Origin of the sequence: Mesorhizobium sp. WSM4884, from assembly GCF_029625675.1 — a bacterium.
Taxonomy (GTDB): Bacteria; Pseudomonadota; Alphaproteobacteria; order Rhizobiales; family Rhizobiaceae; genus Mesorhizobium.
The window spans coordinates 113,309-170,239 of record NZ_JARTVO010000012.1 but is presented as its reverse complement, the minus strand read 5'-3'; the positions used below and the strand labels follow the sequence as shown (position 1 = coordinate 170,239).

The 56,931-nt window shown below is 64.4% G+C and carries 50 protein-coding genes, 1 tRNA gene and 1 riboswitch (1 of these 52 running past the window's edge); of the genes, 23 read left to right on the top strand and 28 right to left on the bottom strand.

Annotation, left to right across the window (positions count from 1 at the left end):
• Positions 1-1,777, top strand: partial view of a PAS domain-containing hybrid sensor histidine kinase/response regulator gene (locus tag P9236_RS19925; RefSeq protein ID WP_278076193.1) — the 3' portion only. It extends 1,709 nt beyond the left edge of the window; 1,777 of the gene's 3,486 nt are visible here — the last part of the coding sequence; the start codon falls outside the window, past its left edge; it ends in the stop codon at positions 1,775-1,777.
• A 20-nt stretch (positions 1,778-1,797) separates the two neighbouring features.
• Here the strand turns inward: P9236_RS19925 and P9236_RS19920 are convergent, their stop codons facing one another.
• Positions 1,798-2,433: a TetR family transcriptional regulator gene (locus P9236_RS19920; RefSeq protein ID WP_278076192.1), complete on the bottom strand. Its 636-nt coding sequence runs from the start codon at positions 2,431-2,433 to the stop codon at positions 1,798-1,800.
• A gap of 88 nt (positions 2,434-2,521) precedes the next feature.
• On the opposite strand from P9236_RS19920, the gene P9236_RS19915 reads away from it, so the two are divergent.
• Together P9236_RS19915 and P9236_RS19910 are read left to right on the top strand one after the other, a co-directional pair.
• Positions 2,522-3,178, top strand: a complete 657-nt coding sequence (locus tag P9236_RS19915) for an O-methyltransferase (protein ID WP_278076191.1) — start codon at positions 2,522-2,524, stop codon at positions 3,176-3,178.
• A gap of 130 nt (positions 3,179-3,308) precedes the next feature.
• Positions 3,309-4,679 (top strand): MFS transporter, encoded by a 1,371-nt coding sequence (locus P9236_RS19910; RefSeq protein WP_278076189.1) that lies wholly within the window; start codon positions 3,309-3,311, stop codon positions 4,677-4,679.
• Here P9236_RS19910 and P9236_RS19905 read toward each other — a convergent pair.
• Complete coding sequence (locus P9236_RS19905) at positions 4,630-5,289, bottom strand: response regulator transcription factor (protein ID WP_278076188.1); 660 nt, start codon at positions 5,287-5,289, stop codon at positions 4,630-4,632. The genes P9236_RS19910 and P9236_RS19905 overlap by 50 nt on opposite strands.
• 119 nt (positions 5,290-5,408) lie before the next feature.
• Positions 5,409-5,846: a hypothetical protein gene (locus tag P9236_RS19900; RefSeq protein WP_278076187.1), complete on the bottom strand. Its 438-nt coding sequence runs from the start codon at positions 5,844-5,846 to the stop codon at positions 5,409-5,411.
• Between the two features lie 114 nt (positions 5,847-5,960).
• On the opposite strand from P9236_RS19900, the gene P9236_RS19895 reads away from it, so the two are divergent.
• Genes P9236_RS19895 through P9236_RS19885 form a run of 3 tightly spaced genes read left to right on the top strand, consistent with a single transcriptional unit; the run spans position 5,961 to position 8,372 of the window.
• Positions 5,961-6,311, top strand: coding sequence for a DUF952 domain-containing protein (locus P9236_RS19895; RefSeq protein ID WP_278076185.1), 351 nt, complete (start codon positions 5,961-5,963; stop codon positions 6,309-6,311).
• Positions 6,308-7,381: a quinone-dependent dihydroorotate dehydrogenase gene (locus P9236_RS19890; RefSeq protein WP_278076184.1), complete on the top strand. Its 1,074-nt coding sequence runs from the start codon at positions 6,308-6,310 to the stop codon at positions 7,379-7,381. Before P9236_RS19895 ends, P9236_RS19890 begins: the two co-directional genes overlap by 4 nt.
• Before the next feature lie 28 nt (positions 7,382-7,409).
• The gene (locus P9236_RS19885; RefSeq protein WP_278076183.1) at positions 7,410-8,372 is read left to right on the top strand and encodes a cysteine synthase family protein; all 963 of its coding nucleotides are present in this window, start codon (positions 7,410-7,412) and stop codon (positions 8,370-8,372) included.
• 59 nt (positions 8,373-8,431) lie between these two features.
• Here P9236_RS19885 and P9236_RS19880 read toward each other — a convergent pair whose 3' ends face one another.
• On the bottom strand, positions 8,432-9,769 hold the full coding sequence (locus tag P9236_RS19880) for an MATE family efflux transporter (protein WP_278076182.1): 1,338 nt from the start codon (positions 9,767-9,769) through the stop codon (positions 8,432-8,434).
• Between the two features lie 122 nt (positions 9,770-9,891).
• Between P9236_RS19880 and P9236_RS19875 the strand changes: the two genes are divergently transcribed.
• The gene (locus tag P9236_RS19875) at positions 9,892-10,794 is read left to right on the top strand and encodes a histone deacetylase (protein WP_278076181.1); all 903 of its coding nucleotides are present in this window, start codon (positions 9,892-9,894) and stop codon (positions 10,792-10,794) included.
• Between the two features lie 5 nt (positions 10,795-10,799).
• Here the strand turns inward: P9236_RS19875 and P9236_RS19870 are convergent, their stop codons facing one another.
• A complete protein-coding gene (locus tag P9236_RS19870; RefSeq protein ID WP_278076180.1) occupies positions 10,800-11,063 on the bottom strand; it encodes a DUF6460 domain-containing protein in 264 nt (87 codons plus the stop codon).
• Between the two features lie 196 nt (positions 11,064-11,259).
• Between P9236_RS19870 and P9236_RS19865 the strand changes: the two genes are divergently transcribed.
• A tRNA-Gly gene (locus P9236_RS19865) sits at positions 11,260-11,333 on the top strand.
• Between the two features lie 232 nt (positions 11,334-11,565).
• Here the strand turns inward: P9236_RS19865 and P9236_RS19860 are convergent.
• Positions 11,566-11,904, bottom strand: a complete 339-nt coding sequence (locus tag P9236_RS19860; protein WP_278076179.1) for a protamine-2 (modular protein) — start codon at positions 11,902-11,904, stop codon at positions 11,566-11,568.
• 102 nt (positions 11,905-12,006) lie between these two features.
• Positions 12,007-12,996 carry a LysR family transcriptional regulator gene (locus tag P9236_RS19855; RefSeq protein ID WP_278076178.1) on the bottom strand — a complete coding sequence of 330 codons (990 nt, stop codon included), beginning with the start codon at positions 12,994-12,996 and terminating at the stop codon, positions 12,007-12,009.
• A gap of 291 nt (positions 12,997-13,287) precedes the next feature.
• Between P9236_RS19855 and chvE the strand changes: the two genes are divergently transcribed.
• The 5 genes from chvE to P9236_RS19830 all read left to right on the top strand — a co-directional run bounded on the left by chvE (position 13,288) and on the right by P9236_RS19830 (position 19,145).
• Positions 13,288-14,358 carry a multiple monosaccharide ABC transporter substrate-binding protein gene (gene chvE / locus P9236_RS19850; RefSeq protein WP_278076177.1) on the top strand — a complete coding sequence of 357 codons (1,071 nt, stop codon included), beginning with the start codon at positions 13,288-13,290 and terminating at the stop codon, positions 14,356-14,358.
• Between the two features lie 187 nt (positions 14,359-14,545).
• Positions 14,546-16,078, top strand: coding sequence for a multiple monosaccharide ABC transporter ATP-binding protein (gene mmsA, locus P9236_RS19845; protein WP_278076202.1), 1,533 nt, complete (start codon positions 14,546-14,548; stop codon positions 16,076-16,078).
• Complete coding sequence (gene mmsB, locus P9236_RS19840; RefSeq protein ID WP_278076176.1) at positions 16,075-17,367, top strand: multiple monosaccharide ABC transporter permease; 1,293 nt, start codon at positions 16,075-16,077, stop codon at positions 17,365-17,367. The genes mmsA and mmsB overlap by 4 nt, the downstream gene beginning before the upstream one ends.
• A gap of 300 nt (positions 17,368-17,667) precedes the next feature.
• Entirely contained in the window at positions 17,668-18,657 is a 990-nt protein-coding gene (gene araD1 / locus P9236_RS19835; protein ID WP_278076175.1) for an AraD1 family protein, read from the top strand.
• Between the two features lie 164 nt (positions 18,658-18,821).
• On the top strand, positions 18,822-19,145 hold the full coding sequence (locus P9236_RS19830; protein ID WP_278076174.1) for a hypothetical protein: 324 nt from the start codon (positions 18,822-18,824) through the stop codon (positions 19,143-19,145).
• Between the two features lie 36 nt (positions 19,146-19,181).
• Here the strand turns inward: P9236_RS19830 and P9236_RS19825 are convergent, their stop codons facing one another.
• Positions 19,182-20,276, bottom strand: a complete 1,095-nt coding sequence (locus P9236_RS19825) for a 2'-deoxycytidine 5'-triphosphate deaminase (protein ID WP_278076173.1) — start codon at positions 20,274-20,276, stop codon at positions 19,182-19,184.
• Positions 20,277-20,420: 144 nt separating this feature from the next.
• A riboswitch (SAM riboswitch) is annotated at positions 20,421-20,498 on the top strand.
• Between the two features lie 56 nt (positions 20,499-20,554).
• On the opposite strand from P9236_RS19825, the gene P9236_RS19820 reads away from it, so the two are divergent.
• Positions 20,555-21,742, top strand: a complete 1,188-nt coding sequence (locus P9236_RS19820) for an O-succinylhomoserine sulfhydrylase (RefSeq protein WP_278076172.1) — start codon at positions 20,555-20,557, stop codon at positions 21,740-21,742.
• Between the two features lie 43 nt (positions 21,743-21,785).
• Here the strand turns inward: P9236_RS19820 and P9236_RS19815 are convergent, their stop codons facing one another.
• Positions 21,786-22,931 (bottom strand): ceramide glucosyltransferase, encoded by a 1,146-nt coding sequence (locus P9236_RS19815; RefSeq protein ID WP_278076171.1) that lies wholly within the window; start codon positions 22,929-22,931, stop codon positions 21,786-21,788.
• A gap of 219 nt (positions 22,932-23,150) precedes the next feature.
• Here P9236_RS19815 and apaG point away from each other — a divergent pair, with 219 nt between their 5' ends.
• A complete protein-coding gene (gene apaG, locus P9236_RS19810; protein WP_278076170.1) occupies positions 23,151-23,543 on the top strand; it encodes a Co2+/Mg2+ efflux protein ApaG in 393 nt (130 codons plus the stop codon).
• A 225-nt stretch (positions 23,544-23,768) separates the two neighbouring features.
• On the opposite strand, the gene P9236_RS19805 is transcribed toward apaG, so the two are convergent.
• The 3 genes from P9236_RS19805 to P9236_RS19795 all read right to left on the bottom strand — a co-directional run bounded on the left by P9236_RS19805 (position 23,769) and on the right by P9236_RS19795 (position 27,050).
• Complete coding sequence (locus P9236_RS19805; RefSeq protein WP_278076169.1) at positions 23,769-24,800, bottom strand: Hsp33 family molecular chaperone; 1,032 nt, start codon at positions 24,798-24,800, stop codon at positions 23,769-23,771.
• A 123-nt stretch (positions 24,801-24,923) separates the two neighbouring features.
• Positions 24,924-25,835 (bottom strand): ornithine carbamoyltransferase, encoded by a 912-nt coding sequence (argF, locus tag P9236_RS19800; RefSeq protein ID WP_278076168.1) that lies wholly within the window; start codon positions 25,833-25,835, stop codon positions 24,924-24,926.
• Between the two features lie 15 nt (positions 25,836-25,850).
• Positions 25,851-27,050 carry an aspartate aminotransferase family protein gene (locus P9236_RS19795; protein WP_278076167.1) on the bottom strand — a complete coding sequence of 400 codons (1,200 nt, stop codon included), beginning with the start codon at positions 27,048-27,050 and terminating at the stop codon, positions 25,851-25,853.
• A gap of 356 nt (positions 27,051-27,406) precedes the next feature.
• Here P9236_RS19795 and P9236_RS19790 point away from each other — a divergent pair, with 356 nt between their 5' ends.
• Entirely contained in the window at positions 27,407-27,925 is a 519-nt protein-coding gene (locus P9236_RS19790; RefSeq protein ID WP_278076166.1) for a GcrA family cell cycle regulator, read from the top strand.
• Positions 27,926-28,005: 80 nt separating this feature from the next.
• Here P9236_RS19790 and P9236_RS19785 read toward each other — a convergent pair whose 3' ends face one another.
• From P9236_RS19785 to P9236_RS19775, 3 genes are all read right to left on the bottom strand, one after another.
• Positions 28,006-29,016 (bottom strand): magnesium and cobalt transport protein CorA, encoded by a 1,011-nt coding sequence (locus tag P9236_RS19785; RefSeq protein WP_278076165.1) that lies wholly within the window; start codon positions 29,014-29,016, stop codon positions 28,006-28,008.
• 87 nt (positions 29,017-29,103) lie between these two features.
• The gene (gene phoU / locus P9236_RS19780) at positions 29,104-29,829 is read right to left on the bottom strand and encodes a phosphate signaling complex protein PhoU (protein ID WP_278076164.1); all 726 of its coding nucleotides are present in this window, start codon (positions 29,827-29,829) and stop codon (positions 29,104-29,106) included.
• Between the two features lie 105 nt (positions 29,830-29,934).
• Entirely contained in the window at positions 29,935-31,200 is a 1,266-nt protein-coding gene (locus P9236_RS19775; protein ID WP_278076163.1) for an ATP-binding protein, read from the bottom strand.
• A gap of 187 nt (positions 31,201-31,387) precedes the next feature.
• Between P9236_RS19775 and ppk2 the strand changes: the two genes are divergently transcribed.
• Entirely contained in the window at positions 31,388-32,293 is a 906-nt protein-coding gene (ppk2, locus tag P9236_RS19770) for a polyphosphate kinase 2 (protein ID WP_278076162.1), read from the top strand.
• A gap of 100 nt (positions 32,294-32,393) precedes the next feature.
• Here the strand turns inward: ppk2 and P9236_RS19765 are convergent, their stop codons facing one another.
• From P9236_RS19765 to P9236_RS19755, 3 genes are all read right to left on the bottom strand, one after another.
• Entirely contained in the window at positions 32,394-33,140 is a 747-nt protein-coding gene (locus P9236_RS19765; protein WP_278076161.1) for an enoyl-CoA hydratase-related protein, read from the bottom strand.
• A gap of 11 nt (positions 33,141-33,151) precedes the next feature.
• Positions 33,152-33,790: an acyl-homoserine-lactone synthase gene (locus P9236_RS19760; RefSeq protein ID WP_278076160.1), complete on the bottom strand. Its 639-nt coding sequence runs from the start codon at positions 33,788-33,790 to the stop codon at positions 33,152-33,154.
• Positions 33,791-34,086: 296 nt separating this feature from the next.
• Entirely contained in the window at positions 34,087-34,818 is a 732-nt protein-coding gene (locus tag P9236_RS19755; protein ID WP_278076159.1) for a LuxR family transcriptional regulator, read from the bottom strand.
• Positions 34,819-35,094: 276 nt separating this feature from the next.
• On the opposite strand from P9236_RS19755, the gene P9236_RS19750 reads away from it, so the two are divergent.
• Positions 35,095-35,916, top strand: coding sequence for a transporter substrate-binding domain-containing protein (locus P9236_RS19750; protein ID WP_278076201.1), 822 nt, complete (start codon positions 35,095-35,097; stop codon positions 35,914-35,916).
• Between the two features lie 196 nt (positions 35,917-36,112).
• Here P9236_RS19750 and P9236_RS19745 read toward each other — a convergent pair whose 3' ends face one another.
• Positions 36,113-36,526: a tellurite resistance TerB family protein gene (locus P9236_RS19745; RefSeq protein WP_278076158.1), complete on the bottom strand. Its 414-nt coding sequence runs from the start codon at positions 36,524-36,526 to the stop codon at positions 36,113-36,115.
• A gap of 220 nt (positions 36,527-36,746) precedes the next feature.
• Here P9236_RS19745 and P9236_RS19740 point away from each other — a divergent pair, with 220 nt between their 5' ends.
• On the top strand, positions 36,747-38,396 hold the full coding sequence (locus tag P9236_RS19740) for a lysine--tRNA ligase (RefSeq protein ID WP_278076157.1): 1,650 nt from the start codon (positions 36,747-36,749) through the stop codon (positions 38,394-38,396).
• Here the strand turns inward: P9236_RS19740 and P9236_RS19735 are convergent.
• The 8 genes from P9236_RS19735 to P9236_RS19700 all read right to left on the bottom strand — a co-directional run bounded on the left by P9236_RS19735 (position 38,359) and on the right by P9236_RS19700 (position 47,715).
• Complete coding sequence (locus tag P9236_RS19735) at positions 38,359-39,216, bottom strand: thermonuclease family protein (RefSeq protein WP_278076156.1); 858 nt, start codon at positions 39,214-39,216, stop codon at positions 38,359-38,361. The two genes, P9236_RS19740 and P9236_RS19735, sit on opposite strands and share 38 nt — an antisense overlap.
• Positions 39,217-39,241: 25 nt before the next feature.
• A complete protein-coding gene (locus tag P9236_RS19730) occupies positions 39,242-39,880 on the bottom strand; it encodes a helix-turn-helix transcriptional regulator (protein WP_278076155.1) in 639 nt (212 codons plus the stop codon).
• 95 nt (positions 39,881-39,975) lie between these two features.
• Positions 39,976-40,518, bottom strand: a complete 543-nt coding sequence (locus tag P9236_RS19725) for a thioesterase family protein (RefSeq protein WP_278076154.1) — start codon at positions 40,516-40,518, stop codon at positions 39,976-39,978.
• A gap of 9 nt (positions 40,519-40,527) precedes the next feature.
• Positions 40,528-42,747, bottom strand: coding sequence for a 3-hydroxyacyl-CoA dehydrogenase NAD-binding domain-containing protein (locus P9236_RS19720; RefSeq protein WP_278076153.1), 2,220 nt, complete (start codon positions 42,745-42,747; stop codon positions 40,528-40,530).
• A 14-nt stretch (positions 42,748-42,761) separates the two neighbouring features.
• Positions 42,762-43,970, bottom strand: coding sequence for an acetyl-CoA C-acetyltransferase (locus P9236_RS19715; RefSeq protein ID WP_278076152.1), 1,209 nt, complete (start codon positions 43,968-43,970; stop codon positions 42,762-42,764).
• Positions 43,971-44,002: 32 nt separating this feature from the next.
• On the bottom strand, positions 44,003-45,175 hold the full coding sequence (locus tag P9236_RS19710) for an acyl-CoA dehydrogenase family protein (protein WP_278076151.1): 1,173 nt from the start codon (positions 45,173-45,175) through the stop codon (positions 44,003-44,005).
• A gap of 52 nt (positions 45,176-45,227) precedes the next feature.
• Entirely contained in the window at positions 45,228-47,024 is a 1,797-nt protein-coding gene (locus tag P9236_RS19705) for an acyl-CoA dehydrogenase (protein ID WP_278076150.1), read from the bottom strand.
• 229 nt (positions 47,025-47,253) lie between these two features.
• A complete protein-coding gene (locus P9236_RS19700; protein WP_278076200.1) occupies positions 47,254-47,715 on the bottom strand; it encodes a MerR family DNA-binding transcriptional regulator in 462 nt (153 codons plus the stop codon).
• Positions 47,716-48,178: 463 nt separating this feature from the next.
• Between P9236_RS19700 and P9236_RS19695 the strand changes: the two genes are divergently transcribed.
• From P9236_RS19695 to P9236_RS19680, 4 genes are all read left to right on the top strand, one after another.
• The gene (locus tag P9236_RS19695) at positions 48,179-52,291 is read left to right on the top strand and encodes a peptidoglycan-binding protein (protein ID WP_278076149.1); all 4,113 of its coding nucleotides are present in this window, start codon (positions 48,179-48,181) and stop codon (positions 52,289-52,291) included.
• A 192-nt stretch (positions 52,292-52,483) separates the two neighbouring features.
• Positions 52,484-53,407 (top strand): sulfite exporter TauE/SafE family protein, encoded by a 924-nt coding sequence (locus tag P9236_RS19690; protein WP_278076148.1) that lies wholly within the window; start codon positions 52,484-52,486, stop codon positions 53,405-53,407.
• Complete coding sequence (locus tag P9236_RS19685) at positions 53,407-54,201, top strand: TIGR02186 family protein (protein WP_278076147.1); 795 nt, start codon at positions 53,407-53,409, stop codon at positions 54,199-54,201. Before P9236_RS19690 ends, P9236_RS19685 begins: the two co-directional genes overlap by 1 nt.
• Before the next feature lie 191 nt (positions 54,202-54,392).
• Complete coding sequence (locus P9236_RS19680) at positions 54,393-55,649, top strand: Hsp70 family protein (RefSeq protein WP_278076146.1); 1,257 nt, start codon at positions 54,393-54,395, stop codon at positions 55,647-55,649.
• A gap of 303 nt (positions 55,650-55,952) precedes the next feature.
• On the opposite strand, the gene P9236_RS19675 is transcribed toward P9236_RS19680, so the two are convergent.
• On the bottom strand, positions 55,953-56,840 hold the full coding sequence (locus P9236_RS19675; RefSeq protein ID WP_278076145.1) for a LysR family transcriptional regulator: 888 nt from the start codon (positions 56,838-56,840) through the stop codon (positions 55,953-55,955).
• Positions 56,841-56,931 lie beyond the last annotated feature (91 nt).

The following is a 56,931-nucleotide window of genomic DNA, read 5'->3' as shown; positions in this document are numbered from 1 at the left end:
CTTCCAGTCCTTCGAGAAGAACGCCAACGTCTCCCTGCACGGCAAGGAACAGGCCAGCATGGATGTCATCCGCTTCTCGGAGCAATTGCTGGCGAGCGCGGTCGGCTCGTCCTCGGCGCGGCTGATCCTGTCGCTGCTCTTCCGCCGCAACGACCGCGATTCCAAGGATGCCTTCCGGCTGCTCGACGACGCCACCGAGGCGCTGCAGCACAATCGTGACCTGCTGCAGATCGCACTCGACCAGATGGAGCAAGGCATCACCGTCTTCGACCGCGATTTCCGGCTGATCTGCTGGAACCGGCAATACCGGGCGTTGTTCGACCTGCCGGACGAGATGGGCCAGGTTGGCGTGTCGCTCGACCAGATCCTGCGCCACCTCGCCGAGCGCGGCGACATCCCCGCCGACCAGCGGGTGACGATGCTCAACCGGCTGACCAGCTTCGTCAGCCCCTGGCAGATGGAGCTCAGGACCAGCGGCCGCATTCTGGAGCTGCGCTCCAACCCGATGCCGGACGGCGGCATCGTCGCCACCTATGCCGACATCTCCGGCCGCGTCGAACAGGACCTGGCGCTGAAACGGGCAAACGAGTCGCTCGAGCAGCGGGTCCGGAGCCGCACCGCCGAGCTCACCCGCGTCAACGAGGAGCTGGCGCAGGCGCAGATGTTGGCCGAGGAAGCCAACCTCAGCAAGACGCGCTTCCTCGCCGCCGCCGGCCACGACATCCTGCAGCCGCTCAACGCCGCCAGGCTCTACTGCTCCTCGCTGATCGAGAAGGCCGGCAAGGGTCCGGCCGGCAAGGCCGCCATTAACATCGAATCCTCGCTGGAGTCGGTCGAGACCATTCTCGGCGCGGTGCTCGACATCTCGCGGCTCGATGCGGGAGCCTTGAAGCCCGAAGACACTGCCTTCAGCCTCGGCGGGCTGCTTGGCCAGATCGGCAATGATTTTCGCCCGCTCGCCGCGGAAAAGAAGCTCGGCCTGAAAATCATGCCGTCTTCCCTCGGTGTCATGACCGACCGCAACCTGCTTCGCCGGCTGATCCAGAACCTCGTTTCCAACGCCATCAAATACACGCGCGAGGGCCGCATCCTCGTCGGTGTCAGACGGCGCGGGGAACTGGCCGAGATCCAGGTGATCGACACCGGCATCGGCATTGCTGGCGACAAGCTCAACACCGTCTTCCACGAATTCACCCGGCTGGACGAAGGCGCGCGCGAGGCCGAAGGCCTTGGCCTCGGCCTCTCCATCGTCGACCGGATCGCCAGGGTGCTGAGGCTCGAAATCCGTATCTTCTCCAATCCGGGCAAGGGCACGCGCTTCTCCGTTATCCTGCCGGTGGCAGCGATCGCGACGCCGCCGCGCGAGATCTCCAAGACGCCCGCGCGCGCGGCATCATCGCTTGCCGGGCTCAACGTGCTGTGCATCGACAATGACGCGCGCATCCTGGACGGCATGCGGCTGCTGCTCGAAGGCTGGGGCTGCAGCGTCGATACGGCTTCGGGATCGGGAGACCTCGTACGGCCGGGCGCGCGAAGACCCGATATCGTGCTTGCCGACTACCATCTCGACGGCAGCACCGGACTCGACGCCATCCACAGGCTGCGCGCCGCTTACGGCCAGGACCTGCCTTGCGTATTGGTCACCGCCGACCGTTCCAGCGAGGTGCGCACCGCCGCAGGCAAGCTCGACATTGCGGTGGTCAACAAGCCGCTGAAGCCGGCGGTGCTGCGCTCGATGATGGCGCGTGTCAGGGCGCTGGCGCCCGCGGCGGAGTGACGTCGCTGGTGGGACTTATCTCAGTCTTGATGGCCGAGGCTTTTGAGATAGGCGCAGAACATGTCGGCGAGTGCGTCCGAATACGCTTCGATCTCAGCTGACGTTCGCCGGCTTGCCGAGAAATCCGGTCCTACCGCCGCCAGTGTCGTGATGATGAGCTCGCCAGCCCTGGTTCGAACAGCGTCCGAGGCGGCGGGCAATGCCGCGCGCATGAAGTCCTCGACCGTGCGATCCGCCGAAGCCTTTGCCTCCTGCACTTCCGGCGCGTCCCGATAGAGCGGCGCGGCGTCGCTCAGCGCCACGCGCAGCGGAGCCTCCTCGCATTCCGAGCGGATGAAGGCGTGCACCAGAACGCGTATCCGTTCGAGCGGCGGCTTTTCGACATCCTCGAGAATGCCGCACAGAAGGTCGGTCGTCTGTCGCCATTCGTCGCTCTGCAGGCGGAACAGCAACGCGGCCTTGTTGGGGAAGTACTGGTAGAGCGAGCCGACGCTGACGCCGGCTTTCTCGGCGACGCGCGTGGTGGTGAAACGCTGCGCGCCCTCGCTCGCCAAAACCTGAGCGGCTGCCTGCAAAATCGCCGCGACGAGTTCCGTCGCCCGGGCCTGTTTGGGCTGTTTTCGAGTGGAAATTGAAGGGCTTGGGCGTTGGACCACGGCAGCGCTCGGGAATGCGAATTGGAAATCTGAAGGATTATTCGTATTTTCGAGGCAACACAAGAACGCATTCGACTGGAGCCCGACCATGACCACCCTGACCGCAACCCCGCTCGCGCCGTTGCTCGCCCGCCTGTTCAAGGAAGCCGCCTCGGCGACCAGCCCGGCCATGGCCCGGTACTCGCAGGAGGAACGGGCGCGCCTGCTCGGCAGCAAGACCGAATATCTCGATTTCTACGGCAGCCTGAAGGACCTCTGGCTCGCGGTTTCACCGGAGACCGGCACGCTGCTCTACATGCTGGCGCGCAGCACGGGCGCGCGCATCATCGTCGAGTTCGGCACCTCGTTCGGCATCTCGACGCTCTACCTTGCCGCGGCGCTGCGCGACAATGGCGGCGGCCGCCTGATCACGACGGAGTTCGAGCCGTCCAAGGTGACGCGCGCCAAGGCCAATCTCGCCGACGGCGGCCTCCTCGACCTGGTCGAGATCCGCGAAGGCGACGCGCTGGAGACGCTCGCCGCCGACCTGCCCGACCGAATAGACCTTCTGCTGCTAGACGGCGCCAAGGCGCTCTATCCGGAGATCCTTAGCCTTGTCGAGAGCAGGCTCAGGCCCGGCGCGCTGGTCATCGCCGACAATGCCGACTTCTCGCCCGAATATCTGCAGCGAGTACGCTCGCTGGCGGGCGGCTGTATGTCGACCCCGTTCGGCGACGACGTCGAACTGTCGATGCGGCTCGGCTGAACCAGCTCCGCCACAAGCAGATCAACCAACTCACGCCGCTCTTCGAGCCGCCGTAGGCGTTCACGTCAGCCAACGCGCCATACCGGCCTTCGGGCCCCGTGCCCCGGGTCCTTGACGCATAGGTGACATCATGACCACATTTTCGTCCTCCTGGCGCGGGCTGCCGCGCCCGGCGCTGCTCGGCCTGTTCCTGTTCTTCTGCGCCGGCTTCGCCGACGGCGCGCTGGTGCCCTTCTTTCCGCTTTGGGCCAGCAGCGAAGCTGACATCCCTCTCGGCGCGATCGGCCTGCTGTTCGGCTGCTATGCAGGTGGCGAGCTCATCGCAGCGCCGCTGATTGGTGGCATTGCCGATCGGATTGGCCGGCGGCCGGTGCTGATCCTCTCGTCGTTCGGCGTGGGGTGCGGCTTCGTCGCCCTGTTCCTCGTCCACGGCGCTGCGGCCACCGCGGTCGTGCTAATTTTGACCGGCATGTGCGAGTCGGTGCTGCATCCGACCATCCTCGCCGCGATCGCCGATGTGACCGAGCCGTCGGCGCATCCGCGCTGGTTCGGCATGGCGCGTGTCAGCTCGAGCGCAGGGCAGATACTCGGACCGGCCTGCGGCGCCCTGCTGGCGCTCATATCGCTCAGCACCGTGTTCCTCGCGGGCGGCGGCATGCTCGTTCTGGGCGGGGTCGTGATGCTGGCGGCGCTTGGCGAGACGATCGGCAGCGGATCTTGTACAGCCGGCGATCAGGACGACGAGGAAGAAGAGGAAGGTCTGTCGGCGCTGCTGCCGGCCTTCCGCGACGGCCGCCTGGCAAAGCTGCTCCTCTGGGTCGTGCTGTTCGAGATTTCCGGCAACTGGATCGAGGCCGTCATCCCGCTCTATGCGCAGGACGCCGGCACGTTGGGCCCATCGGGCGTCGGTGCGCTGTTTGCCTATGCGGCCGCGCTGACGGTCGGCTTGCAGATGCTGGTGAGCCGCCTTGCCGAGGCGCGATCCGCGCTCTGGCTGACCATCGGCGCGGGGCTCTCGACGATCGCCGCCTTTGTCCTGCTCATTGCCTCGCCGGCGACGCTCTCCCTGATTGCCGCGGTTAGCCTCTGCTCGGTGGCGCAGATGCTGGTCGGGCCGCTCGTTCCGACCGCGGTCAATGCCCTTGCACCCGCGTCAAGGCGCGCCTCCTACATGGCGGCTTCGTCCGTGGCGGTCGATCTCAAGGACTCGCTTGGGCCCTCGATCGGCACCGCGCTCTATGCACTCGCGCCACGCCTGCCCTGGGCAACCGGCATTCCGTTGGTAGCGATCGCGTCGCTCGGCCTCGGCGTGGCGATCGGACGGGCACGGCATGCCCGTGGCGCGCGACGTCGGGGGCAGGTTTCGACGCAGAGGCCGCCAGGCCGGAGAAAGGCGCGGCCTGGTCAACGGGCCCGGCGATGGAGGAATATTCTTGAAGCAAGAGGGGACTTTAGCCCACCGGCTGCAGCGGGTCGCCGCCGATCTTGGAAAGCTGGATGACCGCCTGAGTGCGGCTGTCGACGCCGAGCTTTTGCAATATGGCGGAGACATGCGCCTTGATGGTGGCTTCGGAGACGCCGAGCTCATAGGCGATCTGCTTGTTGAGCAAGCCTTCCGCCAGCATGCCGAGCACGCGTGTCTGCTGCGGCGTCAGCGCCTGCAGGCGCTTGATCAGGTCGGAAATCTCGGGATCGCGCTCGACGCCGAGCTCGACGCCGGCGGGCGCGGCGATGTCGCCGGCAAGCACGGCCTGCACGGCGGCGCGGATTTCCTCCATGCTCGCCGACTTGGAGATGAAACCGGACGCGCCGAGGTCGAGCGCGCGGCGGATGGTGACGGGATCATCATGGGCTGACACCACCACCAGCGGCACCGAGGAATGGATGCCGCGCAACGAGATCAGGCCGGACAGGCCGCTGGCGCCAGGCATCGAGAGGTCGAGCAGCACCATGTCGATGTCTTCGTTGGCAAGGACCAGCGCCTTGGCGCTTTCGAAATCGCCAGCCTCGTGAATGGCGGCGACATCGCCGACACCGGAAAGCGCCTCCTTCAGCGCACCGCGAAACAACGGATGGTCGTCGGCAATGACGAAGGTGTGGCCCGGCGGCAAATATTCCTCCCCGGATCCCATCGTTGGTTATGTGCTTCTTGCGGGATCGCAATGATTATGCGGCGGCGCGGCGCGTTTTCAAGCAGCAAAGGCCGCGCGCAGGCTTTTCCCCAGCCAGATCAGGTCTTTTGCGGAGCCGGCTTCGCGCCACCGTCGCCGTTTTCCTTGTCCATGTCCTTGACGATGTCCATGAAGCTGCGGAAGAAGCGCTCCATGTAGCTCATCGTCTTGTTGAAGTCCTCTTCGCTGGGGAGGTTGGATTCGAGCCGGGCGGAGGGCGTATTCTCGAGCCTGGCGACGCGCTCGTCCAGCGCCTTGACCGAACTCTGCAGCCGGTCGATCTCCTCCTGGAAGGCGGCGCGCTCGTCGGCCGCCATCTTGCAGACGAGCTGGCCGGAGCGCTCCTCGCAGATCGACATCGCGCCGGTCTGGGTGTCCATGCGGACATAGCCGTTGGCCGACTTTTCGAGCCGATAGCGGTCGGTCTCCTCGGAATAGGCCGACGCGGCAACCAGCGAGCAAAGCGCCGCCGGGATCAGGATGTGCTGCAGACGCATGTTGTTTGTCCTCCATTTGCCGTTGAGCAAAGAATATCACAGGTTTGCGCCTGAAATGGGGAAGAGCGCGCAAGTACCCTTTCCCCCATGGTTGGTTCCGACTATAGCGCGACAATGTCTCAGATTATCTACAAGATTGCGCCCGAGGCGCTATGGCGCGAAGCTGAGCGCAACGGACGCTTTGCCGGAGCGCCGATCGATATCGCCGACGGCTTCATCCACTTCTCGACGGCAGCGCAGGTCAGCGAGACAGCGGCCAAGCATTTCGCCGGCCAGACGGACTTGCTTCTGATCGCAGTCGATGGCGCGCGGCTGGGCGGGGCGCTGAAATACGAAGTCTCGCGCGGCGGCGCCTTGTTCCCGCATCTCTATGCTCCGCTCGACCTCGATGCTGTTCTTTGGGTCAAGCCACTGCCGCTCGGCGCGGACGGCTCGCATCGGTTTCCGACGCTGGAGGACGAATGAGCGTGCTCGACCGGATCGGCCAGAAGCTGCTTTTCTCTTTCGATCCGGAAACCGCGCACGGCATGTCGATCGCGGCGCTGAGATGCGGCCTGCCGGTTGCCTCACCCCCCAGCCAAGACGCACGACTCAAGGCCAGCCTTTGCGGGCTCGATTTCCCGAACCCGCTCGGCATGGCGGCCGGCTATGACAAGAATGCCGAAGTGCCGGACGCGCTGCTCAAGCTCGGCTTCGGTTTCGCCGAGGTCGGCACGATCACGCCGCTGCCGCAGCCGGGAAACCCGAAGCCGCGCATCTTCCGGCTGACGGCCGACGAGGCGGTGATCAACCGGCTGGGCTTCAACAATGAGGGCCACGCCGCCGCCGAAAAGCGGCTCGCGGCGCGCAAGGGCCGCGGCGGCATCGTCGGCGTCAACATCGGCGCCAACAAGGACAGCGCCGACCGCATCGGCGACTATGAGCGCGGCGTGACCCGCTTCGCCCGCTACGCCTCCTATCTCACCGTCAACATCTCCTCGCCCAACACACCCGGCCTGCGCAACATGCAGGCGCGCGAGCAGCTCGGCGAGCTGCTGTCGCGCGTGATGGCGGCACGCGCGACAGCGTCGGCGCAGCCGCCGGTGTTCCTCAAGATCGCACCGGACCTAGTCGAAGCGGAATTGGAAGACATCGCCGCCGAGGTCGTCGAGAAAACGATCGACGGGGTCATCGTTTCCAACACCACGCTGTCGCGGACGGGGTTGCGGAGCACAAGCCTCGCGAGCGAAGCCGGCGGGCTATCGGGCAAGCCGCTTTTCGAGCGCTCGACCGCGGTGCTCGCCCGGATGCGCGAGCTGCTCGGTCCGGAGATGGCCATCATCGGCGTCGGCGGCGTCGACTCGCCGGAAACCGCGCTTGAGAAGATCCGCGCCGGCGCCGACCTGGTCCAGCTCTACACCGGCATGATCTATGCCGGCCCGGCGCTGCCAGGCCGCATCGTCGCCGGCATGGCGCGCTTCGCGGATCGCGAGCGCCTCAAATCCATCCGAGAGCTGCGCGATACAGGCTGCGCAAACTGGTCCAGGCGACTCTGACGAATTCCCACGAACCAGGAGACAGATGATGGCCGAGGTTCTGAACTCCGTCGTAGACTCGATCGGTGGGACACCATTGGTCCGGCTCGACAGGCTGACGGCGCAGGCGGGCGTCAAGGGCGGAATCCTCGCCAAGCTGGAATATCTCAACCCGGGCTTTTCGAAGAAGGACCGTGCGGCGCTTGGAATAATCGAGGAAGCCGAAAGATCCGGTGCCATCAAACCGGGACAAACGGTGGTCGAGCTGACCTCCGGAAACATGGGCACCGGCCTCGCGATCATCTGTGCGGTCAGGGGCTACCCCTTCGTCGCCGTGATGTCGAAGGGCAACTCCGAAGAGCGCGCGCGGATGATGACGGCGCTCGGCGCGGAAGTGATTCTGGTGGACCAGCTGCCAGGGTCGGTGCCGGGGCAGGTATCGGGTGGCGATCTGGCGCTCGTCGAACAGACCGCCAAGGCGGTGACGGCGGAACGAGGCGCATATCGCGCCGATCAGTTCCATCGCGACGGGAACTGGCTTGCGCACTATCACGGGACCGGGCCGGAAATCTGGGACGCCAGCCACGGCGCCGTCGATGCATTCGTCGACTTCGTCGGCTCGGGCGGAACATATGCGGGGGTAGCGAGGGCGCTCAAGGAACGCAATCCCCTGATCAAGTGCTTCATCGTCGAGCCTGAGGGTGCCGCAGCCGCCGCGGGAGAGAGGGTCACCCGCTCCGAACATCCCATTCAGGGCGGCGGCTATGCAATGCCGGACCTGGCATTCCTGAACAATGTGCCTGTCGACGGCTATCTTCAGGTTTCCGGTGACGAGGCACGTCAGGCCACGCGCTTGCTCGCGCGCAGCGAGGGCATCTTCGGCGGTTTCTCCTCCGGAGCGAACGTGGCCGCGGCGCTGCGTCTTCTAAACGGCGATCAATCAGGCAAGACGATAGCCATCGTCGTTTGCGACTCCGGGCTGAAATACCTATCGACCGACCTCTGGAGCTAAGAGGCAACGCTGCCACCGCTGCCCTCGGAGACATAGGCGACGCCAAGACATGGGCGACGCTAAAACGCCGTGCGTACCCTGAGCCGCAGCACCGCCAGCAGGCTCAATCCGCGCACCAAAAGGAAGACGTGAAGTGCTGCCCACAGGCCGCTGTTGCCGAAGGCCGGCGCCAGCGTGATGAGGGCGGCGCTGAAGGCGAGGAACGACAGCAGCATCATGTTGCGCATGTCGCGCGACCAAGTGGCGCCGATGAAGACGCCGTCCATCTGGAAGGCCAGCACGCCGCTCAGCGCGGTGAAGGCGGCCCAAGGCAGGTAGGCGTCGGCTGCCGCGCGGACGTCCGGCGAGGTCGTCACCAGCGCAACCAGATTGGCGCCGGCCGTCAGCAGGACAAGGCTGGCGATCCCCGCAAGGCCAAAGCCCCAGATCAGCGTCAGCCGCACGGCCTGCCGGAATGGGGTGGCCGCCTGCGCGCCGATGGCGCGTCCGGCCAACTGCTCCGCGGCGGTTGCAAAACCGTCGAGGAAATAGCCGGCGACGAGGAAGAAGTTCATCAGCACGGCGTTGGCGGCAAGCGTCACCGTGCCGAATTGCGCGCCCTGCCTGGTGAACAGCGCGAAGGCGGCGAGCAGCGAGAAGGAGCGGATCATGATGTCGCGGTTGAGCGACAGCATGCGCCTGTAGGCCGGCAGGTCGAGGATGCGCCGGCGCGACGGCCGCTCCAGCTTGCGGAAGCGGCTGAGCACGATGGCTAGGCCGAGCAGCATCGCCAGAAACTCGCCGGTGACCGTCGCCCAGGCAACGCCGGCAACACCCCAGCCGAGCTCGAGGCCGAGCAGGAAACAGAGCAGGATGTTGATGCCGTTGAGCACAGCCTGCAGCATAAGGCCAAGCCCACCCTCGCCGCGCCCCAGCACGTAGCCCAATATGGCGTAGTTGACGAGCGAGAAGGGAGCGGCGAGCAGCCTGATGCGGATATAGACCGACATCGCCGCGCTGACGCGCGGCTCGGCGCCCATGAACCACTGTCCGGCCACCGCAAAGAGCGGCGCAAGGGCGGCAAGCACGACGCCGGCGACGACCGCAATCAGCACGGCGCGCCAGAGAACGGCCTGTTCCTCCAATTGATCGCCGCGCCCGAACGCCTGTGCGACGAGGCCGGTGGTGCCGGAGCGCAGGAAGTTGAATGTGGTGAAGACGACGTCGAACACCAGCGCGCCCGCGGCCAGGCCGCCGAGCAGGGCGGCGTCGCCGAACTGGCCGACCACCGCAGTATCGACGATGCCGAGCAGCGGCGTCGTCAGATAGGCAAGCGTCATCGGCACAGCAATCGCCAACACCGAGCGATTGGTGACGTTGAAGGATCTGGCGTTGATCTCGGTCGCACCCTTATCCAAGGACTGCTGCCTTAATTGTTGCGGCTTGATCGAAGAGCCGATGTGCCTCAGTTTGCCGCTGCCGCGCAATCGCCATCCGGTGACGGCTAACCGAATTCCAGCTCTGGCGCAGGCCGCCCGTCATGGCTTTGCAGATCGTCCACCACCCCGACTACGACGCCGGCTTCGCCGTCAACCATCGCTTTCCGATGAGCAAGTATCCCTTGCTGATGGCGGCCTTGCGCGTCCGCGGCCTGGCCGTTCCGGAAGCGCTTTCGACGCCGGAACCGGCGCCGGCGGCGTGGCTGAAGCTCGCGCATGCGGCCGACTATGTCGATCAGGTGCTGGCCTGCGAGGTGCCGGCGAGGATCGAGCGCGAGATTGGCTTTCCGGTCGGCCAGCGCGTATCGCTCAGGGCTCAACTTGCCACCGCCGGCACGGTTCTGGCGGCGCGGCTGGCGCTGAAACACGGCATTGCCTGCAACGCGGCCGGCGGCAGCCATCATGCCACGCGCGCGCAAGGCGCGGGCTTCTGCACCTTCAACGACGTAGCCGTCGCATCGCTGGCACTGCTTGCGGAGCGCGCCGTCGAAAACATCCTGATCGTCGATCTCGACGTGCATCAGGGCGACGGCACGGCGGACATCCTGAAGGATGAACCCCGCGCCTTCACCTTCTCCATGCATGGCGAACGCAATTATCCGGCGCGCAAGATCGCCTCCGATCTCGATGTCGCCTTGCCCGACGGCACCGGCGATGCCGCCTATCTCGAACGGCTCGGCGCCATCCTGCCGGACCTATCGGCAAGCAGGCGATGGGATATCGTCTTCTACAATGCCGGCGTCGATGTCCATGCCGAGGACCGGCTTGGCCGGCTATCGTTGACGGATGACGGCCTGCGCGCCCGCGACAAGGCGGTGATCGGCCATTTCCGCGCTCGCGGCATCCCGCTGTGCGGCGTCATCGGCGGCGGCTATTCGACGGACGTGCCGGCGCTTGCTCAGCGCCATGCCATCCTGTTCGAGGTCGCAGCCGCTTATGGCTAACCAGGCTACTTCCTGTAGCTGGCGATCCTGAGCAGGATGAAGACCGGCACGACGATCGCGGCACCGAGCAGGATATAACCCAGGAAGCGGTCGATGGCGTGGAAGCCGAGATTCCACAAATCGACGAAGAACTGGCGGATGCCATAGAACACATCCATCGGGCTCCAGCCGAAGGCGTGCATGACGAGGCCGACGAGGAAGGAAACCACCAGCAGCTTCACGAGCACCCTGAGTGGCGTATCGCCGAGAAAGCGTGTCAGTGCGGGCAAGGCCGTTCTCCGGTTCGAGCTGCTCCGATTCGAAAGCGCGACTTCAGAAATACGCACTTGGTTGTCCGGCATCAAGCAGGGCGGCGCGCCATTGTCGGCCCGCGTATGACCCTGACGGGCGTCGAAAACATATCCAAGGTCTCGCGACGAGAGCCGATTGCTAGAGGCGGGGCCATCATGGTAACGAGGCTGCTGCGCGGGTATGATGTAATGGTAGCCTGTCAGCTTCCCAAGCTGAACGCGCGGGTTCGATTCCCGCTACCCGCTCCAGCTTGCGACGCAAGAGTTTGGATCAGACCTCACCAAGGGCCCAATTGCGCGACTGATTCGGTCGGCTGCCGGGATCGCGGGGCGGAATTGCATTGGGTCGACACTCAGGCCGAGCAGTTGGCGGAGGGTGAAGTCGGCTGTTTGAAAAGCGAGCGTTTGGATCTTGCACTCCAGCGCAAGACTCAGTCTGCAATTCACCCGGCAGGCGCAGGGGTACGCGGTTGCTGTTGCCTCAGAGGTAGAAGCCGATCCAGACGCGGCGGCGCCAGCAGCGGACATGACGCCGGCCATAGCGCCAGTAGCGGCGGCAGACCCTTCTCCAAACGCGACGGCGGCGGCGACGGTAATACCGATCGCGGTAGTAGCGACGGCGGCGGTAGTAGTACTGAACCGGCTGCAGCAGATCCTGGTCATCCTCCTCGTAGATGGCCGGATCGGGCTTGTCCAATTCATCGAGAATTCCATTGCCTCCGGGAATGCCGGCAACCGCCCTGCTCGGCCCCGCCAGGCTTGCAAATGCTGCCGCCCCCGCAACGCCAAGCATTCCAGTCAGAAACAACCGACGTTCCATCGAAACCTCCCGAGCTGTTGAGCATCGGCGGCTCATCCCTCACCGCATCAGGCTCCAGCGAGTGCCGATCGGTTTGAACGTGCAAGTAGCATTCTCGTTCCATTACCCCACTTCGCGCAAAATGAAGTCGTGCAGCATCTTGGCGGCGGGCGAGAGCACGCGGTTCTTGACCGTGATCAGACTGTAAGGCCTGACCTCGATGTCGAATTCGGTCTGCACCACGTCGATTGCTCCCGCCAGCCCATCGGCGCTCTGGATGAACTTGGCCACCTGGACCGAAACGGGGGCGATGGCATCGGATTGCGCCACCATCACCAGCGTCAGCAGCAATGACGAGGTGTTGAGGATGCGGTCGGGAAGCGGGATGTTGCGGTTCAGGAAATTGCTTTCCATCGCCTGGCGCAGCGGCGACCCGCCGGACTGGAAGACCCAGTCATAGGCGGCCGTCTCCTTCAGACCGACCATCTTGCCGCTGGCGAGCGGATGGCCGCGGCGCACGATCAGGCAAGCCTTCTCGATGCCGATGACGCGCGATTCGAACAGCCGCGGGTTGAGGTCGTCGGGGATGCGGGCGATGATGAAGTCGTGGCGCGACGCGATCAGCTCGCGGGCGAGCACGTTCGAGGTCTCGACCTGCATGGTGATCTCGATGCGCGGGTAGATGCGGCGGATCTCACGAATCGCCGGCACGGCCAATTCGATCGCCGGCGCGGTCACGGCGCCGAGGAACACCGAGCCACCCTTGCCGGCCTTGAGCTCCGAAATCTCGCGGTCGGCCTCGCGCATCTCGAGCAGAATCGAGCGGGCGCGCCTGGCGAGCGCCTGGCCGTAAGGGGTCAGCGTCACGCCGCGCGGCAGGCGCTCGCACAACTTAACGTCGAGCACCGCCTCCATCTCGGCGATCATGCGCGAGGCCGCCGGTTGGGAGATGTTCATGACCTGGGCGGCGGCGCTCACCCGTCCGTGATCGTCGAGCGCGGCGATCATGCGCATATGGCGCAGGCTCAAGCCGCTGCGCAGAAGCGTCTCCCCGTCTCCCGGGAGCTTCTCGTAACTTACTGAAATCGCATCAGGATCGCGCAGCGCCGCCATGATTTTCCAGCCTCTCCGCCAGTTCTTACCGCATGCTAAATCATACCAGTTTCGGTATAGCAACCACCAAAGATCGCATTTGACAGTTATGTCAAAGGAACTCACCCTTCCCGCGTTCCGAGGCGCAACGATCGGCAACGAGCAAAATCGTATCGATTGAAACTGCGCCGCGGGGCCGATTGGGAGGATACCGGAGATCGATAAAGCCGACAGTGGCGCGCCAGCGCTCCTGTTCGACTGCGCGGCCCGCGAAGCCCCGAGGTGTCGCGTCCATCAACCAGGGAGAGTAATGTGAAGATCATCAAGACGCTGGCCGCCATCGCGGCCCTTGGCATTGCCGCCACGACCTATTCGGCGCACGCAGCCGACAAGGGCCTTGTCGGCGTGCTGATGCCGACCAAGACCTCGCAGCGCTGGATCAACGACGGCGACGCCGTCAAGTCCCAGCTCGAAGCGCTCGGCTACACGGTCGACCTGCAGTATGCGCAGGACGATATCCCGAACCAGCTCAGCCAGCTGGAAAACGAAATCACCAAGGGCCCGAAGGCGCTGATCATCGCTTCGATCGACGGCACCACAATGGCCGATGCGCTGCAGAAGGCCAACGATGCGGGCGTCGTCACCATCGCCTATGACCGCCTGATCAAGAAGACCCCGAATGTCGACTATTACACCACCTTCGACAATTTCGGCGTCGGCGTCATCCAGGCGAATTCCCTGGTCAAGGGCCTCAAGGAGCGCTTCCCGAACACCAAGCCGTGGAACGTCGAGCTGTTCGGCGGCTCGCCCGACGACAACAACGCCTTCTTCTTCTACAACGGCGCGATGTCGGTCCTGCAGCCGCTGATCGACGACGGCTCGATCAAGATCAAGTCCGGCCAGATGGGCATGGACAAGGTCGGTACGCTGCGCTGGCTCGCCGCCACCGCGCAGGCTCGCATGGACAACCTGCTCTCGGCCAACTACTCGGACGGCAGCCGCGTCGATGGCGTTCTGTCACCTTATGACGGCCTGTCGCGCGGTATCACCGCCTCGCTGCGCGCCGTCGGTTACGGCACCGACGCGCAGCCCTGGCCGATCGTGACCGGCCAGGATGCCGAGACCGCCTCGGTCAAGCTGATCATCTCGGGCGAGCAGTATTCGACGGTGTTCAAGGACACCCGCGAGCTGGCCAAGTCGACCGTGGAGCTGGTCGATAAGGTGCTCTCGGGCGGCAAGCCTGAGGGCCTCGACACCAAGACTTACAACAACGATGTCAAGGTCGTTCCCTCGATCCTCCTGACGCCGGTTGAGGTCGACAAGTCGAACTACGAGAAGCTGGTCGTCGACTCCGGCTACATCAAGGCCGAAGAGCTGAAGTAATCCGGCTTGAAAACGAGGGGTCCTGCGCGACGCAGGGCCCCTTTTCGTTCAACGGCGAGCCCGGTATTGTTTTTGCCGGCTCTGCAGCGCCATGCGCCGTCGCGGCGAGGACCAGACTGCAGTATGTTGATTTCGCGCATGGCCCATTCCGGAAACGGAGAGCATGCGCCAGGGAGTGGAATTCCTGATGACCTCGACGATTTTGGAGATGCGCGACATCACCAAGACGTTCCCCGGCGTCAAGGCGCTGTCGAACGTCAACCTCAGCGTCGAGGAAGGAGAAATCCATGCCATCGTCGGCGAGAACGGCGCCGGCAAGTCGACGCTGATGAAGGTGCTTTCGGGCGTCTATCCGTCCGGCACCTATGAAGGCGAGATCGTCTTCCGCGGCCAGGAGTGCCACTTCAAGGGCATCCACGACAGCGAGCATATCGGCATCGTCATCATCCACCAGGAACTTGCCCTGGTGCCGATGCTGTCGATCGCGGAAAACATCTTCCTCGGCAACGAGCATGCCACCTACGGCGTCATTGACTGGAACGCCAACGAGAAGCGCACCGGCGCGCTGCTCAAAAAAGTCGGCCTCAAGGAAGATCCCAAGACGCTGATCACCAATATCGGCGTCGGCAAGCAGCAGCTGGTCGAGATCGCCAAGGCGCTGAGCAAGGAAGTGAAGCTCCTGATCCTCGACGAGCCGACCGCCTCGCTCAGCGAGAAGGACAGCCAGGCGCTGCTCGATCTGCTGCTCGAGTTCAAGCGCCAGGGCATGACCTCGATCCTGATCTCGCACAAGCTCAACGAGGTGAACCGCGTCGCCGACAAGGTGACGGTGATCCGCGACGGACGCACGATCGAAACCCTGCCCAGGAGGGAGATCAGCGAGGACCGCATCATCACCTCGATGGTCGGCCGTTCGCTCGACGACCGCTATCCGCCGCGCGAGCCGCAGATCGGCGACGTCATTTTCGAAGTGAAGAACTGGTCGGTCTACCATCCGATCCATGCCGAACGGCAGGTCATCAAGAACATCAACCTCAATGTGCGCAAGGGCGAGGTGGTCGGCATCGCCGGGCTGATGGGCGCCGGTCGCACCGAATTCGCGATGAGCCTTTTCGGCCGCTCCTACGGCCGGCACATCACCGGGGAGGTGTCGCTCCACGGCAAGCCGATCGACCTCTCGTCGGTGAGCAAGGCGGTGGAGAACCGCATCGCCTATGTCACCGAGGACCGCAAGACCTACGGCCTCAACCTCATCGACCACATCAAACACAATGTGACTTTGGCCAACCTGGGCGGCGTCTCCAGCCGCGGCGTCATCGACGACATGCGCGAGATGAGCGTCGCCAACGACTACCGCAAGAAGACCAACATCCGCGCTTCCAGCGTCTATCAGCTGACCGGCAACCTTTCGGGCGGCAACCAGCAGAAGGTGGTGCTGTCGAAATGGCTGTTCGCCGACCCGGAAGTGCTGATTCTCGACGAACCGACGCGCGGCATCGACGTCGGCGCCAAGTACGAAATCTATACGATTATCGCCCGTCTAGCCGCCGAGGGTAAGGCAATCATCGTCATCTCGTCGGAAATGCCGGAGCTGCTCGGCATCAGCGATCGTATCTATGTCATGAACGAAGGGCGTATCGTCGGCGAAATGGCGGCAAGCGACGCCAGCCAGGAAAAAATCATGCGCGCCATCGTTCGCGGAGAAGGAAAAGCATCATGAGCACAGACAGCGCTCCCGCGCCGCAGAGCGGCGTCGCCGAGGACGTCAAGCAGGGTCCGCGCATCGCCGTCTCGGCGCTGACGACGAATTTGCGCGAATACGGCCTGATCATCGCGCTGATCGTCATCATGCTGTTCTTCCAGTACACGACGTCGGGAACGCTGTTCAAACCGGTCAACCTCAGCAACCTGGTGCAGCAGAACTCGTTCATCATCGTGATGGCGCTCGGCATGCTGCTGGTCATCGTCGCCGGCTATATCGATCTCAGTGTCGGCTCCGTCGCCGGCTTCATCGGCGCGCTTGCGGCGATGATGATGGTCATCTGGCCGCTCGGCATATTCAGCAATCCGCTGGTGGTCTCGATCGTCTGCCTGATCGTCGGCGCGCTTATCGGCGCGGCGCAAGGCTATTGGATCGCCTATCACCGGATACCAAGCTTCATCGTGACGCTGGCGGGCATGCTGATCTTCCGCGGCATCTGCCAGGCGCTGCTCGGCGGCGGCTCCTCCGTCGGCCCGCTCCCCGACAGCTTCAAGGCGCTGAGCTCCGGCTTCATCCCGGACGTCATCGGCCCGCTGACGCTGATCCCGCCGACGGTGAACGCCGCCGGCAAGACCATCGTCGGCAGCGGCCTCACGCTGCATATGACGACGGTGGTGCTGGGCATGGTCGCTGTGCTCGCCTATGCCTATTTCGGGCTGAGGGCCCGCCGCAAGCGCGAACGTCATGGCTACGAGGCCGAGCCTTTCCCGCTGTTCGTCATCAAGACGCTGGTGGGAAGCGCGCTGGCGCTGTTCCTGGTCTTCCAGTTCGCCAGCTACAAGGGCCTGCCGGTCGTACTTATGGTGATGGGCGTGCTGATCTCGCTGTTCGTCTTCGTCACCAAGCGCATGACCATCGGCCGCCGCATCTATGCCATGGGCGGCAACGCCAAGGCGGCGCAGCTGTCGGGCATCAACACCGAACGGCTGACGCTGCTCGTCTTCATCAACATGGGCGTGCTGTCGGCGCTCGGCGGCCTGATCATCGCGGCGCGCCTCGGCCAGGCCGTGCCGGCCGCGGGTCTCGGCAGCGAACTCGACGTGATCGCTGCCGTCTTCATCGGCGGCGCCTCGGCGATGGGCGGCGTCGGACAAGTCATCGGCGCCGTGGTCGGCGGCTTCATCATGGGTGTGATGAACAACGGCATGTCGATCATGGGCGTCAATGTCGACTGGCAGCAGGTGGTCAAGGGCCTGGTGCTGCTCGGCGCCGTCATCTTCGACGTCTACAACAAGAACAAGGCCTGACAGGGCGAGGGCAATTCCGGAAAGTGCATGGCGGTTTTCCATCCGGAATTGCGCAAAAACAAATATTTGGAGCGGGCCAGCTACTAGGCTGAACCGCTCCGGCGAGGAAGCAGGAGGCATACGGGTCCAGATCGCGGAGCTGCCGGCAACCCGTCGGCGCCAAGAAGTCCCCTGAAGGACCGGGCTCGCGAGCGCAATCCGGACGAAGAGTTTCACCCGTGGCACGGATCGGTTCCGGGCCGCGCTGGTCAGGGTTTTGCTGTCGGCAGCCCGGCCAAGGCAAAAGAGAGAGGGTTCATCATGCTGATTTCCCAGATCCTCGACGACGCCGAGACGATCCGCGTCGTTGCCCGCAGCGGCGGCAAGACCCGGATCATCAACGGCGCGCGCAGCGTCTATTCGCTGGCGATGGAGGCGGCGCGCACCGGCACCGGTCTCGAGGCGCTGATCGAGCGCAAGGGCTATGGCGAGACGGTCGACCTCGACGCCGCCTACAAGAAGGGGCGGCTGGTATCGCCGATCAACCATCCGGACCCCGCGCATCTCCACCTCACTGGCACGGGACTGACGCATCTCGGCTCCGCCGCGACGCGCGATTCCATGCACAAGAAGCTCAGCGACGGCGAGGAGCAGCTCACCGATTCCATGAAAATGTTCCGCATGGGGCTGGAAGGCGGCAAGCCGCCAAAGGGCCAGATCGGCGTTCAGCCGGAATGGTTCTACAAGGGCAACGGCACCATGGCGGTGGCGCCCGGCGCGGCACTGATGTCGCCGGCCTTCGCGCAGGACGCCGGCGAGGAGCCGGAGATCGCCGGCATCTATGTCATCGGCGACGACGGCGCGCCGTTCCGGGTCGGCTTCACGCTGTCGAACGAATTCTCCGACCATGTGACCGAGCGGGTGAACTACCTTTTCCTCGCCCACTCCAAGCTGCGCAACGCCTCGTTCGGACCGGAAATCCTGATCGGCGACCTGCCCGCCGACATCAGAGGCTCATCGCGCATCTGGCGCGACGGCAAGGTGCTTTGGGAAAAGCCGTTCCTGTCGGGCGAAGCGAACATGTCGCACACCATCGCCAATCTCGAGCATCACCACTTCAAATATTCGGCCTTCCGCCAGCCGGGCGACGTGCATGTGCACATGTTCGGCACCGCGACGCTCTCCTTCGCCGACGGCGTCAGGACTGAGGCCGGCGACGTGTTCGAGATTGAGGCCCAGGATTTCGGCCTGCCGCTGCGCAACCCGCTGGAGATCGAGAAGCCTGTGAAGGTGGCGGTGAAGGCGCTGTGAACAAACAAGGAAGCTCAAATTTCGGACGGAGGGTTCGGGCAATCAGTTGCTTGCGGTCCTTTATTGTATCTGTGGGCGTTGCGCTTTCGCTCGCCCATTCGCCATCGGCGGCCCATGCCGCGACGCAGTGCAGCGCAAAATCCTATCGGGAAGTTCGCGAGCCGATGGCAAAGCGACTTTTGGCAGCAGGGTATTCGGGCGAACAAGCTGCTTTTCTGATGAGCAAAGCCGACCTGCTGACATCGGAGCTCCGCAGCGACAAGCTGAATGACCGCGCCAGACCCTGCGGCATCGACTCCGCCCGAGCGCATGTGCTCAGTTGCGTGAACAAGCTGCTGTTTCCTTTGAAGGACTCAAAGACCTCGCTTGACGCCGAAAAGCCGGCTGCTTCTTGGGGCAAGAAGCGATTGGCGGGGCGCGAACTGCTGTTTATCGGCTACTTCAACGCATGCCTTGGCACCGCGAAGCAGCGCATGTTTGGCGGTTAACGAGGTCCCGGCCAACCTTAGATCGCCATTTCGACCTCAGCGCGCGGCGCGGAAATGCTTGGAGAGCTTGAGCCCTTGCGCCTGATAGTTGGAGCCGAGATCAGTGCCATAGAGCGCCCGCGGGCGCTTGAGCATATGCTCGTAGACCAGGCGGCCGACGATCTGGCCGTGGTCGAGGATGAACGGCACCTCGTGGCTGCGCACTTCGAGCACGGCGCGGCTGCCGCTGCCGCCGGCGGCGGAATGGCCGAAGCCCGGGTCGAAGAAGCCGGCATAGTGGACGCGGAACTCGCCGACCAGCGGGTCGAAGGGCGTCATCTCGGCGGCATAGAGCGGCGGCACGTGCACGGCTTCGCGAGAGACCAGGATGTAGAACTCGTCCGGGTCGAGGACCAGCTCGCCGGCGCCGCTCTTGTAGAGCGGCTCCCAGAAGTCGACGACGTCCTGCGCGGCGCGCTTGTCGACGTCGACGAGTCCGGTGTGGTGCTTGCCGCGATAGCCGACAAGGCCGTCCTTGTCGCCGTCGAGATCGATGGAGAGCGCGATGCCGCCGCCAGAGATGTTGGGCGGCTCGGTAGCGACCAGCATCTCGGCGCGGTGGACGTCGCGCAATTCCTTCTCCGACAGCACCGCGTTGCCGATGCGGAAGCGTATCTGCGACAGCCGCGAGCCGGCACGCACGACGATCGGGAAGGTGCGTGGGCTGACTTCGAGGTAGAGCGGGCCATGGTAGCCGGCGGCGATCTTGTCGAACTCGTGGCCGCGGTCGGTCATGACACGCGTGAAGATGTCCAGCCGCCCGGTCGAGCTCTTCGGGTTGGCGGAAGCCGACACTTCCGCCGGCAGCGCCAGGCTCTCGAGCAGCGGCACGATGTAGACGCAGCCCGTCTCCAGCACCGCACCTTCGGCAAGGCTGATCTCGTGCAGTTTCAGCCGATCGAGCTTGTCGGCCACCAGATGGTCGGGACCGGGCAGGAAGGAGGCGCGCACGCGAAAGGCCGTGTCGCCGAGCCTGAGATCGAGGCTGGCCGGCTGGATCTGGTCGGTGTCGAGCGCGCGCGGCGACTTCAGCGCATTCGCCTCGAACAGCGCCGCGATGTCCTGATCCGGAAGAATGCCTGTCTGCCGCAAGGTCTGGCTCCGATCGAAGGCCGGGCAAGCGCGTGGTTCTTTTGCAGGCTCCTGCCGAAACCGTAAACGGCTTGCGCTAGCTGCCTGGTACAAACCTCTTAATCAAGCCGGCAATTGACGCAAGCGCGGCGCAGGTCTAAAGGGTCGTTATCCCGTGGTGATTTGGCCGGTCGGCTTGCAGCCACGTTAAACAAGTCGCTAAAGGACCGCTGGCCGCGAGGCCATATGGACCGGTTGCGACATCGCGGCCGGTTTTTTTTGTGTTTGGAAGTAAGGCGATGACCAAGACGCGTAACTGGAAGCCTCAGACGGCACTCGTGCATGGCGGGACGCTGCGTTCCGGCTTCGGCGAGACCGCGGAGGCGATGTATCTCACCCAAGGCTATGTCTACGAAACGGCGCAAGCCGCGGAAGCCCGCTTCAAGGGCGAGGAGCCGGGCTTCATCTATTCGCGCTACGCCAACCCGACCGTCGACATGTTCGAGAAGCGCATGTGCGCGCTGGAAGGCGCGGAAGACGCCCGCGCCACTGCTTCCGGCATGGCCGCCGTGTCCGCCGCCCTGCTCTGCAGCGTCAAGGCCGGCGACCACATCGTTGCGGCGCGGGCACTGTTCGGCTCCTGCCGCTGGGTGGTCGAGACGCTGGCGCCGCGCTACGGCATCGAGGCGACGCTGGTCGACGGCACCGACATCGCCAACTGGGAAAATGCGGTCAGGCCAAACACCAAGCTGTTCTTCCTGGAAAGCCCGACCAACCCGACGCTGGAAGTGGTCGACATCGCCGCCGTCGCCGCCTTAGCCAATTCGATCGGCGCGAGGCTGATCGTCGACAACGTATTCGCCACGCCGCTGCAGCAGAAGCCGTTGCAGCTCGGCGCCCATGTCGTGGTCTATTCGGCGACCAAGCATATCGACGGACAGGGCCGCTGCCTCGGCGGCGTCATCCTGTCGGACAAGAAATGGATCGACGAGAACCTGCACGACTATTTCCGGCACACCGGCCCGAGCCTGTCGCCCTTCAACGCCTGGACGCTGTTGAAAGGCCTGGAGACGCTGCCGCTGCGCGTGCGCCAGCAGACGGAAAGCGCCGGCAAGATCGCGGACTTCCTGGCCGGCCGGCCGGAGATCGCCCGCGTCATCTATCCGGGGCGGGCCGACCATCCGCAGGCGGATATCGTGAGGAAGCAGATGTCGGGCGGCTCGACGCTGATCTGCCTCGACGTCAAGGGCGGCAAGCAGGCAGCCTTCGCCCTCCAGAACGCGCTCGACATCGTGCTGATCTCCAACAATCTCGGTGACGCCAAAAGCCTGATCACCCATCCGGCCACGACGACGCACAAGAACCTGAGCGACGAGGCACGCGCCGAACTCGGCATCGGGCCTGGTACGCTCCGGCTCTCCGTCGGTCTGGAGGACACCGACGATCTGCTCAACGACGTCGAACAGGCGCTGAAGGCAGCGCGGTAACGGCCACGGTGGCCGCAAAGAGATTGCCTGAGCCGCAACCGGCTCAGGCAGTCTCTTCGAGTTCGGTCATCTCCCCGGTGCGGATCGTCATGGCGTTGCCGCGCCATTCGACGGCTCCGCCCAGCCAGCCGCGCGCCCAGATGGCGGGAAGCATCGCGTCGCGGACGATCATGGCGGTCACACTGCGCGGCGACAGGTACCAGCCCTTGGACCAGGCAAGCAGGCATTCCGGCACATAGGCTACCGCCAGCACGCAAAGCGCTGTCGTCGGGAGGCTGACGCCGGCGCTTTTTGCCGCAATCAGCGCGAATATCAGCGGCAGCGCGATACCGGTGAGTATCTCAGGCGCGAAGAACAGCGGGAAGGTGACGCGGCGCAGCCGCGCCCAGCGCGCCTGGCGCGACCAGACTTCGGCGAGCGTGCGCTGGCCGAGCGGCTGTTCGAAGGGCGAGGCCACGAGATTGACCCGGAGGCCTAGGCTGTTGACCAGCTTGGTGGCCGCCGCATCTTCGGCGGCCTCGGCGGCCAGCGCCTGGATGCCGCCGTTTGCGTCGAGCATCGACTTGTTCCACAACATGCTCTTGCCCTGAGCGAAGCCAAGGCCGACCGCCTCGCCGGCATATTGCCAGCGCGCCTGCAGCGTGTTGAGGAAGGCGCATTCGACCTCGGCCCAGAAGCCGTCCGGCCGCGAGCCGACCGGCGTCGAGCAGACGAGGCCGGTATCCCGTCGCCAGGCCGCCATCAGATGCTGGACATAGTCCTTGGGCATCAGCACGTTGGAATCGGCAAGAATCACCCAGTCGTGCCGGGCCGCCTGCCAGCCCTTGACGCAGTTGTTGAGCTTGGGATTGGCGCTGATCCTGTCCTCGCCGATCAAGAGCCGCGCCGGCACGTTCGGGAAGCGCGCGATCGCGGCATTGATCAACTTGACCACCGGGTCTTCCGGTTGGGTGACGCAGAAGATCAGCTCATAACGCGGCCAGTCGAGCGAGAAGGCGCGCTTGAGCGTCTCCTCGGCGAATGGCTCGACGCCGCGCGACGGCACGATGATGGAGACCGCCGGCTGCTTGCCGGCGAACGGAGGAATGAAGCGCCTGGGCTTCAATCGCGACGAGGCGAGCAGGATGCTGGCAAAATTGGAAAGAAGAATGGCTGACGAAGCAAAGGCGGCTGCAAAGGTCAGTTCCATCGAGTTCTGGTCACTCCGGAAGGGCCGCCCGCGGCCGTTTCATCAGTCGACAGAGCGCCCGAGTCGCCCGCATAGTTTCTGCACACCAACATTGTCATGTGTCACTTAAATGACATTGTTTTTCGGCAACTGCGCTAGAATCTGGCAGGATGGACGGCGCTTCGTGTAACAACCGCGAAGCGCGGTAAATGTTCCCTAGCCGGCAAACCGGAGTGGCCCATGTATCGCGCCGTGACGCGCAACATCGAAGTGCAGGTCAGGCCGTTCTATCTGGAGGATCGTTCCGATCCGTCGGAGGACCGCTATGTGTGGGGCTATCAGGTGACGATCGACAACCGGTCGGACGAGTTCGTGCAGCTTCTGTCGCGCTATTGGCACATCACCGACGGACGCGGCCGCGTCGAGGAGGTGCGTGGCGCCGGCGTCGTCGGCGACCAGCCGGAACTCAACCCGGGCGACAGCTACCAGTACACGTCGGGATGCCCGCTCTCGACGCCGTCCGGCATCATGGTCGGCCATTACACGATGCGCAACGGACGCGGCGAGACGTTCGATGTCGCCATCCCCGCCTTCTCGCTCGACATGCCGGGAACGAGGCGGACGGTGAACTAGGACAGTTGGCGAAATCCGGCGCGGGAGGATTTTCTCCCCGGGGGAGAAATGCCCGGTCCACCCTCCGCAGCTGCTGCGGAGGACGGGCAGGGCAATGAGGGCGGCGCTAAGGTTACGAGATTCTTTCGGACGGAGCGAGGGGTTCCGACATCGCCGACGTTGGCGCTGCCCCTCATCCGCCCCTTGGGCACCTTCTCCCCGTAAACGGGGAGAAGGAAGGGCATTTCACTCGGCCGCGAAATCCGCCGGATCGAAGTCGTACTGCGTCGAGCAGAACTCGCAGGCGACATGGATGCCGCCGTCCTCGGTGCTGTCCTCGATCTCCTCGGCCGAAAAGCCTTCGAGGATGCCGCGAATCTTCTCACGCGAGCAGGAGCACTGGTCGGCGACGGGAACGCTGCGGAAGACGCGCACGCCGTGCTCGTGGAACAGCCGGTAGAGCAGCCGCTCGGTACCCACCGAGGGGTCGATCAGCTCCGTCTGCTCGATGGTGCCGAGCAGCGCCAGCAATTCCCGCCATGAATTGTCGGCCGGGTCGTACGCCACGTCTCGCGGATCGCCGTCGCCACCCGAAATATCGGGCACGCGCATGCGCTCCGGCGCCTGCGGCAGGAACTGCGCCAGGATGCCGCCCGCGCGCCATTGCTCGCGGGCGCCGCCCGGACCCGGCGTCACCAGCTTGGCAACCGACATCCTCAGATCGGTCGGGATCTGCTCGGACTGGCGGAAGTAGGTGCGCGCGGCGTTCTCCAGCGACGTGCCGTCGAGTTGGACGATGCCCTGATAACGCTGCGTGTGGGCGCCCTGATCGATGGTCAGCGCCAGAACACCGGTGCCGAGCAGCTTCTCTTGCGAAGTCTCGCCCGAGGCCACCAGCGCCTGCAGCCGGTCGGCGTCGAAGCGCGCATAGGCGCGCAGCGCATGCGGCGTGGTGAAATCGGCCACCAGCATGTCGACCGGCCCGTCGGTGCGGGTCTGCAGGATGAACTTGCCCTCGAACTTCAGCGACGTGCCGAGCAGCACGGTGAGCACGCAGGCTTCCGCCAGCAGCCGCGCGACCGGTTCGGGATAGTCGTGACGGCTGAGAATGGCGTCGAGCATCGGCCCGAGCTGCACGGTGCGACCGCGCACGTCGAGGGGCGCCACTTCGTAAGGCACGACATGATCGTCGCCGGCGAAGCCGAATTCACCGAGTTTGGGTTGATGATCAGCCAAAGGACGGGTTTCCAACATGACAAAGCTCCGGGGCGCGTCCATCCCGCTTTGCAGGCGGCATGGGTCGAAGCGCGTTCGATTTGCGTGATGGCCCGCAAATAGGCATCACACATCGCCAGATCAAGTTGGTCCGTTTCAAGACAAGCCGGTTCAAGTCGGGCCTTCTCAAGCGCCCAGGCACCAGGCCAGCACAGCTTTCTGGGCGTGCAGCCGGTTTTCAGCCTCGTCGAACACCACCGAATGCGGCCCGTCGATCACGTCGTCGGTGACCTCCTCGCCGCGGTGCGCCGGCAGGCAATGCATGAAGAGCGCGTCGGACTTCGCCTTGGCCATCAGCGCGGCGTTGACCTGGTAAGGCAGGAAGACGTTGTGGCCGCGGGCGCGATGCTCCTGGCCCATCGACACCCAGCTGTCGGTGACGACGCAATCCGCCTGGTCGACTGCCTCCTCGGCCGAGTGGGCAAATCTGACCTTGCCGCCATTGGCCTTCGCCCAGTCGACGTATTTCTCGAACGGCTCGCTGCCCTCCGGCACCGCGACGTTGAGGTTGAAGCGGAACCGCGCCGAGGCTTCGAGCAGCGAGTGCAGCACATTGTTGCCGTCGCCGGTCCAGGCGAAGGTCCTGCCGGCGACCGGACCGCGATGCTCCTCGTAGGTCATGATGTCGGCCATCAGCTGGCACGGGTGGGTGTCGTCGGTGAGCCCGTTGATAACCGGAACGGTGGCGCTCTCGGTGAGCTCCAGCAGCCGGTCATGCGAGGTGGTGCGGATCATGATGGCGTCGACGTAGCGCGACAGCACCTTGGCGGTGTCGGCGATGGTTTCGGAACGGCCGAGCTGCATTTCGGTGCCGGTCAGCATGATCGTCTCGCCACCAAGCTGGCGCATGCCGACATCGAAGGAAACGCGGGTGCGCGTCGACGGCTTGTCGAAGATCATGGCCAACACCTTGCCTTCGAGCGGCTTCGAACGCTCGCCGGCCTTGAGCCTGGTCTTTCGCGCCACCGCATCGTCCAGCATCGAGCGCAGGTCGCCGGCGGAAACGGCTGACAGGTCGGTGAAGTGGCGAACACTCATCGGCAAATTCCAGAATTACTTCGCGGCTTCGGCCGCAATGGCGTCGGTCAAGCCCTTGGCGCCGGCGCGGATGCGCTTCAGCGCCTCGCCGATCTCCTCGTCGGTGACGGTGAGCGGCGGCAAGAGACGAATGACGTTGTCGCCGGCCGGCACGGCGAGCAAGTGCTGATCGCGCAGCGCCATGTTCACCTTGGTGTTGGGCATGGCGCATTTCAGCCCAAGCATCAGGCCGGTTCCCCTGATGCCTTCGATGACGTCGGGATATTCGTCTACGATCGCGGCAAGGCCCTGCTTGAGCAGCAGCGCCTTGCGCTGGACATCCTCGAGGAAGCCGTCGGCCAACACGACGTCGAGCACGGCATTGCCCACCGCCATCGCCAGCGGATTGCCGCCGAAGGTGGTGCCGTGCACACCGGCCGTCATGCCGGTGGCGGCCTCATCGGTGGCGAGGCAGGCGCCCATCGGGAAGCCGCCGCCGATACCCTTGGCAATCGCCATCAAGTCGGGGGTCACACCGCTCCATTCATGTGCGAACAGCTTGCCGGTGCGGCCGATACCGCACTGGACCTCGTCGAAAATCAGAAGCAGGCCGTGCTGGTCGCAGAGCTGGCGCAGGCGCTTCAGCGACTGCGTCGGCACCGGGCGGATGCCGCCCTCGCCCTGCACCGGCTCGATCAGGATCGCCGCGGTCTCCGGCGTGATCGCCTTTTCGGCGGCGTCGATGTCGTCGAACGCCACCTGGTCGAAACCCTCGACCTTCGGTCCGAAGCCTTCGAGATATTTGTACTGGCCGCCGGCGGCGATGGTCGCCAGGGTGCGGCCATGGAAGGCGCCCTCGAAGGTGATAATGCGGAAACGCTCCGGATGGCCTTTGACGAAATGGTAACGCCGCGCCGTCTTGATGGCGCATTCCAGTGCCTCGGCGCCAGAATTGGTGAAGAACACCTTGTCGGCAAAGGTCGCCTCGACCAGCCGTTCGCCCAGCCGGCGCTGCTCCGGGATCTCGTAGAGGTTCGAGACGTGCCACAGCTTGGCGGCCTGCTCGGTGAGCGCCGCGACCAGATGCGGATGGCTGTGGCCCAGCGAGTTCACTGCGATGCCGCCGGCGAAATCGAGATATCGCTCGCCCTTGTCGGTGACCAGCCAGGTCCCCTCCCCACGGTCGAAAGCCAGGGGTGCGCGAGCAAAAGTCTCGTAAAGCGCCGAACCGCTCATTATATGCGCCTCCGGAACCGGAAATCAAAAAAGCCGCCAATGCGGCGGCCTTTGCGGCTTATCATGTTTTTCGGCCATGAAGTCAACGAAAACGTCGCGCAGAAGCGCGCGGCAAGTCCCCGACGGCACGCCGGCTCATGAGCGGTCAGGCAAGTTGGGGAAAACCGAAAAAACCGAATCGTGTTGCCCTGGGGACTCTTGTCACCGAGTCAGCGCATAAGGTAATTGTAGTTGAGAAATAGCTAGATTTCGTGCGGCGGATCTAATCACCCGGTATATGTGGTGTTGTTTGCCCGGCGGGAGCCGGGGCGCGAAGGGATTCTGACTGCCGTACGCCTCAGCAGGAGCGCGGTCTCATGAACTGGACTGACGAGCGGGTCGAACTTCTCAGGAAATTGTGGTCGGAGGGTCTGAGCGCCAGCCAGATCGCCGCACAGATCGGCGGCGTGAGCCGCAACGCCGTCATTGGCAAGGTGCATCGCCTGAAACTGTCGGGCCGCGGCCGCGCGACCGCCGCGCCGGCGCGCCAGAAGAAGGCAACGCAAGGGGCCTCGATGCAGAAATCGGTGGCTCGAGCCGCAAGTGCTGCACGTCACGTGACGGCTTCCATCGGCGCTACCGCGCTGCAGGTGCAGTTCGACGCGGAGCCGGTGGCGCGCCACTACATCCGCCCGGTCGAAAACGTCGTGGTGCCGATCTCGCGCAACCTGCAGCTCGTCGAGCTGACCGAGCGCACCTGCAAGTGGCCGAACGGCGATCCGCTGTCGGAAGACTTCAGCTTCTGCGGCAACGAAGCCGCAGAAACCGGCCCGTACTGCAAATATCACGCCCGCGTGGCGTTCCAGCCGGCGGCGGAGCGGCGGCGGGCGCGGTGAAGGTGAATGGTGAATGGTGAATGGACTTGCGGCAATTAACGGCCGCGTGAAATACCCTTCAACTATTCACTATTCACCATTCACAGCCACCCATTCTTCCTGAACCGCCAATACAGGAACGCGCAGATCAGCGCGATCGCCACCAGCACGCTCGGGTAGCCATATTCCATCTTGAGTTCCGGCATATCCGTAAAGTTCATGCCGTAGATGCCGGCGAGGGCCGTCGGCACTGCCAGGATGGCTGCCCATGAGGCAAGCTTCTTGGAGATCGCCGTTTCCTGGCTCTGTCCGACCAGAAGGCTGGCTTCGAAGGCGAAGGCCAGAACCTCTCGCAGGCTGTCTACCTTCTCCTGCACGGTACGGATGTGGTCGGTCACGTCGCGGAACAGCGGATGCATGGCGGCGTGGATCTGCGGCAGCTCGGCGCTGGTGAGCCGCCGGCAGACCTCGACCAGCGGCAGCGCCGCGTTGCGCAGCCTGAGCAGGTCGCGACGCAACATGTAAAGCCGCTCGATATCGGTGCCGCTCATCGGCTTCAGCAGCACCTTGTCCTCGATCGCCTCGACCTCGTCCTCGATCTGCTCGAGCACCGGCATGTAGTTGTCGACGATGAAATCGAGGATGGCGTAGAGAACGAAATCCTCGCCCTTGGCCAGCGATGACGGGCAGCTTTCCCAGTGCTGGCGCACCGGGGCGTAGGAGGTCGACGGGCCGTGCCTGACGCTGACGATATAGCCGGTGCCGACGAAGAGATGGGTTTCGCCGAAGGTGACGCGGCCTTCGATCAGCTGGGCGGTGCGGGCAACGATGAACAAGGCGTCGCCATATTGCTCGATCTTCGGCCGCTGATGCGGGTGCTCGGCGTCCTCGATCGCCAGATCGTGCAGGTGGAACTGCGCCTGCACCCTGAGCAACAGGTTGCGGTCCGGCTCGAGCAGGCCGATCCAGACGACATGGCCGGGCCTTGCCGCCCATACACCAGCCTCTTCGATCGGAATGTCGGCGATGCGCTTGCCGGCGGAATAGACGCTGGACGCAATGATGCCGGATGTCGGCTGGCGGGCCGGGGTCAGGTTTCGAATTTGTTCCATCGCAACCTCCCGAGACAGCGACTGACAAAATCGCTGCACCTGGAGGAGCTTAGCCTAAATTAGAAGGCCGTTCGAGAGGCCGCCTGTTCACTTAGCCGATACCGTCCCCGGGGACACCACCTGGTCGGTCTTGTCGCCCTTCGGTCGATCGGCCGGCATTTGGTCGCCGGTGACGATGTAGTAGATGGTTTCGGCAATGTTGGTGGCGTGGTCGCCGATGCGCTCGATGTTCTTGGCGCAGAAGAGCAGATGCGTGCAGGGCGTGATGTTGCGCGGATCCTCCATCATGTAGGTCAGGAGCTCGCGAAACAACGAGGTGTACATGGCGTCGATCTGGTCGTCGCGGTCGCGCACGAAGCCGATCTTGTCGACTGAGCGCGAGGCATAGACGTCGAGCACTTCCTTGAGCTGCGTGAGAGCGAGGTTGGCCAGCGCCTCGAGGCCGCGGAACAAGCTGTTCGGCTGGCGGCCGTCGATGACCGCCGCGACGCGCTTGGCGACGTTCTTGCCGAGATCGCCGACGCGCTCGATGTCAGCCGAGATGCGGATGGCGCCGACGATCTCGCGCAGATCTGTCGCCATCGGCTGGCGCTTGGCGATGATGATGATCGCCTTGTCGTCGATCTCGCGCTGGCTTTCGTCGAGGACGAGATCGTCCTGGATGACCTTCTGGGCGAGGCCCGGATCGGCGTTGACCAGGGCCTCGATCGCCTGCTCGACCATGCGCTCGGCATGCCCGCCCATGGCGGCGATGCGCTTGGACAGGAATTTCAGCTCTTCGTCATAGGCACTGACAATGTGAACGGATTGCATGGATATGCCTTCCCGGTGTCCGCCGGCTGCGTTCCCTCAATCTGTCGCTGATACGCGAACCGGATGACAGAAAGACGAAATTGCCGGTCAGCAACCAATACACAATCAGCGAGCCGGCAAATGAACCGTGAACGCCGCGCCCTTGCCGACTTCCGACTTGATCGACAGTCTAGCATTATGACGCGTCAATATATGCTTGACGATGGAAAGGCCAAGGCCGGTGCCTTTCTGGGTCCGGCTGTTTTCGACATCGACGCGGTAGAAGCGCTCCGTGATGCGGGGAATATGTTCCTCGGCAATGCCGGGACCGTAGTCTCTTATGGTGACGTCGATGCCGGCATCTGGGCCATCCTCGCTGGCAGCGACGGATACGGTAACGCGCCCGCCTGACTGGCCGTATTTGCAGGCATTTTCCAGGAGGTTCTCGAAAACCTGGAAGAGCTCGTCCCGGTCGCCGGGCACGGAAATCGGCCCAGCGATGAAATCCCGTTCGATGACAAGACCGTTCTCGCTGGCCAGCGGCCCGAGGGAATCGATCACGCTGTCGATGGTCTGGCGGAGATCGACCTCCGTTCCCGGCCTCAGATAGGGTTTCATCTCCAGCCGCGATAGCGACAGCAGGTCGTCGATCAGGCGCGCCATGCGGCCCGTCTGGTTCTGCATGATCTGCAGGAATTGGTCGCGCGCCGCCGGATCGCTGCGCGCCGGGCCGCGCAAGGTCTCGATGAAGCCGGCGATCGAAGCGAGCGGAGTGCGCAGCTCATGGCTGGCATTGGCGATGAAGTCGGCGCGCATCCGATCGATGCGGCGCGCCTCGCTCTGGTCCTTGAACACCAGCACGTAGAGATCGGTGGCATGGCCGACCGAGGACGCGCTCACCCGGTATGTCCGCTCCACGGGGAGCTTTTCCGTGTAATCGACGACATCGGAGGCCACGGCTCCCGAGACGATGCCGTCCAGCAAGACCTGCATTTCCGGCGCACGAAATTTGAGCGACAGCGACATGCCGGGCGCCAGCCCGCCGAAGGCAGCGAAGGCGGCCGCGTTGGCGTGGACGATAGTGGCGGCCTGGTCGAAGATGATCAGCGGATCGGCGACGGCCGCCGCGAGATATTCGCCGGAGAGCCGCTGCAGGCCGCCCGCCTCGATCGCCGCCGCGTCGTCTGCGGCTTGCCGCTCCACGTGGGCGGGCAGCATCGCGGCTGCGACCAGCAGCGCCATGGCCAGCAGCGGCACATAGATCGAAACGCCGCCGAAGCCGTAGACCATGAGAACAGCGACGACGGCCGCGGCCAGCAACCAGCGGCTGCGCCGCAGCCGGGCGACGATGGCTTGCGTCGCGCCTTTCCGCTCTGCGCCTGTATCGACCATGCGCTGCCCCGTATCCCTCCGCCGGTGAGACCTCACCGTACTAGCGCATGACGCCGGAAAAATCGGAATCGATTTTCTGGAATGTTCATGCGCAAAATCAAAGTGCTACGAGGCGTTGCCTCCAGACGGACGCAACGCCGTGGAGGCTCCCATAGCATGAGTCCGCAAGCTGGAAAGGTTCGTCTCGATGAAAAAAGCCAAGGAAGAAGCCGAAGCGGCGCCTGCCGCGGGGCCGATCAAGATCAAGATCGGCGATGTCGAACGCGAGTTCGACATCGACAATCCCGTGCTTCCGGACTGGATCGAGGACAACAAGCTCGCCGCCGGCGGCTATCCCTACGACAAGAAGATGAACAGCGATGACTACGAGAAGGAGCTCGAGCGCCTGCAGATCGAGCTGGTCAAGGCGCAGGCCTGGCTGCAGGCGACCGGCAAGCGGGTGATGGCGCTGTTCGAGGGACGCGACGCGGCCGGCAAGGGCGGCACGATCTTCGTGCTGCGGCAGTACATGAACCCGCGCACGGCGCGCAACGTGGCGCTGACCAAGCCAACGTCGCCGGAGCTTGGGCAATGGTATTATCAGCGCTATGTCGACCATTTCCCGACCTCGGGCGAGTTCGTCACCTTCGACCGCTCCTGGTACAACCGCGCCGGCGTCGAGCCGGTCATGGGATTCTGCACACCGGAACAGCACGAGAAATTCCTCGACGAGACGCCGCATTTCGAGCGCATGATCTCAAACGAGGGCATCCACTTCTTCAAATTCTGGCTGAATATCGGCCGGGAAACTCAGCTCGAACGGTTCCACGACCGGCGTTGGTCGCCGCTGAAGAACTGGAAGTTCTCGCCCATCGACATCGCCGGCATCAACAAATGGGATGACTACACCAAGGCGCGCGATCTCATGGTCGAGCGCACCCACAAGGAGTTCGCGCCGTGGATCATCGTGCGCGCCAACGACAAGCGCCGCGCACGGCTTGCCGTCATCCAGCGGATCCTATTGTCACTGCCATATGCCGGGCGCGATCTCGACGTCATCGGCAGGGAAGACAAGAAAATCGTCGGCGAAGGGCCGTCGTTCCTGGAGAAATAGCTTTCCGAGACGTGACATTCGGGGGCGCCCGCCGACTTTCGTCCGACTTACAGCGCCGCGCATCTTCCGGATGCGCGGCGCTGAGGTTTTACGAGAGTGCTCAGGCGGCCAGGCGGGCGATCCGCTGCAGCCGCTTCAGCGTGGCGTCGTCCTGGAGCGCCTGCTGGAACAGCGATATCTCATGATCGATGCGGTCGCATAGAACGTCCGTATCGCCCTTGAGCAGACCGCGCGTCTGCAACAGCGCGGCAACCGGCTTCTTGGCGAGCTGCCTTGCCCGCGCCAAGGCCGTCTCCTCGGCGCTGCCTTCAACGACCTCGCCGACCAGGCCGAGCGCCTTGGCGTCGTCGACGCCCAGGGTGTCGCCGAGGCAGAAGAAGCGGAAGGCGCCGGCGTAGCCGAGCTTCTGGGGAGCCAGGATGCTGGTCGCCGCGTCCGGCACGAGGCCGAAATCGACGAACGGCACCCTGAAAGTGCTCCCTTTGGAAGCAATCACCATGTCGCAGTGAAACAGGATGGTGCAGCCGACACCGACGGCATCCCCGTCCACGCAGGCAAGGACCGGCTTGGGGAAGGTCGCAAGCATGCGGAACATGTCGGTGACGGCGGCGATCAACTGCTGATGCTTGGTGGCGTCGAGGAACTCCGAGAAGTCGCCGCCGAGGCAGAAGCAGCCGGCAAGGCCGCGCAGCACGACCACACGAACGTCGTCATTGACGGCGGCTTCGTGGAAAGTCCTTGCGAGGCTCGCATAAGCGTGCCGGTCCAGCACCGGCCGACCGTCATGCGAGGACACGGTGACGACCAGCGTGTGGCCGCGCAGCTCGGGTTCGGGATGGAAGCTCATGACCGCCTCCATCACGAAGCCTGCCTCAGACCGAGCTGACCGGGATAGCCCCTGGTCAGCACCGGCAGGAAGTGGTTGCGGCGAGCACGGACCACCTCCAGCGTATGATCGGTGAAGGTGAGCAGCGTCGCCACGACCTGCTGGTTGCCGTAAGTGCGCTGGTAGCCAAGCGGCGTCGCCAGGAAGTGCAGCTGCAGCGCCCGCAGCACCCACATCGGTTCGAACTCGATGATGACCTGGTTGACGTTGCGCTTGAGGCCCCATTCGACGAAGCCGGCGATCAATTCGGTGCCGACCGTCGAGACGCCGCGCTTGCCGTCACGAAAGCCCGGCGCCACCGCGTAGCGGGTGAGCTCCCAGATGTTCGGCCCCGAGGGGGACGTCCCTTCGCAGAGGTCCGACAGCACGTCCGTCAGGAGATGCGGCCGCGTCGTCGGTAGCATGCGCTGGTAGCCGGCAAGCTCGCCGTTGCGGATGACGAGGTGGTGTTCGGCCTCCTCATGGTCGAACTGATCGATCTCAAGCTGGTCCGGACGATCGAGATCGGTCCATCCCATCTCCTCGACGAAGATCCTGTAGCGCAGACGATGGACCGCTTCCCAGAGGTCGGGACGTTCCATCAATTCCTGGGTGGTGAGGGAAAATAGCATTAGCCGTCTCCTAGGCTTAAGAGGAAGATACGGCCGGGCTTTCCCGAAAATATTACGCGAACGCGTAGGCAAGAATTTCTAGGCCGGCACGGCCGACCTGGCTAATATAGCCGCGTCTAATCGCCTCGGCGACCGCCTCGCGCGATTGGCGGTGCCCAGCTTGCTCTTGGCGTTAAGAAAGCATTAGCCGTCTCCTGAAGCTCGATAGGAAAATACGGCTGGGCTTTCCCGAAAATACTGCGCGAACGCGCAGGACAAGAATTTCCAGATCAGTACGGCCGACCTAGCTAATCGACCTAGCTAATATAGCCGCGTCTAATCGCCTCGGCGACTGCCTGCACACGATTGGCGGCGCCCAGTTTGCTCTTGGCGTTAAGAAGGTGTTTCTCGGAGGTGTGCTCCGAGATGCCGAGAATCTGCGAAATCTCCCACTCGGACTTGCCGACGGCCGCCCATTGCAGGCATTCGCGCTCACGCGGCGTCAACTCAATGTGATCGATGACCTTGCCGGCCATCGTGTGAAGCTGCATGGCGCGGCCGATGGCGTAGGTGGATACCAGCGAGACCATTCCGAATTCGACGTCCGACAGTTCGACGGACTCGCCGCCCAGCGAGACCATGACAATCTGGCCGTCGAGCGTGACCAGCGGGAAGGCGAGGCCGTCGCGCAGCTTGAACTCACGGGCGTCGCCCATGACCTCGTCGCTGCTCTTGTCGATGACGATGGCCTGCGAGGCCTCCCGCCACTGGAACGGGGCCTGCAATTGCTTCATATGGCTGACGACCGGATCGTGGTCGACATAGTTGCGCGCCACGTAGCGCTCCAGCCACTCGCCCGGCCAGTCGCAGAGCAGCACATGGTCCTTCTGCTGGCCGCGTGGCGTGCCGGGCTGCGGCACGGTTCCGGCCATCAGCGCCGTCAGCCCGAAATTCGAGGTGACGCCGAGCAAGCGCTCACACACCGCCGCGGCCGTGTTGGCATGCTGCAGCTGATCTATGTATTCCAGAGTTCTATCGAATAGACCCATCGCAACATCTACCCCATGTTGCTTCTGTTTTCGTTTACCCACGGTAGATGCCCGAACTGCCCTTCGCCATCAACCCCGGCCGCAAGCTTCTTCGCGTCGCCGGTTATCTCCCCCGAGCTCGGCGCGCGGCCACTTGCAACAATGCTAAACCATACGCCTAATTTGAACGGTTGAAATCAAAAACAATTGTGCCTGCGTCATTTTCGTACGAAAAGCCAAGGAAACATGACCGGGCGGAGCCTCATCGTGACATTCCGGTGGATCTTTCTGGCCCTGATGGCGGCACTGATCGGGGCGCCGGCGCTCGCCGGCACGACTCAGGCTGCGGAGCCGCAGGTCCCGGTGCTGTGGGATGCCAAGGAGCGGCTGCCCAAGCCCGATCTTTCCGCGGTGCCGCGGTTGAGGTTCCTCACCACCACCGATTTTCCGCCCTTCAATTTCATCGAGGGCTCAGGCCGGCTGTCGGGTTTCCATATCGACTTGGCACGGGCGATATGCGCGGAACTCGGCATCGTCGAGAAGTGCCAAATCCAGGCGCTGCCCTGGAACGAGCTCGACGGCGCGTTGCAGAAAGGCGAAGGCGAGGCGATCATCGCCGGCATCGCTGCGACGCCGGAAACCCGCGAGAAATACGCCTTCTCGCGTTCCTACCTGCAGTTCCCGGCGCGCTTCATCATGCCGAAGACCAAGGCTTTCACCGAACCGATCCTCGACAAGCTGCGCAGCAAGCGGGTCGGCGTCATTGCCGGCTCGGCGCATGAGAAGATGCTGCGCGACTATTTCAGCACCGTGCAGGTCGTGCCCTTCGACAAGCCCGAGGACCTTTACGCCGACCTCAGGGCCGGCAAGATCGATGCCGCTTTCGGCGACGGCATGCGCTTTGCCTTCTGGCTCGGCGGCTCGGATGCCGCCGGTTGCTGCCGCTTTGCCGGCGGCCCGTATCTGGCGCCCGAATATCTGGGCTCCGGCATGGCGATCGCCACCAGAGCGGGCGACACGGCGCTGGCGGCGGCCTTCGACTACGCGCTGCAGGAAATTTCGATCAAGGGAACCTTCGCCGAGTTCTACCTGCGCTATTTCCCGGTGAGCTTCTTTTGACCGAAGTGACAAGTGAGACCGAGGTGACAGGCCAAGGGTTTGTTGAGATCCAGGTCAGGCCGAGCCAGTTGCCGGCCGGCATTACCTGAATATCGACAAGCAATTCCAGGAAAAGTGTGTAACGGTTTTCCGTAAGAAATTACGTAAAAACAAATACTTAGAGCGGTTCGGCGATTCCGCGAAGCGCTGAACGGCTCTAAGTCAGGGTGCGCAGGCGCGCCTTGGCCGCGCGGGCGATCGCGGCGACAGTCAGCGTGTCGAGGTCGAGCTTGAGGCGGATGAGCTGCAGCACCCGCACCTCTTCCATGCGCATTTCGAGATCGACTGCGGCCACTTCGAAAGCGGCCGCATAGGCGGTATCGCGAAGCCGCTCCGGCAGCGTCTTGGCGACGCGCGCGAGCACGCCTTCCAGCCCGGCCTTGTCATGCAGCGCCTTCTGGCATTCCTGCGCCACCGCGACCAGCCTGTCCTGATTGAAATCGACGAACACCGGCCATGAGCGGACAACGTCGCCGATCCGCGCCAACTCGACATCGGTCATGTCGCGGTCGGAGGCCGAAGTGATGACCATCAAGTAGATCAGGGCTTCGTGCGGCGTCAGTGAAGGCATTCAAAAACTCCTTAGAGCGGGCATGTCGTCGTACCAGAACCGCTGCGCACTTTGGGCTAATGCAGCGGGAATGGCGCTCCAACGTACGAACACCATTGTGGCGCCGCAAGGAAAACCGCCGCAAATCGTTGACGCTCCGGCCAGTCGCGCCTAGACACCGGTTGAAAAATCTTCCCGTGCCGCCAAGCCGACCTGGCCGGCACATGACCTGGAAAGTGACATGACGGGATCAAACATCATCGATCTCAATCCCGAGGTGCTCGCGGCCGCCGCCGAAAGCAAGGCATGGCCGTTCGAGGAAGCCAAGAAGATCATCGCCCGCTACAAGAACAAGGATTTTCCCGAGACTGTCCTGTTCGAGACCGGCTATGGCCCGTCCGGCCTGCCTCATATCGGCACCTTCGGCGAGGTGGCGCGCACCACGATGGTGCGGCACGCCTTTCGGGTGCTGACCGCGGACAAGGTCAAGACCAAGCTCTTATGCTTCTCCGACGACATGGACGGCATGCGCAAGATTCCGGACAACGTGCCGGATCGCGCAGCACTCGAGCCCTACCTGCACAAGCCGCTGACGGCGGTGCCCAATCCGTTCGGCGGCGATTATGCGAGCTTCGCCGATCACAACAACGCGATGCTCTGCCGCTTCCTTGACACGTTCGGCTTCGACTACGAGTTCGCCAGCGCGACACAGTACTACAAGTCCGGCCGCTTCGACGAAGTGTTGCTGCGCGCCGCCGAGCGCTATGACGAGATCATGGCGGTCATGCTGCCGACACTCGGCGAGGAGCGCCAGGCGACCTACAGCCCGTTCCTGCCGATCTCGCCGAAGAGCGGCCGAGTGCTCTATGTGCCGATGAAGCATGTCGACGCCAAGGCCGGCACAATCACCTTCGACGACGAAGGCACCGAGACCACGCTGCCGGTCACCGGCGGCAAGGTGAAGCTGCAGTGGAAGCCGGATTTCGGCATGCGCTGGGCAGCGCTCGGCGTCGATTTCGAGATGTTCGGCAAGGACCACCAGACCAACGCGGCTATCTACGACCGCATCTGCAACATCCTCGGCGGCCGCGCGCCGGAGCATTTCGTCTACGAATTGTTCCTCGACGAGAACGGCCAGAAGATCTCCAAGTCCAAGGGCAACGGCCTCACCATCGACGAGTGGCTGACCTATGCGCCGACCGAGAGCCTCGGCCTCTACATGTACCAGCGGCCTCGGCAGGCCAAGAAGCTCTATTTCGACGTCATCCCGAAGGCTGTCGACGAATATTATGCTTTCCTCGGCGCCTATCCGCGCCAGGACTGGAAGGAGCGGCTCGGAAACCCCGTCTGGCACATGCACGACGGCAATCCGCCGGCGATCGACCTGCCGGTGCCGTTCGCGCTGCTGCTCAATCTGGTCAGCGCCTCCAACGCGCATGACAAGGCGGTGCTGTGGGGTTTCATCTCGCGGCACGCGCCGGGCGTGACACCGAAGACGCATCCCGAGCTCGACCGGCTGACCGGCTATGCCATCCGCTATTTCGACGACTTCGTGAAGCCGACCAAGGTTTACCGCGCCGCCGACGACGTGGAGCGCGAGGCGCTGGCGAAGCTTTCGGAAGCGCTCGGCGCCTTGCCGCAAGGCGCGGACGGCGAAGCGATCCAGAACGCCGCGCTCAACGTGGCGCGGCGGATCGAGCGCTATCAGGACCATTCCAAGCAGAGCCCCGAAGGCGGGCCTGGCGTATCGGTCGCCTTCTTCCAGATGATCTACCAGGTGCTGATCGGGCAGGAACGCGGGCCGCGCTTCGGCTCCTTCGCGGCGCTCTACGGCATCACGGAAACGCGCGCGCTCATCGAGCGGGCGCTGGCTGGTCAGCTGGCGGCGTAACGGCGCTGTCTTCCGCCGGCAGGATCGAAGCCGGCGCGGCAGGCGCCGGTCCGGCCGCAGCCGGCAGCGCCGGCAGACCGCCCAGGTTCGGCACCGCGCCGAAGATGCCTTTCTTCGCCGCGCGCGCTTTGTTCTCAGCCTCGACATAGGGGCCGCCCCGCGCGGCGCGCGCCCAGCCGTTTTCCACGAGCCACTCACCGACATCCTTGTTGCCGACCCAGCACTCGGTGGAATTGGCGCCCCGCCCACTTTGCGGGGGCACCGCGCAGACAGCCGTCCGGCCGCGCAGGAAGGCACGAAATGCGGTCCGGGCCCGCGCACCGCAGGCCCAGGACTTCCCCTCATCGCTACAGGTTTCATCGGCTCTCACGATGTCGATGTCCGAGACGGTGACGGAATAGTCCTTAGCCTGGATAACACCTGCGGCGGGCGCGACAGGCTGGAACAGTTTGGTGCCGTCGCGGCCATCCGGCATCTTCGATTTTCGGGGCCTGGGCGGACCTGCAAGCGCCAGATCGCTCAGCGGCGCACGCGGCTCGACCCGTTCCAATTCCCCGGTGGGCAGCTCAGGCAGCGCCACGATATCCGGATCTATTGCCCTTGAGTGCACAACCGGTTTGGGCGGCTGCGGCGCGGCCGGCGCCATGATGGCGGAGGTTGCGGGCTCCTGCGGCGCCGGGCCGGTGTCTTGGTCCGGAATCATGTCGGCGGCGGGATCGATCTGGTCGACCGTGACGGTGCTTTCGCTGCCTTTCAGCGAGCGGCCTCCGGCAACGACCAGCGCCGCCATTGCCGGAACCGCCGCGAGCGCGAGCGCCATATGGAGGATCCGCACCAGCCCGGACCTATTGGCTGGCCCAGACGATCCGCGCCACCCATTCGACATCGCGCATCGGGATGTCGCGGTCCGGGTGAGCGGGATTGAGCGAGACCAGGACGATCGACGCCGCGGTCTGCCGGTCGAGCACCTTGGCCATGACCTCGCCGGCAGTAGTCTTGACTACGACGCGGTCGCCCTTGCGCGTCGGCGCGCCCGGCTCGACGATCAGCACGTCGCCGTTGCGGTAGAGCGGCAGCATGGAATCGCCCTGGACCTTCAGCGCGTAGGAGCTTTCCGCCGCTCGCGTCGGAAGCTCCACCAGGTCCCAGCCCTGCCCGGACGGATAGCCGGCGTCATCGAAGAAGCCGCCGGCGCCGGCCTGGGCAAAGCCAAGCAGCGGCACGGCCGCGCGCTGCGGCTCGACGGGGCCGCTGCGACCCTCGACCAGCACGGTGAATTCTTCGAGCGAAGCGCCGGTGGCCTCGATGATCTTGGCCAGGGATTCGGTCGAGGGCCAGCGCGGGCGGCCGTCGGAAGAGAGACGTTTCGATTTATTGAAAGCGGTCGAATCGAGGCCCGCGCGCCTGGCGAGGCCGGAGGCCGAGAGCGAATAGCGCTCGGCGAGAGCATCGATTGCGGCCCAGACGCGATCGTGTGAGAGCAAGTCAGCTCTCCTTCGAAAACAGGAAAAAATGCCTCAGAATTGTCTAGCGCGCGACCATCCGATTGTCCACTGGCGAAGCGCTGGATCGCCGACAATCAGACCTGCTTGGCCTGCTCGCGCAGGTTTTTGTGCGAAATCATGAACGCCCGTTCGGTTTCGGTCAGCGGGCGCGGCCGGGTGGAATGGCCGAGCGCCGCGACGACCTCGTCGATCTCGAGAAAACGGCGGCCGCGACGGTCATAGACGCCGCCCGTGGTCAGGATCAGCGCGGCCGTCTCGCCATTGTCGAGGACGAAGCGGTGCTTGCCGACGACCGAGGTGCCCTCCCAGGTGTCGATCGACGACACCACCTCGAAGCGCCGCCACAGCCTGATCTCGCGCACATAGGCCGACTGCAGCCCGCCGATCATCGGCGCCCAGCCGTTACGGCGGGCCAGCGCGACGAGACCGACGCGAAGAAAAAGATCGATGCGGCCGAGGTCGGCCAGCATCATGTAGCGCGCATTGTTGAGATGGCTGTTGAAATCGATGTCGGTCGGGAGGCAGCGGAAGGCCAGCCGACTCTGATCGCCGACCATGTAAGGGCCACGGCTTCCCGCCGTGGCCATCATGCGCGCGAGGCGCCCCCAGACATACATGATCGAGCGTCAGGCGGCCTTCCTGACTTCGCCCTTCTGGTAGGGGTCGAAGCGCTGGTAGAAGGTCTCGCCCTTTTCGGCCATGTCGAGCAAAAGCTTCGGCGCCTTGAATTCGGCCCCGTATTTCTTCTGCAGGCCCTTGGCGATCTTGACGAAACGCTTGGCGCCGATGCCGTCGATGTAGGAGAGCGCGCCGCCGGTGAAGGGGGCGAAGCCGAAGGCCAGGATCGAGCCGACATCCGCCTCGCGCGGGTCGGTGACGATGCCCTCCTCCATCACGCGCACGGCCTCGAGCGCGATGGTGACCAGCAGGCGCTCTTTCAGCTCCTCATAGTCAACCTTCTCCGGCTCGAGCTGCGGATAGATATTCTTGAGGCCCGGCCACAGCTTCTTCTTCGCGGGCTTCGCCGGATAGTCGTAAAAACCCTTGCCGTTCTTGCGACCGAAGCGGCCGTGCGTGTCGACCATGGTGTTGATCAGCGCCATCTGCTTCGGATCGACGGCCTTCTCGCCGAGATCCTTGATGGTCTGCTTCATGATCTTTTGGGCAAGGTCGATCGCCGTCTCATCGGTGAGCGCCAGCGGGCCAACGGGCATTCCAGCGGCCTTGGCGGCGTTCTCGATCATCGCGGCCGGCACGCCTTCGATCAGCATCTTGTAGGCTTCCGACATGTAACGGAGAACGCAGCGGTTGACGTAGAAGCCGCGCGTATCGTTGACGACGATCGGCGTCTTCTTGATGGCGCGCACGAAATCGATCGCCATGGCAAGCGCCTTGTCGCCGGTCTTCTTGCCGAGGATGATCTCGACCAGCATCATCTTGTCGACCGGCGAGAAGAAGTGGATGCCGACAAAATTCTTCGGCCGCGCCGAATTCTTCGCCAGCGAGGTGATCGGGATGGTCGAAGTGTTGGAAGCGAAGATCGCCGACGACTTCAGCACCGCTTCCGCCTTTTCGGTGGCGAGCTTCTTGACGGCCGAATCCTCGAAGACGGCCTCGACGACGAGGTCGCAGCCGGCAAGATCGGCATAGTCGGCCGTCGGCGTGATCAGCGAGAGCAGCTTGTCCTTCTCCTCGGGCTTGGCGCGGCCCTTCTTCACCTGATCGGCCATCAGGCTGTCGGAATGCGCCTTGCCCTTCTCGGCCGACTCCATGTCGCGGTCGAGGAGCACGACCGGAATGCCGGCCTTGGCGGTGACATAGGCGATGCCCGCGCCCATGAAGCCGGCGCCGAGGATGCCGATCTTCTTGAACTTGGTGTCGGGCACGCCGGCGGGGCGGCGGGCGCCCTTGTTCAATTCCTGCAGCGACACGAACAGCGAGCGGATCATCGCCGCCGCTTCCTTGGTCTGCATGATCTCGGTGAAGTAGCGCTGCTCGATCCTGAGCGCCGTGTCGAAGGGAACGAGCAGGCCTTCGTAGACGCATTTCAGGATCGCGGCGGCGGCCGGATAGTTGCCGTAGGTTTCGCGGCGCAGGATGGCGATGGCCGGCGGCCAGAGATTGGCGCCGGCCGCCGAATAGATCGGGCCGCTGGGCAGCTTGAAGCCCTTCTCGTCCCAGGGCGCGACCGGCTTCAGGCCGTTTTTGATCATCGCCTTGGCGGTCTCGACGAGCTTCTTCGGTTCGGCGATCTCGTGGATCAGGCCCATCGATTTCGCCTTTTGCGGCGTGAGAGTCTGGCCGGTGGTCAGCATCTGCAGCGCCTGCTGCTGATCGGTCAGCCGCGGCACGCGCTGGGTGCCGCCGGCGCCGGGGAAGATGCCGATCTTCACCTCGGGAAGCGCCATCTTCACCTTGTCGGAATCGGCGGCGACGCGGCCGTGGCAGGCGAGCGACATCTCGAAGGCGCCGCCCATGCAGGTGCCGTTGATCGCGGAAACCCACGGCTTGCCGCAGGTCTCGATCTTGCGGAACAGACCGGTCATGTAGCCGGCATTGTCGAACAGCGCCTTGGTCGCCTTTTCGAGATCCTTCTCCTTTTCCACGGCGAAGGTGGCGAGCATCTTCTGCAGCATGGTGATGTCGGCGCCGCCGGAGAAGCTGTCCTTGCCGGAGGTGATGACCACGCCTTTGATGGCCGCATCGCTGGCCACGTGATCGACGATGGAATTGAGCTCGCGCATCGCCTCTTCGGTAAAGACGTTCATCGAGCGTCCGGGCATGTCCCAGGTGACCAGCGCGATGCCGTCGGCGTCCACGTCGAGAGTGAAATTGGTGTAGCTCATCTTTTCTCTCCCCGTCAGACGCGTTCGATGATGGTGGCGGTGCCCATGCCGGCGCCGATGCAGAGCGTGACCAGCGCGGTGTTCAAATCGCGGCGCTCCAGCTCATCCAGCACCGTGCCCAGGATCATGGCGCCGGTGGCGCCGAGCGGATGGCCCATGGCGATGGCGCCGCCGTTGACGTTGATCTGGTCGTGCGGGATGTCGAAGGCCTGCATGTAGCGCAGCACAACGGAGGCGAAGGCCTCGTTGAGCTCGAACAGGTCGATGTCCGACAGTTTCATCTTGGCACGCTTCAGAAGCTTTTCGGTGACATCGACCGGACCGGTCAGCATCAGCACCGGCTCCGAGCCGATATTGGCGAAGGCGCGGATGCGGGCGCGGGGCTTCAGGCCCATCGCCTTGCCGGCCTTCTTCGAGCCGAGCAGCACGGCGGCCGCGCCATCGACGATGCCGGACGAATTGCCGGCGTGATGGACGTGGTTCACTTCCTCGACTTCCGGATGCTTCTGCACGGCGACCGCATCGAAGCCGCCCATCTCGCCTGGCATGACGAAGGACGGATTGAGCGAGGCGAGCGACTGCATGTCGGTCGACGGCCGCATGTGCTCGTCACGGTCGAGGATGGTGAGGCCGTTCTGGTCCTTGATCGGAATCACCGAGTTCTTGAAGCGGCCCTCTTCCCAGGCCTTGGCGGCGCGCTTCTGGCTTTCGACCGCATAGGCGTCGACGTCGTCGCGGCTGAAGCCGTATTTGGTGGCGATCAGGTCGGCCGAGATGCCCTGCGGCACGAACCAGCCAGGCAGGCCGACGGACGGATCCATGAACCAGGAACCGCCGGACATCCCCATGCCGACGCGCGACATGGATTCGACGCCGCCGGCAATGACGATCTCGTCCGCGCCTTGCGCGATCTTGGCGGCGCCGAAATTGATGGCGTCGAGGCCCGAGGCGCAAAAGCGCGAGATCTGCATGCCCGGCGCCTTGGTGTCGTAGCCGGCCTCGAAAGCGGCCGCACGCGGAATGACCGAGCCCGCCTCGCCGACGGGATCGACGCAGCCGAAGATGATGTCGTCGACATTGCCGGTGTCGAGCTCGTTGCGGTCGCGCAACGCTTCAAGCGTCTTTGCCGCCAGCCGCACCGCCGGCACCTCGTGCAGCGAGCCATCCTTCTTGCCCCTGCCGCGCGGCGTGCGCACGGCGTCATAGACGTAAGCTTCGGCCATTTCATGCTCCTTGGGTTTGCCGGCCGCCGCGCTCAGAGGGAGCGCCCGATCAGCAATTTCATGATCTCGTTGGTGCCGCCGTAGATGCGCTGGACGCGGGCGTCGCGGTACATGCGGGCGATCGGATATTCGTTCATGTAGCCATAGCCGCCATGCAGTTGAAGGCATTCGTCGACGACTTTGCCCTGCAGGTCGGACAGCCAGTATTTGGCCATCGAGGCGGTGACCGGGTCGAGGCCGCCATCGATGTGGCGGGCGACGCAGTCGTTGTAGAAGACGCGGCCGATGGTCGCCTCGGTCTTGAGCTCGGCCAGCTTGAACTGGGTGTTCTGGAAATCGATGATCGCCTTGCCGAAGGCCTTGCGCTCCTTGACATAGTCGATGGTGATCGCCAGCGCCCGCTCGACCATGGCGATGGCGCCGGTGCCGATCTGCAGCCGCTCCTGCGGCAATTGCTCCATGAGATGGACGAAGCCCTTGCCCTCCTCGTGGCCGAGCAGATTGGAGGTCGGCACGCGCACGTCGTTGAAGAACAGCTCGGATGTGTCGTTGGCCTTCAGCCCGATCTTGTCGAGGTTGCGGCCGCGCTCAAAACCTTCGACCTCGTCGGTCTCCACGACGATCAGCGAGGTGCCCTTGGCGCCCTTGTCCGGATCCGTCTTGGTGACGACGATGATCAGGTTGGCGAGCTGGCCATTGGTGATGAAGTTCTTGGAGCCGTTGATCTTGTAGTGGTTGCCGTCCTTCTCGGCGCGGGTCTTGACGCCCTGCAGGTCCGAACCCGCGCCCGGCTCGGTCATGGCGATGGCGCCGATCAGCTCGCCGGTAGCCAGTTTCGGCAGCCACTTCTCTTTCTGCTCCTCGGAGCCGTAATGCAGGATGTATGGCGCGACGATCGAATTGTGCAGGCCGATGCCGAAGCCGTCGACGCCGACATGGCCGATCGCCTCGATGATGGCGCTCTCATGCGCGAAGGTGCCGCCGGAGCCGCCGTATTTCTCCGGCATCGAAGCGCAGAGCAGGCCGGCGGCGCCCGCCTTCAGCCAACTCTCGCGGTCGACCATCTCGTTCTTCTCGAACTCGTCGTAGCGCGGCGCGATCTCTTCCGCCATGAAGCGGGTCGCCATATCGTAGAGCATGCCGACCTCGTCCGCCGCCCAGGCGGGCTTCGGCAGGCCAAGAACTTCAGCTGGGTTTGTCGTCACGATTTCCTCCGCGTTCCGACAATTGTGGGCCGGCTCTGCCGGCCCGCCAAACCTAGAACGCTTCCACCGGCAGCGCCATTAGCGTATCCGCGCCACTGGAAATGCGCGCGAGACGCGTCGCGGTCTCCGGCATGATCCGCTCCATGAAGAAGCGCGCTGTTACCAGCTTGCCGTCATAGAAGGACGTAGCGCCGTTGGCGCCTTCCGCCAGCTTGGCCTGAGCGGACTTGGCCATCTGCCCCCACATGTAGCCCAGCGCGACCAGGCCGAAGAGATGCATGTAGTCTGTCGAGGCCGCACCCGCATTGTCGGGCTTGGCCATGGCGTTCTGCACCAGCCACATGGTCGCCGCCTGCAGGTCGTTCAGGCCTTTCTTCAGCGCCTTGGTGAAGGGCGCCATCTTCTCGTCGGCGCGGTTTTCCTCGCAGAACTCGCCGACTTCCTTGAAGAAGGCCTGCACGGCGCGGCCGCCATTCTGCGCCAGCTTGCGACCAACGAGGTCGAGCGCCTGGATGCCGTTGGCGCCCTCGTAGATCATGGCGATGCGGGCATCGCGCACGAACTGGCTCATGCCTTGCTCCTCGATATAGCCATGACCGCCGAAGACCTGCTGCGCCATCACGGCGTGGTCGAAGCCCTTGTCGGTCAGCACGCCCTTGACCACCGGCGTCATCAGGCCAGTGTGGTCATCGGCCGCCTGGCGGTCCTTGTCGTCGCCGGAGCGGTGCGCGACGTCCGACTTGATCGCCGTCCACAGCGCCAGCGCGCGGCCGCCCTCGTTGAACGCCTTCATGGTCATCAGCGAGCGGCGGATGTCGGGATGGACGATGATCGGATCGGCCTTCTTGTCCGGCGCCTTGACGCCGGAGAGCGACCGGCCCTGGAGGCGATCCTTGGCGTAGGCGGCGGCGTTCTGATAGGCGATCTCGGAGACCGAAAGCCCTTGCAGGCCGACGCCCAGTCGAGCCTCGTTCATCATCGTGAACATGGCCTTCAGGCCGCCGTTCAGCTCGCCGAGCAGACTGCCCTCGGCCTCGTCATAATTCATGACGCAGGTCGAATTGCCGTGGATGCCCATCTTCTCCTCGATCGAGCCGCAGGAGAGCGTGTTGCGCTCGCCGACATTGCCGGAACCATCGAGCTTGAACTTCGGCACGATGAACAACGAGATGCCTTTGACCCCTTCCGGCGCGCCCTCAACGCGGGCCAGCACCAGATGCACGATGTTGTCCGCCATGTCGTGCTCGCCGGCGGAGATGAATATCTTCTGGCCGGAAATCCTGTAGCTGCCGTCGCCGTTGGGCACCGCCTTGGTGCGCAGCAGGCCAAGGTCGGTGCCGCAATGCGGCTCGGTGAGGTTCATGGTGCCGGTCCAGGCGCCTTCGATCAGCCTGGGCAGCCAGGTGGCCTTCTGCTCGTCCGTGCCATGGGTGACGATGGCCGCGATCGCGCCCTGCGTCAGGCCGGGATACATCATCAGCGCCATATTGGCCGAGACCATGTATTCGGAGACCGCGGTGTGGACGGTGTAAGGCAGGCCTTGGCCGCCGAACTCGGCGGGAGCCGCGAGCCCCATCCAGCCGCCCTCGCGATACTGGTCGAAGGCCTCCTTGAAGCCCTTGGGCGTGGTCACCGAGCCGTCGTCATGGCGCTCGCAGCCTTCCATGTCGCCGACCCGGTTCAGCGGATGCATGACGTTTTCGGCAAGCTTCGCGCCTTCGGCGAGGATCGCCTCGACGACGTCGGGCGTGGCGTCCGAGAAGCCCGGAAGATTGGAATAGCGCTGATAGCCGAGCACGTCGTTGAGCACGAACAGCGTGTCCTGGACGGGCGCCCTGTAGATCGTCATGCCTTCCTCCACCCTTGCGGTCCTGGCCAGCCAGCAAGCTCCCGATCCAGCTCCGGATGGGAGGCTGAGCCAATGTCGTGGTCGGGATAACAAATATTGACGTTTGCGTAAACGTCAACTTCGTCGCAGCCGAAAAATTTTTGGTGAACGCGGGACAGAAGGCAGCAAAAAGCCGCGCGGCTGGAGCCACGCGGCTTTATCCTGGCCTTGCCGTTGAGCCTGAGAGCGATCAGCCGGCGGCGCTTGCCTGCGGCGCGGCGCGCTCGGTCAGCATCTGGCGAACGATCGCCATCGAATTGCTGAGCTCGCCGATGGCGTCCTCGATCAACGCCCGCTGCTTCTGCAGGCGGGCAAGCTGCTTCTCCGACTTGTCGAGCGCCATCCGCAACTGCTTGGTGTTGGAGCCGGTCGGATCGTAGAGATCCATCATCTGCTTGACGTCGCGCAGCGAGAACCCGACCTTGCGGCCGAGCAGGATAAGCTTCAGCCGGGCCTTGTCGCGGCGCGTGTAGAGACGGGTCGAGCCGTCGCGCTTCGGATTGAGGAGACCCTTGTCCTCATAGAAACGCAGCGTGCGCAAGGTCACGCCGTATTTCTTGGCCATCTCGCCGATGCGGACGAATTCCTCACCGGCCTCGGCCGGAATGTCATTGCTATTGGCCGCGGCTTCGCCGGGCGAAACAAGTTTCATGGTCACTGGCTTTCCCCTGATGGCGTCGCGATCGCGGACCGAGCGTCGCCTGAGTGGAAGCGGGGGCGTGCTTCCAATCGTGGTTTCGACAAATCAATCGCAAGAGGCACGGCTTCGCACCTTTTACGTTTACGTCAATTCTATACCGGCAGCCGGCAGGTGACGCAAGGGCGTTGTCGGTACGGAACTTTATGCCGCACCCGGACGCCGATTGAGCAGGGCGGCTGAGGATTTATGCGCAACTTCTTAAGCTTGGTTAACGCCTTGTTTACCACGTTGGGCGAAATGTGCGCATGTCGGTCACCCGTGTTTATCCTGTAGCGAATTTTTCACGGTCTTCGAAGCGTGGGTGAAAACCCGGGAAGCCCGTCTTCCTCCGCGGCAGAACCGCGCGGCCGCCTTCGTTCCCGGCAGGACTTTAGGAAACCGGCCACGGCCGGTCATTCTGAACACGGGCGCATCGATGAACAGCAAGCGGTCCTATCTCGATACACTCAATGCCGGCAGGCAACGCCGGCCGCACACCTCGCTGGAGGAGCTGAACCGCTCGCTCGAAACGCTGGAGCAGCGGCTGGAACGGACCCGCACCGACACGCCCGAGCGCGCCGATCCGCGTCGGCCGGCCGCCGAGCCGCGCTACGCCGCCGCGCAACCTTATGACCAGCCGCGCTGGTACGAGGACCCCTACTCGTCGCAAAGATCGCAAAACCAAGGTTTGGCATCGCAGAATCGGGGACCGCAAAATCCGGCGCCCGCCGCTTCCGCCCTTGGCCCCAACTATCAGGCCATCGCCCGCGACATCGACCGGGTACGCGGCCAGGAGGACGGCGTCGCGATGGTCGGCAAGATCGCGGTCGAATTACGCGGGCTGCGCGAGGAGCTGCGCCACCAGATGACTGCAGGCTTGCAGCGCGAATTCGATGCGCTGCGCCAGGATATCGATCGCGCCATGCAGGCGGCGAGCCAGCATGGCGCCCCCGTGGACAAGAGCAGCGCCGAACTCGGCCTCGAGTTCGAACGGCTTTCCGGCGCCATACACACGCTTGCCGAAAAGAGCGACGACCGCAGCGTCAACCTGCTGCGGCTGGAGCTGGAGCAGGTCAAGGCGGCGCTCGACACGCTGGCGCGCGAGGAAAGCGTGCGGGCCGTCGATCGCCGCTGGGACGATTTCGACCGCCGCTGGAGTGCCTTCGAGGATCGCGTCGACGCCGACCAGCGCCAGCGCGCCGAAGGTCCCAATCTTTCGAGCCTGACCGACCGGCTCGAACAGATCAGCAGCGCCGTCAACAACCTGCCGCAGTCGCTGTCGCTCGCCTCGCTCGAGGAAAAGGTCCGCACCCTTGCCGGCGCGGTCGACCGTTTCGCCAGCCAGCAGACGATGCGCGGCAGCGAGACGCTTGCGATGATCGACGAGCGGCTGGACGAAATCTCCCGCGCCATCGTCGCCTCGACGGTGGCGGCGCAGGCCAATGCCTTCGATCCGGAAACCTTTGGCCGCATCGAGAAGCGGATCGCCTCGCTGGCGCAGCAGATCGAGGAAGTCGCGCAGTCGCGCCCGGGCGCCGAGGTCATCGACCGCCTCAATTTTCTGTCCAGTCGGGTGGACGAGATCGCCGGACGCGCCAACCTGCCGGAGCAGGCGATGGAACGTCTGGGCAAGCAGATCGCGCTCATTACCGACAAGATCGACCGCGCGCCGGCAATGCCCGACGCCGACCATATCTTCCAGGGCCTGGAGCAGCGCTTCGACGCGCTGTCCTCGCTGCTCGAGCGCCGCCAGGGCGACGCGATCGAGCAGAGCAACATGCTGTTCCGCGACCTCGAGCGGCGGCTGGACGAAGTCGCCGACAGGCTCGACCAGCGCACGCAGCAGGACGACAGCGCCGGTATCATGGAGGCGATCGACGCCCGCTTCACCGCGCTTGCCAAGCGCATAGAGACGCGCACGCCAGATCCCGCCAACGACTTGGCGATCCGCGGCCTGGAAAGCCGGCTCGAGGACATTTCCAGCCGGCTGGAAATGTCCGCCGCGCAGGTCGCCGGCATCGATCCGGCACTGATCCGCAGCTTGGAATCGCAGGTGACCGCCCTTTCGGCGCATCTTTCGAAGCCGAGCATGCCGCTGCCCGACTTCGAGGACATCAGCCCGCGCCTCAACGAGATCGAGAGGTCGTTGGCCGGCACGCGCGATTCCATCCTCAGCGTCGCGCGCGAAGCGGCGGAGAACGCCGTCCGCTCGCTGGCCGAATCGGGCTCCAGCAGCGCTGCTGCCAACGCGGCCGCCGTGGGCGGGCTCGCGCAGGACCTGAAGACGCTGGAAGCGCTCACCCGCCGTTCCGACGAGCGCAATTCACGGACCTTCGAGGCAATCCACGACACGCTGCTCAAGATCGTCGACCGGCTGGGCTCCCTGGAAGCCGGAGAGCCAAGCGAAGCGGTCAGCGAACTCGTCGATCCGCAGCCCGGCGCCAAGCGGGCCGCTCGCGCTGGCAAGATCGCCGTCCAGGACGCGCCGTCGATGGATATCGACCAGCCGCTGCCGCTGGCCGGAGACATTGACGATCTCGACACGCGCGCCACCTCGATCCTGCGCAACGAACCTGTTACGCGAAGCGAACCTGCTGCGCGCGGCGAACCTGGCCCGCGCACGCCCGCCGAGGCGGCGGCGGCGGCCGCCATGGCCGCGCTCGGATCGGACGCGATTGGCGAGAAGGCCGAGAAGACCGGTCGCAAGAAGTCGATGTTCAGCGGCCTGGCGCGTGCCTTCAGGGGCAAGAAGGACGAGGGTACGCCACCGCTTGCCGGCTCGGCGTCTGCCGGCGACGTTCCGACCGTAGACATCGACGAACCGCTCGATCCCAAAGCGGCCAACCGGCCGCTGGAGCCGGGCTCCGGCGCGCCGGACCTCAACGCCATCATGAAGCGTGTGCGCGACGAACGCGGCGGCCAGCCGGCCAAGCGCAGCGAAACCGACACCGCCAAATCCGATTTCATCGCCGCTGCCCGCCGCGCGGCGCAGGCAGCCGCCGCGGAGGCCGACGCGCTGAAGCGACAGTCGACGATGACCGGCCCGGTGAAGGCGCTCAGAATCGGCGACCTGCTCAAGGCGCGGCGCAAGCCGATCCTGATGGCCGCCGCCGCGGTCATGATGGCGCTGGCCGGGCTGCAGCTCGGCAAGGCCTTCTTCTCCGATCCGGCGCCGGTCGCCAGCAACAATGTCGCGCCGACCGTCTCCACACAAACGGTCGATACCGCGTCGCTCAATGCCACCAGCCAGCCGAAGGCCGACGCGGACGCAGCAAAGCCTCGGAGCGCACCGGAGCGTGTCGTCAGGCAGGCCGAGCCGTCGAAGGACGATCCAACGCCGAAGGCCGCCGCTCAGCCATCCGGACCCGAGATGCCAGCGGCCGCGGCGCCAGCCGAACCGGCTCCTGGTCCGGCGGCGCTCTCTGCGCCGATACCGTTGGCGCCTGCGACGCCGTCCGAGCCGGTCGTCCCGGCCGTGAACGCACCCGCCATGGAAACGAACGCAGATGCACAGCCGATGACCAGCGCGCCAACGACCGGTATCCCGGCGGCCGGCGCGCCGGCGGCAAGCACGTCAGTGCCCGGTGCTCCGGCAGCCGGCGCTTCTTCGGCCAGCGCGCCGGCTGGCACGGCCGCGGAGACGACGGGCACGGTCCCGCCGGCCGACAGCCAGACGGCAATTTCGGCCGCCAGGATCGACACCCCGACCGAGATCGGCCCGGCGGCGCTGCGCGACGCGGCAGCAGGCGGCGACGCCAAGGCGCTGTTCGAGATCGGCTCGCGCTATGCGGAATCGCGCGGCGTGAAGGAAGACATGGCGGCGGCCGCCAAATGGTACGAGAAAGCCGCCGAACTGGGCTTCGCGCCGGCCGAATACCGCATCGGCAATTTATACGAGAAGGGCATCGGCGTCGCGCGCGACATCCAGAAGGCCAAGACCTACTACCAGCTCGCGGCGGAACAGGGCAACGCCAGCGCCATGCACAATCTGGCGGTGCTGTTCGCCATGGCGGCGGACGGCGTGACCGACAATGAATCGGCGGCGCACTGGTTCCAGGAGGCGGCCGACCTCGGCGTCAAGGACAGCCAGTTCAATCTCGGCATCCTTTCGGCCAAGGGCGTCGGCATGAAGCAGAACCTAGAAGAATCCTACAAGTGGTTCGCCCTGGTCGCCAAGACCGGTGACAAGGACGCCGCGTCCAAGCGCGACGAGATCGCCAATGCGTTGAGACCCGAGCAGCTCGAACGGGCCCGCGCCGCGACGGAACTGTGGAAGGCAAAGCCGCTCAACGCGGCCACCAACTCGGCCGACATTCCGGAATCCTGGCAGGACAGCACGCCGCAGACCACCGCCGGCATCGACATGAAGAAGGCGGTGAAGAACATACAGCTTATCCTCAACAAGAACGGCTATGATGCCGGCGGCGCGGACGGCGTGATGGGCGGCAAGACCAAGAACGCCATCATGGCTTTCCAGACCGACAACAAGATGAAACCGACCGGTGAGATCGACGCGCCGCTCGTCAAGGCGCTGCTGGCGCGCAAATAACGGCAGGCGCGTCGCTTCCGCGACGGCTTGCCACAGATTTGCCTGTTAACTGATTGAGATGGTTTTTTGTTTCGACGCGATGGCGAGGGTCAACCCCGCCGTTGCGTCGGCGCAAGAAAAAATTGGCTTTTCGGTGCGAAACTGCTGGGGACGGCGGCATGCGCCGATTGGCAAACTGATCGAGACAGACGGGTGGGCATCTATCTCCCGATCGCGGAAATTTCCGTCAACGTCTTCGTGCTGCTGGCGATGGGCGCGGCGGTGGGTTTCCTGTCGGGCATGTTCGGGGTTGGCGGCGGCTTCCTCATCACGCCGCTGTTGATCTTCTATAACATCCCGCCGGCGATCGCGGTGGCCACCGGCGCCAACCAGGTCATCGCCTCCTCCTTCTCCGGCGCGCTTTCGCATATGAAGCGAGGCACGCTCGACTTCAAGCTCGGCGGCGTGCTGCTTGCCGGCGGCATCGTCGGCTCGACCGCCGGCATCTATGTCTTCGCGCTGCTGCGCCGGCTCGGCCAGTTGGACCTGTTCATCTCGCTGCTCTATGTCGCGCTGCTCGGCACCGTCGGCGGGCTGATGCTGGTCGAGAGCGTCAACGCGCTGCGCGCCACCCGCAGCGGTGCGGCACCGGTGCTGAAGAAGTCGGGGCAGCACAACTGGATCCACCGGCTGCCGTTCAAGATGCGCTTCCGCGCCTCGAAGCTGTTCGTCAGCGTCATCCCGGTGCTTGGGCTCGGCGCGGCGATCGGCTTCCTGTCCTCGATCATGGGCGTCGGCGGCGGCTTCATCATGGTGCCGGCGCTGATCTACCTGCTCAAAGTCCCTACCAACGTCGTCATCGGCACCTCGCTGTTCCAGATCATCTTCACCTCGGCCTATACCACGCTGGTGCATTCCACCACCAACCAGACGGTCGACGTGATCCTCGCCTTCCTCTTGATGGCGGGCGGCGTCGCCGGCGCTCAGTATGGCGCCAAGGCGGGCCAGAGGTTGCGCGGCGAGCAACTGCGGGCCCTGCTTGCGCTGCTGGTGCTGGCGGTTGCCATCCGCCTGGCCATCGACCTCTTCGCGACGCCGCCCAATCCCTACTCGCTCTCCGCCGCGGGCTTGAGCTGATGGCGGGATCGAGAGCGTTAGCAGCAACCGTTTCGCTTCTGCTGTTCCTCGCCCTGCCGCCGGCGACGGCGCAAACGCCGCCGCCCGCCGAGGGCATCCAGATCGGCCTGTCGACCGACGCGATCTCCATCACCGCCGGCTTCTCGGGCGCCGATCTCACCATCTTCGGGTCGCTGGAAAACCCCGACCCGCTGGTGTCGCGGCAGGGGCGCTACGATGTCATCGTCGTGCTCGAAGGGCCGCCACGGCCGGTGGTCGTGCGCCGCAAGGACAGGGTGCTCGGCGTCTGGATCAACCTGGAATCGGAGACGTTCGAGAACGTGCCGGTGTCCTATTCGGTCGCCACGACGCGACCCTTGCAGGACATCGCCGACCCGACCAAGTACAAGCAGCTCTCGCTAGGCTCCCAGAACCTCTATATGAAGCCCGCCGACGAGACCGAGAGCCCGGCGACGATCGAGGAATTCACCGCGGCGTTGCGCGAGCGCAAGACTGCGACCGGCCTCTACAGCGAGAATGTCGGCGGCGTGCAGTTCCTGTCGCAAAGCCTGTTCCGCGCCACCGTGCGTCTGGCGCCCAACATTCCGGTCGGCACGCACAAGGCGCGCGCCTTCCTGTTCAAGAGCGGCATGTTCGTGAAGGAAAGCTCCGCCCAGCTCGAAATCCGCAAATCCGGTTTCGAACAGTCGGTCTTCCGCGTCGCGCATGACTATTCCTTCCTCTATGGCGTCTTCGCCGTGTCGCTTGCCATGCTGACCGGCTGGCTCGGACGCATCGTCTTCCGCAAAGATTGACCTCACGGGAAATGGGAAGACCCATTCCCGTGAAAAGAGGGGTTCCCCTTTTCCCCGTCATGCGATAAACCGCCGCCTCCCAGCCCAGGGGGTAACCACACAATTCGGCAGAGCGGTCCGGCCATCCGGATGACGGCGCGTCTTTTCGACGCCGGCAATGCGCTGCGATGAACCAATGACAGGAGGCTGCGATGCAATCAGCATTCGGCGGCATCGATTTCGGCACGTCCAATTCCACGGTGGGCGTGATCCGAAACGGCCGCGCACGACTGGTGGCGCTCGAGGGCGAACAGCCCACCCTGCCGAGCGCCGTCTTCTTCAACTTCGAGGACGGCCATACCTATTTCGGCCGCCGCGCGATCACCGACTACACCGACAGTGTCGAGGGCCGGCTGATGCGCTCGCTGAAAAGCGTTCTCGGCAGCTCGCTCGCCAACGAGAAGACGCGCATCAAGGCGCGGCTGATCGGCTTCACCGACATCATCGGCTTCTTCATCAGCCATTTGAAGAAGCGGCTTGAGGAGGATGCCGGCGGCCCGGTCGAACGCGTCGTGCTCGGCCGCCCCGTGCAATTCGTCGACGACGATGCCGAGGCCGACGCGAAAGCGCAGGGAGAGCTCGAGAAGGCGGCGCGCGCGCAAGGCTTCAAGCACATAGCCTTCCAGTTCGAGCCGATCGCGGCCGCGCTGGACTACGAGCAGAACGTCGCCCGCGAAGAGCTGGCGCTGATCGTCGACATGGGCGGCGGCACCTCCGACTTCTCGGTCGTGCGCGTCTCACCGGAGCGCGCCCGCTCGGACGACCGCAAGGGCGACATCCTCGCCAATCGCGGCATCCATATCGGCGGCACGGATTTCGACCGGCTGCTCAGCATCGCCCATATCATGCCCGAGCTCGGCTATCTGACGCCGACCAAGGACGGCAAGCGCAATCTGCCGGCGAGCTATTTCATCGACCTCGCGACCTGGCAGCGCATCAACCTGGTCTATACCGCCAAGGCGATGTCCGACCTGAAGCAGATTCGCTTCGAGGCGGAGCGCGCCGACCTGGTCGACCGCTTCATCCACATCGTCGAGCATCGTTACGGGCATGCGATGGCCGGCCTGGTCGAACGGGCCAAAATCGCGCTGACCGACCACCCCTCGGCGGAGGTGAAGGTGTCGCTGCCCGGCGCGCGCTTCGCGGCCGAGATCACGCGTATCGGTCTGGAGGAGACGATCGGCGGCGACATCGATCGGGTGACCGCGACGGTCAGGCAGACGATCGCCGACGCCGGCGTCCCCGCCTCCGCCATCACCGCCGTGTTCCTCACCGGCGGCTCGACGGCAATCCCGCTGGCAAAGCGGCGGATCCTTTCGCTGGTGCCGCAGGCCTCCGTCATCGAAGGCGATATGTTCGGCTCGGTCGGGCTCGGCCTGGCGCTGGACGCGCAGCGGAAGTTTGCTTGAGCGGCAGTATTGCGAAGGATGGTGCGAGCGTTGTCGGATCGCACACATTGGAGATGGCAGAACCGCCCCTCGCATCGTCATCCTGGGGCGGAGCAAGGAGCGAAGCGACGCGCGCAGACCCCGGGATCCATGCCATTACTTGTGAGCGTTGCAGCGGTGCAGAACGACCTCTGTCTGCGTCGCCTTTACTCCTCGCGCGAGGTCACGGCATGACGAGGCGCTGGGACGCTGCGGCCAATCCCGAACGTCTGCGATGGTTACCTCCATGTCGGGAGCCAGCAGTCCGATTGCAGCGGACGCTGTTTAGCCAACCTTCCCGCCCAAATGCGCCTTCAGCGCCATCTGGGCGAGGCTCGCCTGCCGGTCCCGGTGGGTGATCATAGCGAAGTCGCGCTTCGGCAATTCTACCGGCACAGACCTCAGGCTGCCCTCTGCAAGGGAGCGCGCGACCACGAGCTCCGAGATGATCGTAGCCCCCGCGCCGGCCTCCACCGCCTGACGAACGGCTTCGTTGCTGGGCAGGACCAGGAATATCTGCAGCTCCGCCGGCGAAACGCCTTCGCTGCGCGCGAAATCCTCCAGCGCCTCGCGCGTGCCCGACCCGCCTTCCCTGATGATCCAGCGCAATGCCCTGATGTCGAGGTTTCCCGCCGGGGTCGTCGGAATTTCGGGGTGCGAGCGCGCCACCACCAGCATCATGCGGTCCTCGTCGACCGTAGCGCGCCGCAGGATGTCGGATTCGGTACGGCCTTCGACCAGGCCGAAATCGGCCCGGCCGTCCAGCACGTTGGTCTCGACCTGCCTTGTGTTGCCGATGGTGACGCTGAGGCGCACCGCCGGATAGGCTTCGTGGAACGCGGCCAGGCGCCTCGGCAGCCAGTAGCTGGCGATGGTCTGGCTCGCCGATATCGACAGGCTGCCGGCGATGGTTTGCGAGACGTGTTCCAGCACGTTGTGGGCGGCGGCCGCGCGCTCAAGGACCGCCTTGGCCTCGGGCAGGAAGCGGTGGCCGGTCTGCGCGAGCTCGATGTTGCGCCCAACCCGGTTGAACAGGCGTACGCCATGCTGGCTTTCGAGCGCGCGGATGGCCGCCGAGGCGGCGGACTGCGAGATGCCGAGCAACTCGGCCGCTTTGGTCATGTGGCCATGCTCGGCGACGGCGACGAATATGCGCAGTTGATCGAGGGTCATGGCCAACTAAGAAGCAAAATCGATCGGAATTACAAGAGCCGCTTGTTAGACAGATCAATCGCTTTGTTCTAATTTTTTGCCCGGGCTTGGA

What these genes read in the sequence shown, in the direction of transcription:
- P9236_RS19915 (WP_278076191.1), top strand. Translation starts at nt 2,522, where the DNA reads ATGACCACCCTGACCGCAACCCCGCTCGCGCCGTTGCTCGCCCGCCTG.
- P9236_RS19910 (WP_278076189.1), top strand. Translation starts at nt 3,309, where the DNA reads ATGACCACATTTTCGTCCTCCTGGCGCGGGCTGCCGCGCCCGGCGCTG.
- P9236_RS19900 (WP_278076187.1), bottom strand. Translation starts at nt 5,846, where the DNA reads ATGCGTCTGCAGCACATCCTGATCCCGGCGGCGCTTTGCTCGCTGGTT.
- P9236_RS19895 (WP_278076185.1), top strand. Translation starts at nt 5,961, where the DNA reads ATGTCTCAGATTATCTACAAGATTGCGCCCGAGGCGCTATGGCGCGAA.
- P9236_RS19890 (WP_278076184.1), top strand. Translation starts at nt 6,308, where the DNA reads ATGAGCGTGCTCGACCGGATCGGCCAGAAGCTGCTTTTCTCTTTCGAT.
- P9236_RS19885 (WP_278076183.1), top strand. Translation starts at nt 7,410, where the DNA reads ATGGCCGAGGTTCTGAACTCCGTCGTAGACTCGATCGGTGGGACACCA.
- P9236_RS19875 (WP_278076181.1), top strand. Translation starts at nt 9,892, where the DNA reads ATGGCTTTGCAGATCGTCCACCACCCCGACTACGACGCCGGCTTCGCC.
- P9236_RS19860 (WP_278076179.1), bottom strand. Translation starts at nt 11,904, where the DNA reads ATGGAACGTCGGTTGTTTCTGACTGGAATGCTTGGCGTTGCGGGGGCG.
- P9236_RS19855 (WP_278076178.1), bottom strand. Translation starts at nt 12,996, where the DNA reads ATGGCGGCGCTGCGCGATCCTGATGCGATTTCAGTAAGTTACGAGAAG.
- mmsA (WP_278076202.1), top strand. Translation starts at nt 14,546, where the DNA reads ATGACCTCGACGATTTTGGAGATGCGCGACATCACCAAGACGTTCCCC.
- mmsB (WP_278076176.1), top strand. Translation starts at nt 16,075, where the DNA reads ATGAGCACAGACAGCGCTCCCGCGCCGCAGAGCGGCGTCGCCGAGGAC.
- araD1 (WP_278076175.1), top strand. Translation starts at nt 17,668, where the DNA reads ATGCTGATTTCCCAGATCCTCGACGACGCCGAGACGATCCGCGTCGTT.
- P9236_RS19830 (WP_278076174.1), top strand. Translation starts at nt 18,822, where the DNA reads ATGGCAAAGCGACTTTTGGCAGCAGGGTATTCGGGCGAACAAGCTGCT.
- P9236_RS19820 (WP_278076172.1), top strand. Translation starts at nt 20,555, where the DNA reads ATGACCAAGACGCGTAACTGGAAGCCTCAGACGGCACTCGTGCATGGC.
- P9236_RS19815 (WP_278076171.1), bottom strand. Translation starts at nt 22,931, where the DNA reads ATGGAACTGACCTTTGCAGCCGCCTTTGCTTCGTCAGCCATTCTTCTT.
- apaG (WP_278076170.1), top strand. Translation starts at nt 23,151, where the DNA reads ATGTATCGCGCCGTGACGCGCAACATCGAAGTGCAGGTCAGGCCGTTC.
- P9236_RS19805 (WP_278076169.1), bottom strand. Translation starts at nt 24,800, where the DNA reads ATGGACGCGCCCCGGAGCTTTGTCATGTTGGAAACCCGTCCTTTGGCT.
- argF (WP_278076168.1), bottom strand. Translation starts at nt 25,835, where the DNA reads ATGAGTGTTCGCCACTTCACCGACCTGTCAGCCGTTTCCGCCGGCGAC.
- P9236_RS19795 (WP_278076167.1), bottom strand. Translation starts at nt 27,050, where the DNA reads ATGAGCGGTTCGGCGCTTTACGAGACTTTTGCTCGCGCACCCCTGGCT.
- P9236_RS19790 (WP_278076166.1), top strand. Translation starts at nt 27,407, where the DNA reads ATGAACTGGACTGACGAGCGGGTCGAACTTCTCAGGAAATTGTGGTCG.
- P9236_RS19785 (WP_278076165.1), bottom strand. Translation starts at nt 29,016, where the DNA reads ATGGAACAAATTCGAAACCTGACCCCGGCCCGCCAGCCGACATCCGGC.
- phoU (WP_278076164.1), bottom strand. Translation starts at nt 29,829, where the DNA reads ATGCAATCCGTTCACATTGTCAGTGCCTATGACGAAGAGCTGAAATTC.
- P9236_RS19775 (WP_278076163.1), bottom strand. Translation starts at nt 31,200, where the DNA reads ATGGTCGATACAGGCGCAGAGCGGAAAGGCGCGACGCAAGCCATCGTC.
- ppk2 (WP_278076162.1), top strand. Translation starts at nt 31,388, where the DNA reads ATGAAAAAAGCCAAGGAAGAAGCCGAAGCGGCGCCTGCCGCGGGGCCG.
- P9236_RS19765 (WP_278076161.1), bottom strand. Translation starts at nt 33,140, where the DNA reads ATGAGCTTCCATCCCGAACCCGAGCTGCGCGGCCACACGCTGGTCGTC.
- P9236_RS19760 (WP_278076160.1), bottom strand. Translation starts at nt 33,790, where the DNA reads ATGCTATTTTCCCTCACCACCCAGGAATTGATGGAACGTCCCGACCTC.
- P9236_RS19755 (WP_278076159.1), bottom strand. Translation starts at nt 34,818, where the DNA reads ATGGGTCTATTCGATAGAACTCTGGAATACATAGATCAGCTGCAGCAT.
- P9236_RS19750 (WP_278076201.1), top strand. Translation starts at nt 35,095, where the DNA reads ATGGCGGCACTGATCGGGGCGCCGGCGCTCGCCGGCACGACTCAGGCT.
- P9236_RS19745 (WP_278076158.1), bottom strand. Translation starts at nt 36,526, where the DNA reads ATGCCTTCACTGACGCCGCACGAAGCCCTGATCTACTTGATGGTCATC.
- P9236_RS19740 (WP_278076157.1), top strand. Translation starts at nt 36,747, where the DNA reads ATGACGGGATCAAACATCATCGATCTCAATCCCGAGGTGCTCGCGGCC.
- P9236_RS19735 (WP_278076156.1), bottom strand. Translation starts at nt 39,216, where the DNA reads ATGGCGCTCGCGCTCGCGGCGGTTCCGGCAATGGCGGCGCTGGTCGTT.
- P9236_RS19725 (WP_278076154.1), bottom strand. Translation starts at nt 40,518, where the DNA reads ATGTATGTCTGGGGGCGCCTCGCGCGCATGATGGCCACGGCGGGAAGC.
- P9236_RS19720 (WP_278076153.1), bottom strand. Translation starts at nt 42,747, where the DNA reads ATGAGCTACACCAATTTCACTCTCGACGTGGACGCCGACGGCATCGCG.
- P9236_RS19715 (WP_278076152.1), bottom strand. Translation starts at nt 43,970, where the DNA reads ATGGCCGAAGCTTACGTCTATGACGCCGTGCGCACGCCGCGCGGCAGG.
- P9236_RS19705 (WP_278076150.1), bottom strand. Translation starts at nt 47,024, where the DNA reads ATGACGATCTACAGGGCGCCCGTCCAGGACACGCTGTTCGTGCTCAAC.
- P9236_RS19700 (WP_278076200.1), bottom strand. Translation starts at nt 47,715, where the DNA reads ATGAAACTTGTTTCGCCCGGCGAAGCCGCGGCCAATAGCAATGACATT.
- P9236_RS19695 (WP_278076149.1), top strand. Translation starts at nt 48,179, where the DNA reads ATGAACAGCAAGCGGTCCTATCTCGATACACTCAATGCCGGCAGGCAA.
- P9236_RS19685 (WP_278076147.1), top strand. Translation starts at nt 53,407, where the DNA reads ATGGCGGGATCGAGAGCGTTAGCAGCAACCGTTTCGCTTCTGCTGTTC.
- P9236_RS19680 (WP_278076146.1), top strand. Translation starts at nt 54,393, where the DNA reads ATGCAATCAGCATTCGGCGGCATCGATTTCGGCACGTCCAATTCCACG.
- P9236_RS19675 (WP_278076145.1), bottom strand. Translation starts at nt 56,840, where the DNA reads ATGACCCTCGATCAACTGCGCATATTCGTCGCCGTCGCCGAGCATGGC.